43 protein-coding genes and 1 riboswitch (1 of these 44 cut by a window edge) are annotated in these 48,787 nt (G+C 56.4%); of the genes, 31 read left to right on the forward strand and 12 right to left on the reverse strand.

Features of this window, described 5'->3' with window-relative positions:
• Positions 1 to 163, forward strand: the end of a protein-coding gene (locus tag ACZYUB_RS04400) for a putative transporter (RefSeq protein ID WP_460884682.1). The gene continues 1,499 nt to the left of window position 1, outside the view; the window shows 163 of its 1,662 coding nt (coding positions 1,500–1,662); its start codon lies beyond the left edge, outside the window; it ends in the stop codon at positions 161 to 163.
• Positions 164 to 204: 41 nt separating this feature from the next.
• Here ACZYUB_RS04400 and ACZYUB_RS04405 read toward each other — a convergent pair whose 3' ends face one another.
• Entirely contained in the window at positions 205 to 990 is a 786-nt protein-coding gene (locus tag ACZYUB_RS04405) for a secretin N-terminal domain-containing protein (protein WP_463945866.1), read from the reverse strand.
• 180 nt (positions 991 to 1,170) lie between these two features.
• Here ACZYUB_RS04405 and ACZYUB_RS04410 point away from each other — a divergent pair, with 180 nt between their 5' ends.
• Positions 1,171 to 1,365, forward strand: a complete 195-nt coding sequence (locus ACZYUB_RS04410) for a DUF4250 domain-containing protein (protein ID WP_460884830.1) — start codon at positions 1,171 to 1,173, stop codon at positions 1,363 to 1,365.
• A 241-nt stretch (positions 1,366 to 1,606) separates the two neighbouring features.
• Complete coding sequence (locus ACZYUB_RS04415) at positions 1,607 to 2,044, forward strand: nuclear transport factor 2-like protein (protein WP_463945867.1); 438 nt, start codon at positions 1,607 to 1,609, stop codon at positions 2,042 to 2,044.
• Positions 2,045 to 2,155: 111 nt separating this feature from the next.
• Here the strand turns inward: ACZYUB_RS04415 and ACZYUB_RS04420 are convergent, their stop codons facing one another.
• Positions 2,156 to 2,725 carry a DUF3157 family protein gene (locus ACZYUB_RS04420; RefSeq protein WP_463945868.1) on the reverse strand — a complete coding sequence of 190 codons (570 nt, stop codon included), beginning with the start codon at positions 2,723 to 2,725 and terminating at the stop codon, positions 2,156 to 2,158.
• Positions 2,726 to 2,905: 180 nt separating this feature from the next.
• Positions 2,906 to 3,007, forward strand: a riboswitch (TPP riboswitch).
• A gap of 169 nt (positions 3,008 to 3,176) precedes the next feature.
• Here ACZYUB_RS04420 and thiC point away from each other — a divergent pair.
• The 9 genes from thiC to ACZYUB_RS04465 all read left to right on the forward strand — a co-directional run bounded on the left by thiC (position 3,177) and on the right by ACZYUB_RS04465 (position 12,390).
• Positions 3,177 to 5,087, forward strand: coding sequence for a phosphomethylpyrimidine synthase ThiC (thiC, locus tag ACZYUB_RS04425; RefSeq protein WP_463945869.1), 1,911 nt, complete (start codon positions 3,177 to 3,179; stop codon positions 5,085 to 5,087).
• The gene (gene thiE, locus ACZYUB_RS04430) at positions 5,084 to 6,850 is read left to right on the forward strand and encodes a thiamine phosphate synthase (protein WP_463945870.1); all 1,767 of its coding nucleotides are present in this window, start codon (positions 5,084 to 5,086) and stop codon (positions 6,848 to 6,850) included. The genes thiC and thiE overlap by 4 nt, the downstream gene beginning before the upstream one ends.
• Positions 6,843 to 7,736, forward strand: a complete 894-nt coding sequence (locus tag ACZYUB_RS04435; protein ID WP_463945871.1) for a HesA/MoeB/ThiF family protein — start codon at positions 6,843 to 6,845, stop codon at positions 7,734 to 7,736. The genes thiE and ACZYUB_RS04435 overlap by 8 nt, the downstream gene beginning before the upstream one ends.
• Positions 7,733 to 7,978 (forward strand): sulfur carrier protein ThiS, encoded by a 246-nt coding sequence (gene thiS, locus ACZYUB_RS04440; RefSeq protein ID WP_463945872.1) that lies wholly within the window; start codon positions 7,733 to 7,735, stop codon positions 7,976 to 7,978. The genes ACZYUB_RS04435 and thiS overlap by 4 nt, the downstream gene beginning before the upstream one ends.
• A gap of 2 nt (positions 7,979 to 7,980) precedes the next feature.
• A complete protein-coding gene (locus tag ACZYUB_RS04445) occupies positions 7,981 to 8,775 on the forward strand; it encodes a thiazole synthase (RefSeq protein WP_463945873.1) in 795 nt (264 codons plus the stop codon).
• Between the two features lie 9 nt (positions 8,776 to 8,784).
• Positions 8,785 to 9,900, forward strand: a complete 1,116-nt coding sequence (gene thiH / locus ACZYUB_RS04450; RefSeq protein ID WP_463945874.1) for a 2-iminoacetate synthase ThiH — start codon at positions 8,785 to 8,787, stop codon at positions 9,898 to 9,900.
• Positions 9,901 to 10,097: 197 nt separating this feature from the next.
• A complete protein-coding gene (locus ACZYUB_RS04455) occupies positions 10,098 to 10,442 on the forward strand; it encodes an STAS domain-containing protein (protein WP_463945875.1) in 345 nt (114 codons plus the stop codon).
• On the forward strand, positions 10,439 to 10,870 hold the full coding sequence (locus ACZYUB_RS04460) for an ATP-binding protein (protein WP_463945876.1): 432 nt from the start codon (positions 10,439 to 10,441) through the stop codon (positions 10,868 to 10,870). Before ACZYUB_RS04455 ends, ACZYUB_RS04460 begins: the two co-directional genes overlap by 4 nt.
• 131 nt (positions 10,871 to 11,001) lie before the next feature.
• Complete coding sequence (locus ACZYUB_RS04465; protein WP_463945877.1) at positions 11,002 to 12,390, forward strand: sigma-54-dependent transcriptional regulator; 1,389 nt, start codon at positions 11,002 to 11,004, stop codon at positions 12,388 to 12,390.
• Between the two features lie 24 nt (positions 12,391 to 12,414).
• On the opposite strand, the gene ACZYUB_RS04470 is transcribed toward ACZYUB_RS04465, so the two are convergent.
• Positions 12,415 to 13,494, reverse strand: coding sequence for a glycosyltransferase family protein (locus ACZYUB_RS04470; RefSeq protein WP_463945878.1), 1,080 nt, complete (start codon positions 13,492 to 13,494; stop codon positions 12,415 to 12,417).
• A gap of 344 nt (positions 13,495 to 13,838) precedes the next feature.
• Here ACZYUB_RS04470 and ACZYUB_RS04475 point away from each other — a divergent pair, with 344 nt between their 5' ends.
• The 4 genes from ACZYUB_RS04475 to rnd all read left to right on the forward strand — a co-directional run bounded on the left by ACZYUB_RS04475 (position 13,839) and on the right by rnd (position 20,029).
• On the forward strand, positions 13,839 to 14,945 hold the full coding sequence (locus ACZYUB_RS04475) for an FIST signal transduction protein (protein ID WP_463945879.1): 1,107 nt from the start codon (positions 13,839 to 13,841) through the stop codon (positions 14,943 to 14,945).
• 2 nt (positions 14,946 to 14,947) lie between these two features.
• Positions 14,948 to 16,951, forward strand: a complete 2,004-nt coding sequence (locus ACZYUB_RS04480) for a response regulator (protein WP_463945880.1) — start codon at positions 14,948 to 14,950, stop codon at positions 16,949 to 16,951.
• A 189-nt stretch (positions 16,952 to 17,140) separates the two neighbouring features.
• Positions 17,141 to 18,868, forward strand: coding sequence for a long-chain-fatty-acid--CoA ligase FadD (gene fadD / locus ACZYUB_RS04485; protein ID WP_463945882.1), 1,728 nt, complete (start codon positions 17,141 to 17,143; stop codon positions 18,866 to 18,868).
• A gap of 48 nt (positions 18,869 to 18,916) precedes the next feature.
• Complete coding sequence (gene rnd / locus ACZYUB_RS04490) at positions 18,917 to 20,029, forward strand: ribonuclease D (RefSeq protein WP_463945884.1); 1,113 nt, start codon at positions 18,917 to 18,919, stop codon at positions 20,027 to 20,029.
• A 68-nt stretch (positions 20,030 to 20,097) separates the two neighbouring features.
• On the opposite strand, the gene minE is transcribed toward rnd, so the two are convergent.
• From minE to minC, 3 genes are read right to left on the reverse strand one after another with little or no spacing between them, the layout of a single operon-like run.
• Complete coding sequence (gene minE / locus ACZYUB_RS04495; RefSeq protein WP_463945886.1) at positions 20,098 to 20,379, reverse strand: cell division topological specificity factor MinE; 282 nt, start codon at positions 20,377 to 20,379, stop codon at positions 20,098 to 20,100.
• A gap of 3 nt (positions 20,380 to 20,382) precedes the next feature.
• Entirely contained in the window at positions 20,383 to 21,195 is an 813-nt protein-coding gene (gene minD / locus ACZYUB_RS04500) for a septum site-determining protein MinD (RefSeq protein ID WP_463945888.1), read from the reverse strand.
• A 21-nt stretch (positions 21,196 to 21,216) separates the two neighbouring features.
• Positions 21,217 to 21,921, reverse strand: coding sequence for a septum site-determining protein MinC (gene minC, locus ACZYUB_RS04505; RefSeq protein WP_463945890.1), 705 nt, complete (start codon positions 21,919 to 21,921; stop codon positions 21,217 to 21,219).
• A gap of 105 nt (positions 21,922 to 22,026) precedes the next feature.
• Here minC and ACZYUB_RS04510 point away from each other — a divergent pair, with 105 nt between their 5' ends.
• The 11 genes from ACZYUB_RS04510 (at position 22,027) to urtE (ending at position 36,273) form a co-directional block, all read left to right on the forward strand.
• The gene (locus ACZYUB_RS04510) at positions 22,027 to 22,308 is read left to right on the forward strand and encodes a YcgL domain-containing protein (protein WP_463945891.1); all 282 of its coding nucleotides are present in this window, start codon (positions 22,027 to 22,029) and stop codon (positions 22,306 to 22,308) included.
• Positions 22,308 to 23,270: a lytic murein transglycosylase gene (locus ACZYUB_RS04515; protein WP_463945893.1), complete on the forward strand. Its 963-nt coding sequence runs from the start codon at positions 22,308 to 22,310 to the stop codon at positions 23,268 to 23,270. Before ACZYUB_RS04510 ends, ACZYUB_RS04515 begins: the two co-directional genes overlap by 1 nt.
• An 11-nt stretch (positions 23,271 to 23,281) precedes the next feature.
• Entirely contained in the window at positions 23,282 to 23,725 is a 444-nt protein-coding gene (locus tag ACZYUB_RS04520; protein WP_463945930.1) for a YcgN family cysteine cluster protein, read from the forward strand.
• A 335-nt stretch (positions 23,726 to 24,060) separates the two neighbouring features.
• Positions 24,061 to 25,893, forward strand: a complete 1,833-nt coding sequence (atzF, locus tag ACZYUB_RS04525; RefSeq protein ID WP_463945894.1) for an allophanate hydrolase — start codon at positions 24,061 to 24,063, stop codon at positions 25,891 to 25,893.
• 14 nt (positions 25,894 to 25,907) lie between these two features.
• A complete protein-coding gene (gene uca, locus ACZYUB_RS04530; RefSeq protein WP_463945896.1) occupies positions 25,908 to 29,561 on the forward strand; it encodes an urea carboxylase in 3,654 nt (1,217 codons plus the stop codon).
• Between the two features lie 52 nt (positions 29,562 to 29,613).
• Positions 29,614 to 30,390 carry a GntR family transcriptional regulator gene (locus tag ACZYUB_RS04535; protein ID WP_463945898.1) on the forward strand — a complete coding sequence of 259 codons (777 nt, stop codon included), beginning with the start codon at positions 29,614 to 29,616 and terminating at the stop codon, positions 30,388 to 30,390.
• Between the two features lie 107 nt (positions 30,391 to 30,497).
• Positions 30,498 to 31,787 (forward strand): urea ABC transporter substrate-binding protein, encoded by a 1,290-nt coding sequence (urtA, locus tag ACZYUB_RS04540; protein WP_463945900.1) that lies wholly within the window; start codon positions 30,498 to 30,500, stop codon positions 31,785 to 31,787.
• Between the two features lie 183 nt (positions 31,788 to 31,970).
• Positions 31,971 to 33,632 (forward strand): urea ABC transporter permease subunit UrtB, encoded by a 1,662-nt coding sequence (urtB, locus tag ACZYUB_RS04545; protein ID WP_463945902.1) that lies wholly within the window; start codon positions 31,971 to 31,973, stop codon positions 33,630 to 33,632.
• 3 nt (positions 33,633 to 33,635) lie between these two features.
• Positions 33,636 to 34,748, forward strand: a complete 1,113-nt coding sequence (urtC, locus tag ACZYUB_RS04550) for an urea ABC transporter permease subunit UrtC (RefSeq protein ID WP_463945903.1) — start codon at positions 33,636 to 33,638, stop codon at positions 34,746 to 34,748.
• Positions 34,745 to 35,584 (forward strand): urea ABC transporter ATP-binding protein UrtD, encoded by an 840-nt coding sequence (gene urtD / locus ACZYUB_RS04555; protein WP_463945905.1) that lies wholly within the window; start codon positions 34,745 to 34,747, stop codon positions 35,582 to 35,584. Before urtC ends, urtD begins: the two co-directional genes overlap by 4 nt.
• On the forward strand, positions 35,578 to 36,273 hold the full coding sequence (gene urtE / locus ACZYUB_RS04560) for an urea ABC transporter ATP-binding subunit UrtE (RefSeq protein ID WP_463945907.1): 696 nt from the start codon (positions 35,578 to 35,580) through the stop codon (positions 36,271 to 36,273). Before urtD ends, urtE begins: the two co-directional genes overlap by 7 nt.
• 107 nt (positions 36,274 to 36,380) lie before the next feature.
• Here the strand turns inward: urtE and ACZYUB_RS04565 are convergent, their stop codons facing one another.
• Entirely contained in the window at positions 36,381 to 38,063 is a 1,683-nt protein-coding gene (locus ACZYUB_RS04565) for a methyl-accepting chemotaxis protein (protein WP_463945908.1), read from the reverse strand.
• Between the two features lie 383 nt (positions 38,064 to 38,446).
• On the opposite strand from ACZYUB_RS04565, the gene ACZYUB_RS04570 reads away from it, so the two are divergent.
• A complete protein-coding gene (locus tag ACZYUB_RS04570; RefSeq protein WP_463945910.1) occupies positions 38,447 to 38,653 on the forward strand; it encodes a DUF1127 domain-containing protein in 207 nt (68 codons plus the stop codon).
• Between the two features lie 178 nt (positions 38,654 to 38,831).
• Here ACZYUB_RS04570 and ACZYUB_RS04575 read toward each other — a convergent pair whose 3' ends face one another.
• Entirely contained in the window at positions 38,832 to 39,617 is a 786-nt protein-coding gene (locus ACZYUB_RS04575; RefSeq protein ID WP_463945912.1) for a metallophosphoesterase, read from the reverse strand.
• Positions 39,618 to 39,802: 185 nt separating this feature from the next.
• Positions 39,803 to 41,158, reverse strand: a complete 1,356-nt coding sequence (locus tag ACZYUB_RS04580) for a DEAD/DEAH box helicase (RefSeq protein ID WP_463945913.1) — start codon at positions 41,156 to 41,158, stop codon at positions 39,803 to 39,805.
• A gap of 417 nt (positions 41,159 to 41,575) precedes the next feature.
• On the opposite strand from ACZYUB_RS04580, the gene aroG reads away from it, so the two are divergent.
• A complete protein-coding gene (gene aroG, locus ACZYUB_RS04585; protein ID WP_463945915.1) occupies positions 41,576 to 42,634 on the forward strand; it encodes a 3-deoxy-7-phosphoheptulonate synthase AroG in 1,059 nt (352 codons plus the stop codon).
• 75 nt (positions 42,635 to 42,709) lie between these two features.
• Here aroG and ACZYUB_RS04590 read toward each other — a convergent pair whose 3' ends face one another.
• Both ACZYUB_RS04590 and ACZYUB_RS04595 read right to left on the reverse strand, forming a co-directional pair.
• Positions 42,710 to 43,726, reverse strand: coding sequence for an NADP-dependent oxidoreductase (locus tag ACZYUB_RS04590; protein WP_463945917.1), 1,017 nt, complete (start codon positions 43,724 to 43,726; stop codon positions 42,710 to 42,712).
• A 218-nt stretch (positions 43,727 to 43,944) separates the two neighbouring features.
• Positions 43,945 to 44,544 (reverse strand): TetR/AcrR family transcriptional regulator, encoded by a 600-nt coding sequence (locus tag ACZYUB_RS04595; protein ID WP_463945918.1) that lies wholly within the window; start codon positions 44,542 to 44,544, stop codon positions 43,945 to 43,947.
• Between the two features lie 217 nt (positions 44,545 to 44,761).
• Between ACZYUB_RS04595 and ACZYUB_RS04600 the strand changes: the two genes are divergently transcribed.
• The gene (locus ACZYUB_RS04600; RefSeq protein ID WP_463945920.1) at positions 44,762 to 45,517 is read left to right on the forward strand and encodes a DeoR/GlpR family transcriptional regulator; all 756 of its coding nucleotides are present in this window, start codon (positions 44,762 to 44,764) and stop codon (positions 45,515 to 45,517) included.
• Between the two features lie 42 nt (positions 45,518 to 45,559).
• On the opposite strand, the gene glpD is transcribed toward ACZYUB_RS04600, so the two are convergent.
• Positions 45,560 to 47,062: a glycerol-3-phosphate dehydrogenase gene (gene glpD / locus ACZYUB_RS04605; protein ID WP_463945921.1), complete on the reverse strand. Its 1,503-nt coding sequence runs from the start codon at positions 47,060 to 47,062 to the stop codon at positions 45,560 to 45,562.
• A gap of 456 nt (positions 47,063 to 47,518) precedes the next feature.
• Between glpD and serA the strand changes: the two genes are divergently transcribed.
• On the forward strand, positions 47,519 to 48,748 hold the full coding sequence (gene serA, locus ACZYUB_RS04610) for a phosphoglycerate dehydrogenase (protein ID WP_463945923.1): 1,230 nt from the start codon (positions 47,519 to 47,521) through the stop codon (positions 48,746 to 48,748).
• Positions 48,749 to 48,787: the final 39 nt, after the last annotated feature.

Genomic DNA, 48,787 nt, shown 5'->3' on the forward strand with positions numbered 1-48,787 from the left:
GGCGGGGTCGATGACAGATCCACCCGCACTGGCATTTGCCAATAACATGCATCCAACCAGCGAAGCGTCCTCGTTGGCTTATGCAACCGTGTATCCACTGGTGATGTTTTTACGGATCCTTTCGCCCCAGATCCTGGCTATCTTGCTCTGGGTCGGGGGATAGCGAATATCACAGCAGATAACGGGGCCCTTGCGGCCCCGTTTTCAATTCAAGCGCTCGACTTTGAGCCATACGTGCTGCTGCCTGGTATTGCGCTGGTTGCTGGAGCCAGCCAAACCGCTTTGTTGTTGATTACTGCTGATTTCTCCGCCGCCCAGCGGTATCCATGTACCAAGCGGGCCTCGGATGACTGTGCTCAGATTAGCCTGTTCAATCTGGTTACCGTTGAGTTGCTGTTGCAGGGGCGAAATACTCATCTCGACCTGGTCGCCAATGAGCCGGGGCAGGGCGGTAAAACCGGTGCCCACATCGACATATTCAATCGTGTCGGTCAGAACCAGTTGATGGTTTTGACGCTGGATCTGACGCATGGCCAACGGCAGGGATTGTCCCAGGTAGATTTGTGCCGCAGCCCCTTCAACCGTTTGCACCTGTTGGCTGCTCTGGCTGTTACTCTGTTTTTGGTCATTCTGCACAGAGCCCTCAAGCTGGATTTGGGAGTTGTCGCCCAGTTGAATGCTGCCTTGCTGGATCGACAGACCGCGCTCATCAGCTCGGAAAACATTTCCCTGACGTACCGAGATCAGTAATCGCTGCAGCGGCTTATCGATGGCGGCAAGTACCGTTTGCAGCTCGGCGAGATTTTCCGGTGTGGTCCGGACGAACAGCTGATTACCCGTGCCGACAATAGAGCCGCCCGGACTGACCAGCGGTTCCAGTGTGGGGAGAACCTGCTCGGGTAAACGATGGTGCAGTGGAAGTATGGTGATCTCTTCGGCAGATAGCGTGTACGAAGCCATCAGGAGTAATGCAAATAGATAGCGCAGCATGGTGACTCCAGTTAAAAAACTCTGGTTCGAGTTTAACATGCCCACTACAGATACACCTTTATCCAGCGTCTACGAGAGAGTACTTCCAACGACTCATAAAATGTGATCCGTACTAGTCGCAGCGACACGCAATCAGCCTATAGTTAGACCTAGGTGTTGATCGAATGAGGGGGATTCATCATGGATTTAAGTGCCTATTTACGAATGGACGCCACCATACTGCTCGGAATTATCAATGAAAAACTGCGTCTGGAATGCGATAGTCTGGATGAACTGCTGGCCATGTTCAATTTCGATCGCCAGCAACTAGCGCAGCGCATGGGAGAAATCGGCTATCACTATGACCCGGTTTGTAATCAATTCCGCGCAAACTAGGCTTTTATTCGAATGTGATTCTGAGCGCCTCGGCGCTCTTTTTTTGTGATTGAATTTACAAGAAAAATAGGATTTTTACGCCGTCGACTGCCAGAGCTTGCAGCCGACTGGGTGGAACCTGTCAGATATTGCCAGTTCTCGGGGGTTACATTGACTTTCGAGTGAAAGCTTAGAACAATCTAAGGACTCAGAACGTATATATTCAGTCAATGTTCTGTCTGGTGATAGAGTGGAGGTGAATATGGATGCCAAAGAGGTGGTGCTGGCATTTTGGCAGCGGATGGATTTAAACGATTTTTTTGGTGCTACTGAATGGCTGGGCGATAACTTCGAATGCACATGGCCTCAATCTGGAGAAGTTGTCCAGGGGGCGTGGAACTACGCGATGATCAATATTCACTATCCATCGTTTGGTCCTTGGCAATTCAAGATCGAGAACTTGCTAGTGCAGGGCGATCAGGTGGTCACGAATGTGTTTATATCCGATGGTGTCCAACAAGCCAGAGCGATCACTTTCAGTACGGTGCACAAGGGCAAGATCGTCAAGCAACTGGAATACTGGCCAGAGAGCTTCATGGCTCCTCCTTGGCGTAGTCAGTGGATTTACCGCTCAGGACAACCCGCCGCAGAAGTTTTGCCTCCTATCGAGCGCGCACATTGCATCAGTTCAGAGCAATAGTAACTTTCAGCTAATGACGCTAGACCCGGTTCCAATAGTCACCGGGTAGCGGTTGCTCGCGCATTTAACGTAATAAATGCGATTGTGAATCTTCTGGTGTCAGCTGTTATATCACGAGCGCCTTTCGACACTGATTATTTCCAGCCGAACTAAAGGGCTTCTGTTGCCATCAGGAGCCGGCAGCCAAAGCGTGCGAAATGGTCGAGTCTGCTGGGTTCGTAGATAGGTATCGGGGAGCCGGTATTCGGCCTGCCAGAACGAAACCTCATGCTGCGCCAACAACTGGCCCTGCTGGGAGTAGAAGCTGACCAGCCCCAGGATCTTGACCACGCTGCCGGTGGCCAGGTTGCTGACTTGAATGTTCAGTCCCAACTGATCGTCATTTTTTTGCGTGCTCTGCAGGGTTAATTTGACACCATCTGCGGCTATGGTGCCGAGCATGGCCGGATCGGCGATGGCTTGCGGGGTGAGTACGGCAGATGGAGTCGGCGTACTGGTTGCGCCAGAGCTCTGGGCTACCGGTGCGGATTTGGCGGACACCTCGGTGAGGACATAGCTCCAGGTGAAATCATCATGGATCTGGATCTGGCGGCCATCCGGGAGCTTGGTTTCTGACAGGACTGCGGCCTGGCTGATACTGTTCGCCAACAAGGATAACAGCAGGATAGAAGGTGCTTTCATAGGGCTCTCTGAGGATGAACTGTGGTCATTGATCCGGGAGTATATCGGCATGGGGATCGGCAAACCACGATGGAATGCATGGTGCTGTGATGGTAGGGCGGTGACAGGGATCGCGCGATCGCCGGGAAAAATATTGCTGATCCGACTTGTGTCGGTGGATCCAGTCACGGCATACTCGAGCCCATCTTGTCGGAGTGCCCCACTGGGCTGAGACCGTTAATTCGGGATCCGTTGAACCTGATCAGGCTAGAACCTGCGAAGGGATACAAGGGTAAGGCATCAGAGTTTCCCCTCTTCTCGTGATCTGGAATGTCCGGATGCAAGCAGAGCAACTCCTTGCCGCAACCGGCTATACCGCGGTTGAAATCTGCACATCACAGATTGTTACTCCCAGCCAACACGACTCCAGACAAGCAAATCACGCCCTCTTTTTAATAAGGTGAATTTTGCTATGTCGACCTCTATCTCTACGGCCATATCTTCCGAGTCTACCAGCTCCCCATCGCCTTCACGTCGCGTCCGGCGGGAGCAGGCACACCACTACATTACCCAGCTGGCAGGGCAGACATTTCCCAATTCAGACCGGATCTATCTGCCGGGATCGCGCGCTGATATCCGGGTGCCGATGCGACGCATCCACCTGGCACCATCACTGGTGGGCGGCTCATCCGATGCACCGCGCTATGAGCCCAATGCCCCCGTATTGATCTATGACACCGCAGGCGCCTACGGTGATCCGGAGCAGCCGATTGATGTGACTCGAGGTCTCCCCGCACTGCGAGCAGCGTGGATTGCCGAGCGTCAGGATACCGAGATCATTCCGCAACCCACCTCGGATTACACCCGGACACAACAAGACAACCTGGCGCCTCAGGTTCCGGTCATGCAACGGCGAACTGACCTGCGCCGGGCCAAGGCGGGGGCTTGTGTCACTCAGTTACATTATGCGCGAGCCGGCATCATCACCCCGGAGATGGAGTTTATTGCGCTACGGGAAAATCAGCGCCAGCTGGCAGCAGGCGAACAGGGGATCACCGCCGAATTTGTGCGTGCCGAGGTCGCGGCCGGGCGCGCCATTATTCCGGCTAACATCAATCATCCTGAGGCCGAGCCCATGATCATTGGCCGCAATTTTCTGGTCAAGATTAACGCCAATATCGGTAATTCAGCGGTGAGCTCTTCCATTGAGGAAGAGGTGGAGAAACTGGTCTGGTCCACCCGCTGGGGTGCGGATACCGTGATGGATTTGTCGACTGGGCGTCATATCCATCAGACCCGGGAATGGATACTGCGCAATAGCCCGGTGCCGATAGGCACAGTCCCCATGTATCAGGCGCTGGAAAAGGTCAACGGCATCGCTGAACACCTCAGTTGGGAGGTGATGCGGGATACCCTGCTCGAACAGGCCGAGCAGGGTGTGGATTATTTCACCATCCACGCCGGTCTGCTGCTGGCTTATGTGCCGATGACGGCCAAGCGGGTTACCGGGATCGTCTCCCGGGGGGGCTCTATCATTGCCAAATGGTGTCTGGCCCATCACCAGGAAAATTTCCTGTATCAGCACTTCCGCGATATCTGCGCCATCTGTGCCCAGTACGATGTGGCGCTCTCGCTGGGCGATGGTTTGCGGCCAGGCTCGATTGCGGATGCCAACGATGAGGCGCAATTTTCCGAGCTCAGAACTCTGGGGGAATTGACCCAAATTGCTTGGGAATATGACGTTCAGGTGATGATCGAAGGGCCGGGTCACGTGCCCATGCATCTCATCAAGGAGAACATGGATGAGCAGCTCAAGCATTGTCATGGCGCGCCATTTTATACCCTGGGACCACTGACCACCGATATAGCGCCTGGGTATGACCATTTCACCTCCGGCATTGGTGCCGCCATGATTGGCTGGTTCGGCTGCGCCATGCTCTGCTATGTGACGCCCAAAGAGCACTTGGGATTGCCGAACAAGGAGGATGTCAAGCAAGGTCTGATTGCTTACAAGATTGCCGCCCATGCCGCCGACTTGGCCAAGGGTCACCCTGGGGCCCGCCTGCGGGATGATGCCATGTCCAAGGCGCGTTTCGAGTTTCGTTGGGAGGACCAGTTTAATCTGGCCCTGGATCCAGAGACGGCGCGCGCTTATCACGATGCGGACTTGCCGCAAGAGTCCGGTAAGGTCGCGCATTTTTGCTCCATGTGTGGTCCCAAATTCTGCTCGATGAAAATCAGTCAGGAAGTGCGGGATCTGGAAGCCGCCAAATTGGCACAACAGCAACAAGCGGGCATGGCCGAACAGGCTTCGCGGTTTCGTGAACAGGGCGCCGAACTATACCAACCACAGCCAGTAGGCGGACTTGAGGTACAGGCATGAGCAAGCCACATGAGACTTATCCGGTGAGCCCGCGGCCGATTGTCTGGAGCATTGCGGGCTCGGATTCTGGCGGGGGGGCCGGTATCCAGGCCGATCTGCTGACCTGTCAGCAATTGGGGGCACATGGCTGCTCGGTGATTACGGCCATCACGGCACAAAATTCCACCCGGGTGATCGGTGTCGACGCCGTGTTGATGCAAACCTTTGTCAGTCAGCTCGATGCCTTGGAGGCCGATCTACCGGCCGACGGGATCAAGATTGGGCTGTTGCCCTCGCGCCTGCACTTGGAGGTTCTTGCCAAGCGATTGGCGCATTGGCGAGCCAGCAAGGTTGACTCAACCTCGTCCCAGAACGTGGCATCCGGCAAGACTCCGTTCGTGGTTTATGATCCGGTGGCCATCGCCAGTGTGGGTCAGGCCATGGCGAGCCCGGACTTGCTCCAGAGCGTGGATATGCTGTTTGCGCAGCTGGATTTGCTCACCCCCAACCAGCCCGAGCTAGAGCGCTTGACCGGCGTTGCCATCTCGTCGCCCCAGCAGTTGGTGGACGCGGCGCAGCAACTGCGTCGCCGCGGTCTCAAGGCGGTGCTGGTCAAAGGGGGGCACGCCAGCTGGCAAGGGGATTGGTGTCTGGATTATTTCTGCGATGAGCAGCAGAGCTTCTGGCTGGCGCTGCCACGACTGGACACCCGGCATGGGCACGGCACCGGCTGTTGTTACGCCTCAGCGATTGCCGCACTGGTGGCGCAGGACTATGAGCTAGTCGATGCCATTACCCTGGCCCGCGCCTATGTGCAACAAGGGCTAGCAGCAGCCCAAGGTATCGGGCAGGGGCCTGGGCCGATTGCCCATCTCGGCTGGCCTGTGACGCGAGAGTATTTTCCGCAGTTAGTGCTGCCGGGCAGTGCCTTGTCCCGGAGATTAGGACTATGCGGTGTATCGCCGCTCGGTTTTGCAGCGACGGAGGCATCGACTGCCAGCTTGCCCACCGAGTCATTTGCACCATGTCCGCGCCGGCTAGGGCTCTATCCGGTGGTGGATTCAGCGGTCTGGATCGAAAAATTACTGGCCTGGGGCGTGCGTACCGTGCAACTGCGCATCAAGGATCCGTACCATCCCCGATTGGAGCAGGAGATCCAGGAGGCTATCGCCTTGGGCCAGCAGTATCAGGCCCGGGTGTTTATCAACGACTATTGGCAACTGGCCATTCGGCATGGTGCCTATGGCGTGCATCTGGGGCAGGAGGATCTGCTACAGGCCGACCTGGCGGCTATTCAGCGTGCCGGACTACGGCTGGGGCTCTCAACCCATGGCTACCATGAACTCGCCTGTGCCCTGGCTCTGCGCCCTTCCTACATCGCGCTAGGCCATATTTTCCCCACGACCACTAAGCAGATGCCCTCGGCACCCCAGGGGCTGCTGCGGCTCAGCCGCTACGCGGAGCTGTTGTCGGATGTTCCTACGGTGGCGATTGGCGGTATTAGCCAAGCCCGGGTCCCGGTAGTGCTCGCGACAGGTGTTGGCTCGGTGGCCTTGGTCACGGCGATCACCGAGGCCGTCGATCCGCATGGGGTGACTCGCGCCTTGCTGGCACTGGTGGGGACAGGGGATGCCCTGTCGCCGGATGCCGCGCTGTCTGATGCAGTTGTGTCCTATGTCGTCGCCACACCGATGGCGAGCCTAGCTGCTGCGCAAGCCAGCTATCCTGACCAGCGCCTGCAGCAAGAGCAGAGCCCTAGATCCGTGGAGGCTTGCCATGACTGATCACTCGCAAATGGAACGCTTGTCAACGACAGGGGCTTCTGCGGCAAAGGATGAGATGAGTTGGCGTCGCTACGGCCGGCAGATGTTGCTGCCAGAAATTGGCGAGCCCGGGCAACAACGCCTGGGGCAAGCCCGGGTGCTGATCATCGGCTTGGGGGGGCTGGGCTCACCGGCGGCCCTCTATTTGGCCGCAAGCGGTGTTGGCCAGCTCTGGCTGAGCGATGACGATGTGGTGGCGACAAGCAATTTGCAGCGTCAGATCCTGTACACATCTGCCGATCTGCAGCAACCCAAACGCAACGCCGCCCGCAAGCGTCTGGCGCAGCTTAATCCGAATATCAGATGTTATGCCGCTGCGGCTCTTACTGAGTCAAATGGAAGCCAGCTGTTACAACCAGATGGTCAAGCCGTCGATCTGGTACTGGACTGCTCCGACAACATGACCACACGTCAACTGCTTAATCGCGGCTGTGTCGAGTTGCAGATCCCGCTGCTCAGTGCCGCCGTCTCAGGTTGGCAAGGCTCCTTGCTGTTGTTCGATTATCGCCCGAACGCCATCTCGGAAAACGAGCATGATCCTGGTTGTTACCACTGTCTGTATCCATTGCAGGAGGAACCAGCCTTGAACTGTCAGAGTGCCGGAATTATCGGGCCGCTTGCCGGGATGGTCGGCGCACTGCAAGCATTGGAGGCGATGAAATTCCTGCTTGGCCTGCCGAGCCCGGCAGTCGGGCACCTGCAGCAGGTTGATGTCCTCAGTGGCCGTTGGCAGCGCGTCGCCTTGCGGGCCGATCCCTGCTGCCCCGTCTGTCGCCCACCGAATCCCCCCACCGCAAAGAACCATGTAATGCCGATAGCCACAGAATCGATGGAGCACCGCCGATGAACTTTGTATTAAATGGCCAGCCTCGGGTTTGGCAACCGGAACTGACGCTGGAGACGTTACTGCGGCAGGAGGGCTATATCGGCCACATGCCGGAAGCGGACGCTGGCAGTTGCACCGCGTCAATTCGTGCCGGTGTGGCTGTTGCCATCGGGCAACAGGTGGTACCGCGTTCAACCTGGGCACAACGGCTTGTTGCGCCAGAGGATGAGATTGAACTATTCCAAGCGATCGCAGGAGGCTAACCATGGCTGACCAATCGAGGACGACACCGCTGATCATTGCCGGTCGGCGATTCGGCTCCCGGCTCTTCACCGGGACGGGTAAGTTTGCCTCGGCACAGATGATGTCGAGCGCGATTGCGGCATCCGGCTCCGAGCTGGTGACCATGGCCTTGCGCCGGGTTCAACTGGAGAGACAGGACGAGCAGATCCTGGCGCCCTTGACGCAATTGGGGGTACATCTGCTGCCGAACACCTCCGGGGCCAGAACGGCAAAAGAGGCTGTCTATGCTGCTCATCTGGCCCGTGAGGCCCTCGGAACGAATTGGGTGAAGCTGGAGATCCATCCCGATGCGCGCTACCTGATGCCCGATCCCCTTGCCACTCTGCAAGCGGCCGAGCAACTGGTGGCCGATGGCTTTGTGGTGTTGCCTTACTGCAGCGCGGATCCCGTGTTGTGCAAGCATCTGGAGGCGGTGGGGTGTGCGGTTGTGATGCCACTCGGGGCAGCGATTGGCTCAAACCAGGGGCTCAGCACCCGGGAGATGCTGAAAATCATCATCGAGCAATCTGGCGTTCCTGTGGTGGTTGATGCCGGCATTGGGGCTCCTTCCCATGCGGCCGAGGCCATGGAGCTGGGGGCGGATGCGGTCCTGGTCAATACCGCGATTGCCGTCGCCAGCCAGCCGCAGCAGATGGCGCAGGCGTTTCGTCTAGCCGTCGAGGCCGGAAGGTTGGCCTATGAGGCGGGTCTGGCGTCGAGGCGCATGGTGGCCGAGGCATCCAGCCCATTGAGTAGTTTTCTGGCTTCCTTAAGCTGAGGAGTGGCGATGAGCTTTTACGATATCTGGCAACAGCTGGATTGGACAGGGTTGCAACAGGCCATCACGGAATCAACCCCGGCGGATGTCGAGCGGGCCTTGCATCGCGAGCGCCGGGATCTGACGGATTTTGCCGCGCTGATCTCGGTCGCGGCCGAGCCTTTTTTGCCGCAGATGGCGGCCGAGGCGGAGCGATTGACGCGGCAGCGCTTCGGACAAGGTGTCAGCATGTATTTGCCGCTCTATTTGACCAATCTATGTGCCAATGACTGCAGTTATTGCGGTTTTTCCATGAGCAATAAACTCAAGCGCAAAGTCCTGGATGAGGAGGAAGTTCGTGCCGAATGTGCGGTGATCCAGCAGATGGGCTATCAGAATCTATTGCTGGTCACCGGTGAGCATGAGACCAAGGGGGGGATGGACTATTTCCGGCGCATGTTGCCGGTCGTCAAACCCTATGCCAGTTACCTGATGATGGAAGTTCAGCCCCTCGACACCGAAGAGTATCGCGAGCTGATTGAATTAGGGCTGGATGCAGTCATGGTGTATCAGGAGACCTACCATCCAGCCACCTACGCCGAACACCACCTGCGAGGCAAGAAGCAGGACATGCGTTGGCGGATGGAGACTCCGGATCGACTCGGTGCGGCTGGCATCGACAAGATCGGACTGGGCGCTCTGCTCGGGCTTGCTGATTGGCGTACCGACTCCTTGATGCTGGCCCATCATCTTGAGTATCTGCGCAAACGCTACTGGACCAGTCGCTACTCGATGTCGTTTCCGCGGTTGCGTCCCTGTACCGGCGGTTTCAATCCTGGACATCCGATGAGCGACCGGCAACTGGTGCAACTGATCTGCGCCTGGCGGTTGCTGGATCCGGAATTGGAGCTCTCGCTCTCAACCCGTGAGTCGGCTGAGTTTCGTGATGGCGTGATCCCGTTGGGGATCACCAGCGTCAGCGCGGGGTCCAGTACCCAACCCGGGGGGTATGTCCGCCCTCAACAAGAATTGGAACAATTTGCCATTCATGACGATCGTCCCGCCCGGCGAGTGGCCAGTTCAATCCGCGATGCTGGCTTGGAGGTGATCTGGCGTGAAGCCAGTGCGCGGGACTGGAGTCGATAACTCATAGTGCTCTGACGTTGCAAAATGCAGCCCGAGGGTCCTGGTGTTGCAATTTGCACAGCAAAAAGCCTCTCCGGAGGCTTTTTTTGGATCAATTTTCCCCGAAACGGCTCTTTGGGGCCTGGCATGACCTTTGCGATAGCCTCAGGAGTTGGCAAGCAAAGCGCAGACTGTCTGCGTACTCGTGGAGGTTCATCATGAAAAACCAGCTGTCCTTTTTGGAGTCGACTCAAGTCCTGACTCTGGAAGGGGACTTTGATGCTCTGGCCTGTGAAGAGTTAACGCCGATCCTGGAACGTATGCCGGGATGCGCGGAGGAGGTGCTGGTCGATATGAGCCAAGTGCACTTCATTGATTCATCCGGCATCGGAGCCTTGGTGTTTCTCTACAAACGATTGCTCAACGCCGGTTGTTATCTGCATCTGGTGTGTAGACCCGGTCAACCCAGAGAGCTGCTGCGACTGCTGCATATCGATCGCAGTGTGCCTTGCTATGGCTCGGTGACCGATTATCAGCAGGGGATAACGGATGGTACCGTATGAGTGTGTATCCTGGCGCTCGGCTCATCTGGCAATGCCATGGTTGCGCGACGCTTCAGGGGATCCGTTTTTTGCGCCAGGAGTTGGCGGCTATGCTGGTGACTCTGGGCATGGCGCCTGACTGCCAACAACAGTTACTGCTGGGCATCAGCGAGCTGATGACCAACGTGGTGCGCCATGCCAAGCCATCAGCCCATCGAATACATCTCGTCCTGTGCCGGCAACACAAGGTCATCTGGTTGCAGTTGGAGGATGACGGTGGCGCCTTTGATCCCATCAGGCACGCTCATCTGGCCTACCGAACCTGGCATCAGGGGGCGAGGTTGCGGGTCTCGGGCTATGGCCTGGCGTTGTTGAGGGCCACTCTTCCGGCACTACGCTATCAACGCGTGGTGGGTACCAATCGCTACAGCTTGCCACTGGCCGCATGAAACAACGGTTGGTGAGGCCTCGGCCAACTATGATCCCATTAACACAAGCAGAATAAGACGCTGCTCTTGCTTGTTGTTGCTCCAGCTCTCTGTTAGACCCAATAGAGCAACCTGTTGACCGGAGCATCGTCATGACTTCTTCTCGTCCCCTGATTTTTTTGGTTGAAGACAGCCTGACCCTAGCCTTGCTGTATCAGGATTATCTGCGTAGCGAGCCGTTTGACGTGGTGCATTTTGCCCGGGGATTACCGGTTCTCGAGCAACTGGAAAAACAGTTGCCCCAGGTTGTGCTGCTGGATTTGGAACTGCCGGATATCTCGGGGATGGAGATACTGCGTTTTATCAATGAACGACATATTCCCTGTACCGTGGTGATGGTGACAGCCCATGGCTCGGTAGATATAGCGGTCGATGCCATGCGTCAGGGCGCCTTTGATTTTCTCACCAAGCCATTTGATGGCAAGCGATTGTGCACCACGGCGCGTAACGCGGCCCGCCACCAGCAACTCACCTATCTGGTCGAGACCTATCGCGCCAACTATGACCGGAATGAGTTCGGTGGCTTCATTGGTGGCTCCCTGGCTATGCAGGGGGTCTACCATATGTTGGAAAGCGCGGCCCCGAGTAAGGCTACTGTCTTCATCACCGGGGAAAGTGGTACCGGTAAAGAGGTGTGTGCCGAAACCCTACATAAGCTCAGTCCGCGGCGAGATCAACCATTGGTGGTGCTCAATTGCGCGGCTATTCCGCGGGACTTGATTGAAAGCGAAATCTTCGGTCATGTGAAAGGGGCATTTACCGGTGCGCTCGCCGATCGGCTGGGGGCCGCGGCGCGCGCGGACGGTGGAACCCTTTTCTTGGATGAAATTTGCGAGATGGAGCTGGATCTGCAAAGCAAGCTGCTGCGGTTTATCCAGACCGGGAGTTATCAGCGGGTCGGTGGTAGCAAGCTGGATACGGTGAATGTGCGCTTTGTGTGTGCGACCAATCGGGATCCCCTGGTCGAGGTGCAAGCCGGACGTTTTCGTGAGGATCTCTACTATCGTTTGCACGTGATCCCGGTGGTGCTACCACCGCTGCGGGAGCGGGGTGAGGATGTGTTACAGATTGCCCGGCAGTTTCTCCGCCAGTTTTCTGCCGAAGAGGGCAAGCACTTCACCGGCTTCAGTCATGAAGCTGAATCCATACTGCTCGGCTATACGTGGCCGGGTAATGTCCGTCAGTTGCAGAATGTCATCCGCAATGTTGTCGTGTTGCATGAAGGGGATGTGGTGCAACCGGGCATGTTACCGCCGCCCTTGAATCAATGGATCCCCGCTGAGCGTTTCACTCGGGAAGCTCCCGCTGATTTACCCGTTGCAGACTCACCGATCCGGCCCATGTGGTTGGTGGAAAAAGAGACGATCGAACATGCGATTAACCAATGCGGGGGTAACATTCCTCAGGCTGCCAGCCTGCTGGAGTTGAGCCCCTCGACCATCTATCGCAAGCGACTGGCATGGGAGTCCGGGGAGCATTAACCGGATGGGAGTAATCTGCTCTTGTCATTGCATGCTATCGAGGAGCAGGCCCAACTCATCCGCGTCCCAGTGTTTCGAGCTGGATCCGGAGGGTGAGTTAATCCTTTGTTCCAGGCCCGAGCCACGAGGCGGTGTCACCGGGTTATGTGAAGGATGTGGGGGTGGCCCTCCGACTATGGGGAGTAGTTCGCACAGCTCATGCATGGTATCGATCCGGCTGAGCAAGGGCTTGAAACACGGAAGTCCCTTAAAATGAGCCGTCACGACCAAAGGATTATCACTGCGCAAGGCCCACTCCAGTTGCAGGGGAGGACATTGGCAGATTTCTGCCGTGTTGTGGTAAGGCATCAGGGTGACTTGCCAATGTTGCAGATAAGCCGGTAACTGTTCGACACTCTTTTCTCCGAGCCAGAACACGTTACGTTGCTGCAACAGGCGATCCAGATGCGGACTCTGACGGGGGCCGATCAAGACCCAATACCAGTCGGGACGGCGTTTAGCTGCGCTTTCCAGTAATTCCCAGTCCAGTTGTTCCGACAAGGGACCATGAAAACCGATGATGGGGCGCCCCTTGGGCAGGTCACGAGGACGAGATTGCCAGGAGGTCTTGTTTTCATGATGCAGCAACACCGTCTTGTAGGCGGGTAACTTGGCCGCCTGTTGCCGGGAGGGGGCAATCAGCAGACTGGCTTTGGCGATCAGTTGCGTTTCAAGCCACTGCGCCGAATCGTCATCTGGCCGGGGGAGCGAGTATTCATCCCGATAATAGACGATCGATTGAATTCCTAAATTTTCTGCCAGACGGTTGGCGTCCGGATTTAAAAATACCAACACGGGGGCATGCATGTTCAGGTAGTGCTGGGTATCGCGAATTTGCTTTGCCAGCCAGAATTGACGCAGCCCCTGCAACCAAGAGATGTCGCTGCCGAATGGCGAGCGAAGATTCAGATGGTAGATGGGGGATGGGGCAGTCTCGGAACCGGCACGGGTAGCAACCCATAACACCTTGCGACTCTTGGCCAGGCGTAAAAACAGCTCCCGGCTGGAAGCTGGGCAACTGAGCCAATCGGTAGCGATAATAATCAGATCTCGTTTTTGTTTCATATGTGCCCCCAATCCCGCTAGTGATGAAGCCGGGTATACAGGATTAAGCAGGAATGATGCCAAGATGTGGCCGTGAAATTAATGGTTATATTTCATATTGATAGATATTTCTGATGCAAGAGTGGCGGAGTGGACGCCGCTGCAAATTGCAAATTGCAGTGACAGATCGCGAATCGCAGATTGGGGTGTTCTCATCAAATCCTGCGGCCAGATGTGATCCTGTTTGAAAAATGACAAGGTTTAGTGGCGGGATTGTCGACTATGGGTGAAACAATAACATGGGCATGAGTTAGTCCACATGGGGATGGTCTGAGGCTATGAATGAGTCAGAGCAAGGAGTGGTTATGCAGATCGCGTTTGTAGCCGAAGATTCTTTAGCCGACATAGAGCACCATCTTCGCAGCCTGCTGGCCAGATCTGATGTGAATGGTATTTTGCTCATGGTCGCTTCCGGGAATACATTCCCTGCTTCGTCTCTGGAGCCGTTGCTCACGCATGCCAACAAGCCGATTTTTGGGGGCATTTTTCCATCTGTGATGTGGGAAGGCGAGCAGTATGGCACCGGAGCCGTGATGCTGGGTCTGAGCTGTGAGGTTCGTTGGGCGGTTCTTGAGGATTTGCATCAGGAGAGCCTGGAAGCCTCCTTGCAGGAGGCTCTAGCGCTGGATGATGGCGCGCGCGAAACGCTGTTTACCTTCGTTGACGGTTGTTCCGGTGAGATCAACAAACTGATTGCAGCCCTGTTCAATCAATATGGATTGGAGCTCAATTACATTGGCGGTGGATGTGGAACCGCATCTTTCGAGTCTGTTCCTTGTGTCATAACCCCGTTGGGTGTGTTGCAGAACGCGGCCGTTCTCGCACTGGCGCGTTGTCATAGCGGTGTTGGCGTGGCTCATGGCTGGCAACCGATCTCCGGGGCTTTCAAGGTCACCGAAGCCGATGGTAATCGGATTATCTCTCTGGATTGGATACCGGCGTTCGAGGTGTATCGGCAGGTGGTTGAATCCCATGCTGGAGTCTCGTTCGCAGAAGCCGATTTTCGTGATCTGGCCAAAGCCTACCCGTTTGGTATTGCCAAATTGGGTCAGGAGATGGTGATTCGGGATCCAGTGCAGTGTCTCGACGGCAGCTTGTTATGTGTCGGCGAGGTGCGGCGAGGCGCCTATGTTCATGTGATGCATGGTAAAGCCGCAGAGCTGATCCAGGCTGCACGCCAAGCCAGTGAGCTGGCATCGACATCATTTGGCCAGTCCAGTCCCGGAGCCATGCTATTTGTTAACTGTGTCTCTCGCTCCCTGTTTTTAGGAACCGATTTTTCACACGAAATGGCGGCGGTACGTCAGAGTGGGTTGCCGATGATGGGGGCGCTAACCTTGGGGGAGATCGCCAACAGCGGGCAGGATTATCTGGAGTTGTTTAACAAGACATCGGTTGTGGGGTTACTCTGAACATGGCCAATACCAGTCTGATCGAACAGGAAGTTCTGCACGAGATCGCGATGTCGATTGGCATCAGCCTTGATTTGGGTGACATGCTGCGGGAGTGTTTACCTATCTTCGTCCGGGGATTGGGTTGTTGTACGGCGGCTGTCCTCTTGCAGGATGGGGAATGTGGTTTCTTCACCCCCAAATGCATATTGCCCCATGCGGCCATGCGCAACCGTGGTTTGCATCAGGCCATGGCCAAGGCCATCGACTTGCATACCTCGGATCAGGCGTTTGCCATCCCGCTTATGGAGCAAGCCGAACAGCATCTTTACTATGCTTGGCGCCTCAAAGAAACCGGCATTCTGCTGTTAGGGCGTAGCAATGCGTTTGCCTATCCGCTGTATATGGAGGTTGGCCCTTTGGTGGACAAGCTGGCTTTCGCCATCCAGGCCTGCGAGCAATATGACTCGCTCCGGATTGCCAAACAAGCCATGGCCAAGGCGCGAGACGAGGCCGAATCGGCGAATAAGGCGAAAAGTTATTTTCTGGCCACTATGAGCCACGAGATCCGGACCCCTCTCAATGCGGTACTCAATCTCTCTGAACTTCTGGCCGAAACTCAGCTCAGTGATCAGCAACATCGTCTACTCAACGGCATCTGTTCGGGAGGACAGGCGCTGCTGCAACTGGTCAATGATGTGTTGGATTTTTCAAAAATAGAGGCCGGGAAGCTGGAATTCACCCCCGAGCCCTTTCACTTGGGCTCACTCCTGGACGGGGTGCGGGATCTATATGGTAAACAGGCAACCGAGAAGGGATTGAGCTTCGAATTTAAACTGGATCCACAGTTACCGGACGTGATAGAGGCTGATCCTTCCCGTCTGCGGCAGATCCTGCACAATCTATTATCGAATGCCCTCAAATTCACCGACCACGGATTCATTCGCGTTGCTGTGACTCCAGAGCCTCTGGCTCCCGGGGCGCAGCAGTTGCGTTTCATGGTGGAAGATAGCGGGATTGGTATCGCCGAAGAGCACCAGGCGGGTTTGTTTCAGGAGTTTCATCAGCTGGATTCTGGTCTAAACCGCCGCTTTGGTGGGACGGGTCTTGGCCTTGCGATCGTGGCTCGACTAGTAGATGGCATGAAGGGCACCTTAGGGATGAGTTCCCGCCTGGGGGAGGGAAGCCGTTTTTGGTTTGTGCTTCCGGTGTTGACCACCCGCACCCTGACAGCCCCTCATCCACTACCTCTGCCCACGCCAGGCGGCAATATTCTCCTGGTGGAGGACAGTCCTACCAATCAAATGGTGGCTTGTGCGTTGCTAGAAAAGCTGGGCTGCCAGGTGACCGTTGCCGAGAGCGGGGCCCAGGCGATTGCCGCGGTACAAGGTCAAGTGTTCGATCTGGTTCTGATGGACATTTCTATGCCGGGAATGGATGGCATGGAGGCCACTCGGCGGATCCGCCAGCTGGGGGCAGACTATGTGCAACTGCCTATTGTGGCGATGACCGCTCATGCCCTTGCGCAAGACAGAGCCAGCTGCCTGGCGGCGGGAATGAATGATTACCTGAGCAAGCCGCTGCAACGGGAACGACTGCAGGATGTGGTCAGCCGGTGGTTAGGGCCGACTCCACTCACGGGTCATCCTGCACCCGAGCCGCCAGCGACCTGGATTACCTCTCCAATCCTGGAGCTCAGCATTCTTGAGGGCTTGCAGCAGGAAACTACGCCGCAAGTGCTCCTGCAGGTGGTGGAGTTATTTATTCAAGAGGTCGGAGAGCATGGCAAGGCGCTTGACTCCGCGCTTGACACCATGGATCTGCAGGCGGCGGTCGCGCCAGCACATGCCATCAAGAGTAGCGCCGGTGCCTTGGGGGCTATGGCCTTGTTCCATGCCGCTTCTGCGTTGGAGTCGGCTTGTCGGCTCGCACACGTCGAGATGGCAGCACCGTTACTGCACGATATAACCCCGCTGATCCAGCAAACGGTTACTCGGCTGCAGCAGCATTTTCAGCCGGTCTGCTAAAAGTCCCTCTGACTGGCGAAATTCCATGCAAGTGTGGATTTGTGCGGCAAAGTTGGGGAAATTCTGCGGAATTTTATCGACCAGCCGGCAGATCCCAGTAAAATTCCCGCTTTTTGCGACGCGAGATTTTCGCTCGCGTTGCTTGTTAACAGCTGATTAACAACTAGCCTTAGTGCAGGAGTTAAACATGTGTTTAATTCACCTTTGGGCGATGAAGAAGAGCAGGAGTATATCGTGGAAAAGTTTTGGCTGAAGCGTTATCCCGCAGGAGTTCCGGCCGAGATCAATCCTGACATCTATCCCTCATTGGTGGAGATGTTCGAGGCGTCTGCCGCACAATATGGCGATCTGCCGGCCTATATCAATATGGGGCAGACTCTGACGTACCGTGGCCTGGAGCAGCAATCCAGAGCCTTTGCCGCTTATCTACAGCACGAGTTGAAATTGCAGAAAGGGGATCGGGTTGCCCTGATGATGCCCAATCTGTTGCAGTATCCAATAGCCTTGTTCGGGGTTTTGCGTGCCGGTCTCATAGTGGTGAACGTGAATCCTCTGTACACCCCCCGGGAGTTGGAGCATCAGCTGAAAGATTCCGGTGCCAAGGCCATCGTGATCGTATCGAATTTTGCCAACACCCTGGAGCAGGTGGTGTTCAAGACGGGCGTGCAGCATGTGATCCTGACTCGCATGGGCGATCATCTCGGGTTTGCCAAGGGCACACTGGTGAATTTCGTCGTCAAATACATCAAGAAGCTTGTTCCCAAGTATCACTTGCCCAATGCCATCTCTTTTCGAAGTACCTTGAATAAAGGACAGCATCTGCAATACATCAAACCGCGGATCCAGTCCGGGGATATTGCCTTCTTGCAATACACAGGTGGTACAACCGGGGTGGCCAAGGGCGCCATGCTGACCCACCGTAATATGCTGGCCAATGTCGAGCAGTGCCTGGGGGTGTATGGCCCGGTATTGCATCAAGGACAGGAGTTGGTGGTCACGGCCCTGCCGCTGTATCACGTCTTTGCGTTGACGGTGAATGGCCTGTTGTTCATGCGCTTGGGCGGCTGCAACCTGCTGATCACCAATCCGCGGGATATTCCCGGTTTTGTCAGTGAACTGAAACAATATCAGCCGACCTGCATCATAGGGGTGAATACATTATTCAATGCGCTGTTGAATAATGAGACATTTTGTCAACAGCCGATGCCCAATTTGCGCTTGGTGATTGGCGGGGGTATGTCGGTGCAGCATGTGGTCGCCGAGCGTTGGCAAGCCACCACAGGCACCAAGCTGCTCGAGGGTTATGGTCTGACCGAATGCTCGCCCCTGGTTTCGGTCTGTCCCTATGATCTGGAAGGGTACAACGGTTCGATTGGTCTGCCGGTTTGTTCCACCGAGGCGCGGATCGTTGATGATGAGGGGCGGGAGATACTGGCGCTGGAACAATCCGGTGAATTGCAGATCCGCGGCCCGCAGGTCATGAAGGGGTACTGGCAACGGCCGGAGGCTACGGCGGAAGTCATGAAAGATGGCTGGTTGAGTACCGGGGATGTGGTGGTGTGGCAGGAGCAGGGATTCATCCGTATCGTTGATCGTAAGAAAGATATGATCCTGGTCTCCGGTTTCAATGTGTACCCGAATGAAGTCGAGGATGTAGTCGCCATGCATCCCAAGGTGTTGGAGGTGGCTGCGGTTGGCGTACCTAGCTCACAAACTGGCGAGATGGTGAAGATTTATGTGGTCAAGCGTGATGCCTCGTTGAATGAGGCAACCCTGATTGCTCACTGCCGTAAACATTTGACTGCGTACAAGGTGCCGAAGCTGGTAGAATTCCGCGCTGAATTGCCTAAATCGAATGTCGGCAAGATATTGCGTCGTGTCTTACGCGATGAAAGTGTCAAACCGCCGGCCCCTTGAGACGGTATTGCGACCACCGCTCGTTGCTTCAAGTCACATGGATTGACCATGCACTACCAAACTATTATTCACGCCGAGGCGCTCGCCGCCTTCTGCGCCGAATTAGGCGCCGCGCCGCTGGCGATTGATACTGAATTCGTTCGTACCCGCACTTACTATCCCCAGCTGGGTTTGGTCCAGTTATTTGATGGTCAACAATTGGCGCTGATCGATCCGGTGGCGATCTCCGATCTATCGCCCTTATGGCGCGTGTTGCAACGGCCCGAGCAAATCACTGTGCTCCATGCGGCCAGTGAAGATCTGGAGCTGATCCATCATGAAGCGGGTGCCATGCCGTTTCATACCCATGATACCCAGTTGGCGGCGGCGTTTACCGGCTCCGGGTTGTCAATCGGCTTTAATGCCATGACCCAGGAGTTGTTACAGGTAACGCTGGATAAAGATCAGGCTAGGACCAACTGGTTGGCGCGGCCCCTGACAGACAAGCAGCTGGACTATGCGGCAGCCGATGTGTTCTACCTGCTTCCTATCTATGAAAAACTGCTGGAGCGTTTACGGCAGGAAGGGCGTATGGCTTGGTTCGAAGAGGAGTGTGCCGCGCTGGTGGAGCGTAAACGCCCTCAGGAGCTGGGTGAGCAAACGTATAAGGACATTGGCAATGCCTGGCAGTTGGGTCGTCAGGAATTGGCGGTATTGCAACGGTTGGCGATGTGGCGCGAGAGTGAGGCCAAACGGCGGGACCTGGCGTTAAACTTTGTGGTCAAAGAGTTGCACCTGTTCAAATGTGCCGAACGTATGCCGAAGACATTACGGGATCTGGAGCAACTAGGTCTGTTGCAACCGGAGATCCGTAATCATGGCAAGACACTATTACGCCTGATTGAGGAGGCACAAAATAGTGATCCCCAGAGCTGGCCCCAGCGGCTACAACGATTGGTCGATTTCCCGCACTATAAATCCGAACTCAAGCGCTTGCGGGCTAAAGTGGAAGCTGTGGCTAATGCGCAGCACTTACCGGTTGAGTTGTTAGCCTCGAAAAAGACTATCCACCAATATCTGAGCTGGCTTTGGAAATGTGCCGACGAGCAGAAGCAGGATGGCAAAATGCCGCGTTTGCTGACCGGTTGGCGCAAAGAGTTGCTGGGTGATTTGAGCCAATAGCCTTCCTACCAAGCATCACAATAAAAAAGCGCGGTATTCCGCGCTTTTTATATGGTTTGCTCAACGAATCAATCGTCGCTGTCGTCACCGGGTTTACGTTCACCACCCAACATGATGTTGAGCTCCAGAACGGACAAGTCATCTTTCTTGTCCAGTTGGACACTGACTTGATCCGGGCTGATTTCCACATACTTGCGGATTACATCCAGCAGATCCTGCTTCAGCTGGGGTAGGTAATCGGGGCCACCCCGAGTACTGCGCTCATGGGCGACAATGATCTGCAGGCGCTCTTTGGCTACCCGGGCCGTGTTTTCTTTGCGCGGACGCAGGAAAAAATCGAGTAATGACATGGCTTAGCTCCCAAACAAGCGAGACAAGAAGCCTTTCTTCTCCTCGACCAGGAAGCGAAAATCACGCTTCTCACCGAGAAGACGGGCAACTGCGTCGTCATAGGCCTGACCAGCATCGGACTCAGCGTCCAGAATAACCGGCTCACCTGCGTTAGAAGCTCGCAGGACGGAAGGGGATTCGGGGATCACTCCGAGCAGCGGAATGGCCAGAATTTCTTGCACATCTTCCACGCTCAACATGTCGCCCCGATTGACTCGATTAGGCGAGTAACGGGTCAGCAACAAGTGCTCTTTGATGGGCTCCAAACCCAGTTCAGCACGGCGAGATTTAGAGGCCAGGATCCCCAGGATCCGGTCTGAATCACGCACGGATGAAACTTCCGGGTTAGTGGTGACGATCGCTTCATCTGCAAAATAGAGTGCCATCAAGGCGCCGGTTTCGATACCAGCTGGGGAGTCGCAGAGGATATAATCAAAGCCCATCTCCTTGAGCTTGCCAATCACTCGCTCGACGCCTTCGCGATTCAGAGCTTCCTTGTCGCGAGTCTGCGAGGCGGGAAGAATGAATAGATTTTCCACGCGCTTATCTTTGATCAACGCCTGATTCAGATTTGCTTCATCATTGATGACATTGACAAAGTCATAGACGACACGGCGTTCGCACCCCATGATGAGGTCCAAATTCCGTAAGCCGACATCGAAGTCAATGACCACCGTTTTGTATCCGCGCTGCGCCAACCCAGTGCTGATGGCAGCACTACTGGTGGTCTTACCAACGCCGCCTTTTCCCGAAGTTACGACGATAATACGAGCCATGGGTGCTTTCCTTGTAAACCGTTAAGACTGCAATTTTTCGAAGATAAGCTTATCTTGCTCCAAACGGATATGAACGTTTTGTCCCGTCATCTCCGCAGGAAGCGCGTCACTAAGCTGGTAGGTGCCAGCGATGGATACCAATTCGGGATCCAGCTCCTGGCAGTAAATGCGAGCTTGGGTATTGCCTCGGGCGCCAGCCAGAGCACGACCTCGCAGTGAACCGTAAATATGGATACTGTCGTCGGCAATGACTTCTGCGCCATTACCTACGGTGCCGATGATGACCAAAGAGCCACCCGCAGCGTAAATTTGTTGTCCAGAGCGGACATTACCATGATGCACCCGGGTTGGAACCAGCGTTGGTTCATCACTTTTTTCAACCGTAACAACAGGTTCCGGTGCGACAGATGGTGCCACCACTTTACCTGCGGTCATCACGGCAAGCCCCGCGGCTTTAGCGGCGACTTTTGTGGCTTCATCGCGAGCGCCACTGACACCAACCAGAACGAAATCTTCCCGTTCGATGGTCTCTTTCAAGGCTTCAAAATCAGGAGTGTTTTCCAGACGTTCGACGTTCACCACCAGCGGGGCGAAGTTGAAAAACTGGGGCGCTTGCGCCACCTTGGTTTCCAACAATTCCTTGATTTGCTGTGGATCTGTATCTGTCAAATGCAAGACAGACAGGGTGAAAGTACTACCCTTGAGTTCAATGCCGGTATCGGCCATTTACAGCACTCCGTTGACGAGGAAAACCCTTATAGTTATTGAGTTCCACATGGTATAGTCAGCCACCATTTCAGGCAATAAACCCCGTGAATTTTAACGCGATCCATGATCTGTGCCGTATATAAAAGTCCCAAAAAAGACGCGACCTATCTCTTTGTGGAGCGTCGCGATGATTTTTCACGCATCCCTGACTCCTTGCTGACGATTTTCGGCAAGCCGCAATTTGTCATGCTGCTTTCACTCAAACAGACTCGTCCACTCGCATTTGTCGAGCCCGAACGCTTACTTGAAGCACTGGCCATGCAAGGTTACTTCTTGCAATTACCCCCACCAGAGCCGGACTTGCTCAAACAGCACCGCCAACAGTTAGGACTGGATAAGGTTTGATGAAAAAACTATTACTTGTGGCGGGTTTGCTCTTAGCCGCACCCCTGGAGGCTTCTCCTACAGTTTCATTTTCTGACTATGTGCAGAATTTGAAACAGGAGGCCAGAATGCAAGGTATCTCGGCTACAACCGTAGACGCGTCTTTTGTCGATGTGCGCTTTATCGAACGCGCTGTGAAGAATGACCGCAATCAGCCGGAATTCAAACTGACTCTGGACACGTATCTCCCCAAGGCTGTTCCGGATTGGAAGGTGCGTCAGGCGCAGCAGCTATACCGCAAGCATTATGCCTTGTTGCAGCAGATCGGCGAGCAATACGGCGTGCAACCGCGTTTTATCGTCGCACTTTGGGGCATCGAAACCAATTTTGGCAAGCTGACCGGCAAGTATTCACTGATCTCGGCGCTCAGCACCCTGGCCTATGAAGGGCGGCGTGAGGCCTTCTTCAAAAAAGAGCTGTTTGCAGCCCTGCGCATCATCGAGCAGGGACATGCTACACCAGATACCCTCAAAGGCTCCTGGGCTGGGGCCATGGGGCAGGTACAATTTATGCCCAGCTCATTCCTCGCCTACGCCGTGGATCAGGATGGTGACGGTCGAAAAGATCTCTGGCATAGCCAGGCTGATGTGTTCGCCTCTGCCGCTTACTATCTGCAGCAGCATGGCTGGAAAGGGGAAGAAACTTGGGCTCGCCGCGTGCGCGCCCCGCAAACCCTGGATCCGGCTCTGGTTGGCTTGACGGTCAGTAAGCCAGTCAGTGAGTGGCGCGCCTTGGGGGTGGTCAATCTGGACGGCTCATCCTTACCTGCTGTTGCCCAGCAAGCATCGCTCGTGATGCCGGATGATAAAGAGGGCAGAGCTTACCTGGCTTATGACAACTACAAGGCGCTGATGGGCTGGAACCGCTCTAACTATTTTGTGGTGGCTGTGGGCTATTTGGCCGATCGGATTGTGAGTAAATGATGACGCAAGCAATGCAAAACAGTCGATTCTGGGAAGAGAAGAGCCTGGAGCAGATGAGCCAGAGCGAGTGGGAATCCCTGTGCGATGGTTGCGGCAAATGCTGCCTGGTCAAACTCGAAGATGCCGATAGCGGTGAGCTGATCTTCACCAACGTCGCCTGTGACCTGCTGAATCTTAAAACCTGCCAATGCGGGGACTACCCCAATCGCTTCAAGAAGATGCCGGATTGTCTGCAATTGACCATCGACAAGATTGCCGAATTTCACTGGTTACCGACCACCTGTGCCTACCGGCTGTTAGCAGAGGGCGATCCGTTACCGGTTTGGCATCCACTGCTGACTGGCAGCCGATCCGCTATGCATGCGGCTGGCCATTCCATTCGCAATAAGGTGATCCACGAGCGCTTTGCCGGTGAGTGGGAAGATCATATCGTCACCTGGCCCTTGGGCTTCTAAGTTGCGACGACCAATCTGGTTCTAAAAAATGAAATTTCAAGCCGACCACTGCGTCGGCTTTTTTGTTTCTGCCATCGTGCCTGATGGATGTGCCATTTAGGTGCAGAGCCACTTGCCTCCCTATTATCGCGCACCAGATGCTTTCACTGTGCCGCAGTTCAGTGCAAAGGAATTACTCGCCTATTGCGGGGAATATGACTAACAATTGCTTGGCAGTGAAACATAACCAATTGAATTTAAACAATATAAAAATCAGTTAACTCTTGAGTCATCTTTTGGCATGCGACTTGTAATACCTGCTTGTATACAAGTTGGAATGCTAAGTGGGTGCAGGGATGAGAACAACGGGATGGACGATTCACGAGTGGCAACAGGCTTACCGCCAAGAAGGCGTTCAGGTCATGGATCTGCTGGCCCCCTTGGTGGCGAGCCTCTCGGCTGAGGATAACGCCTGGATCAGCTTTATCACCGCTGAGCAGCTGGAGCTGCAAGTGAGCGATCTAGCGCAACGTCTGGCGGCGGTGCAACAGGATTTCTCCCGGTTACCTCTGTACGGCATCCCGTTCGCGGTCAAAGACAACATCGATGTCGCAGGATTGACCACTACCGCCGCCTGTCCGGCCTTTGCCTATCACCCCACTCAGGATGCCACTGTGGTGGCACGCCTGAAGGCCGCCGGGGCCATAGTCATCGGTAAAACCAATCTGGATCAGTTTGCCACCGGCCTGGTCGGCACTCGCTCTCCCTATGGTGCCGTCGCCAATACCTTCGATAGTGCCTATATCAGCGGCGGCTCCAGCTCGGGCTCCGCCTCTGTGGTCGCGCGCGGCCTGGTGCCCTTTGCCTTGGGCACCGATACCGCAGGCTCCGGTCGCGTGCCAGCGGGATTTAATAATCTGGTGGGGTGGAAACCGACGCGCGGCGCGTTTAGCACCACAGGAGTCTTGCCCGCCTGCCGCTCACTGGATTGTGTCTCCATCTTTGCACTGACCGTGGCGGATGCCCAGTTGCTGGCGGCGCAGATGAGTGCCTTCGATGCCACCGATATTTATTCCCGTCCACAACCCGTAACGCCGCTGCGCCCCAGCTGGGGGGCCCGTCCCCGGTTAGCCATGCCAAGCGTCATGGAGTGGCACGGTGATGAGCAGCAGGCGACTGCCTTCGAGCAGGCCTGTGCAGCGCTGCGGGCTCAGGGCGCCGAGCTGACTCCCATCGACTTTTCCCCCATGTATGCTCTGGCGCGCTTGCTCTATGAGGGGCCCTGGGTGGCGGAGCGTCATGTGGTGCTGGAATCCTTCATGGCCGAGCAGGCGGATCAGATGGACCCGACGGTAGCCTCTATCGTCGCCCAAGCCCAAGGACAAAGCGCCACCGCGGCGCATCGGGCTGAATATCAGCGCATGGCGCTACAGCGCCAGATCTTGAACGTCTTCAACGAGTTTGATGCCTTGCTGGTTCCGACGGCGCCGTTGTTGCCAACTCAGGCTCAGGTGGCCGAGGCCCCGGTGACGGTCAACTCCTGGCTGGGGGCCTATACCAATTTCGTCAATCTGGCCGATTGCAGCGCCCTGGCGCTACCAGCCGGGTTTCGAGCCGATGGCTTGCCGGCCGGCATCACCCTGATTGCTCCAGCTTGGCAGGAGTCCGCCATGGCCGAGTTCGGTCAGCGTTGGCTGCAGCAGTTACAGCTGCCATTGGGGGCGACTGCTCGGGCTTTACCGTCAGTGGATGACCGCCAACCGGCAGCATGCGGCGCCGACTTTTATCCGATTGCCGTGGTGGGGGCCCATCTGTCCGGCATGCCGCTCAATCATGAATTGACCAGCCGCGGCGCCTATCTGCTGGAGCGTACCCGCAGTGCCAGCCATTACCAACTCTACGCCCTGGCCGGGAGTGTGCCGTCCAAACCGGCGCTGGTCGCGGCTACTGAGGCCGAAACAGCCACTGCCGCCATCGAGCTGGAGCTCTGGGCGCTGCCCAAGAGTCAGTGGGCCGATTTTCTAGCCGGGATCCCGACGCCGCTGGGGCTGGGAACCGTGCTGTTGGCCGATGGCCGTCGGGTCAAAGGGTTTATCTGCGAGCCGGGTGCTCTGGCCGGGGCTCGCAACATCACCGAATTTGGCGGCTGGCGGGCTTTTATCCGCAGCTTGAATGCCACTGCTCACTAAAAAGGAATTTGCCGATGTTTACCAAAGTCTTGATTGCCAATCGCGGAGAGATCGCGGTCCGTATCATCCGAACCCTGCGTCGTCTGGGGGTAAAGAGTGTCGCCGTCTACTCCGATGCCGATCGTCACTCCCTGGCGGTGCAATTGGCCGATGAAGCGGTTGCTTTAGGGGGCAATAGCCCGGCCGAGAGCTATCTGCGCGGCGATTTGATCCTGGCGGCGGCCAAAGCGACCGGCGCTGAGGCGGTGATCCCTGGCTATGGCTTTCTCTCGGAAAATGCCGGTTTTGCCGAGCAGTGTGCCGCGGCGGGCATCGTCTTTGTCGGGCCTACGCCGACCCAACTACGGCAATTTGGCCTCAAGCATGAGGCGCGCGCTCTGGCCCAAGCAGCCCAGGTGCCACTGACCCCCGGCTCAGGGTTACTGGATTCGGTGGCCCATGCTCTGAGTGAAGCCGAGCGGGTCGGTTATCCGCTGATGCTCAAGAGCACGGCAGGCGGTGGTGGCATCGGCATGACCCGCTGTGATAGCCCGGCTGAGCTGGAGGCTGCGTTTGCCTCGGTCAAGCGGCTGGGTGAGCAGTTCTTTAACGATGCTGGCTTGTTTATCGAGCGTTTCGTGGAAGCCGCCCGCCATGTGGAAGTGCAAATCGCAGGCGACGGGCAGGGCACAGTGGTGGCTCTGGGCGAGCGGGATTGCTCCTTGCAGCGCCGTAATCAAAAAGTAGTGGAGGAGACCCCCGCTCCGGGTCTGCCAGCCGTGACGCGCCAGCGCATGCTGGCCGCCGCCGTGAGTCTGGGGCAGTCGGTGGGGTACCAGTCGGTCGGGACCGTGGAGTTTATCTATGATGGCCAGCGGGATGATTTCTACTTTCTGGAGGTCAATACCCGCCTGCAGGTTGAACACCCCATCACCGAACGGGTGACGGGGATCGATCTGGTGGAGTGGATGCTGCTGATTGCCGCCGGGACACCACCGGATATGCAGCAGTTGCCTGAGCCTCAAGGGGCGGCCATCGAGGTCCGTCTGTATGCCGAGGATCCGCTGAAGAACTTCCAACCCTCACCAGGCACACTGACCGAGGTGGTATTCCCGCCTCAGGGGCCGGATCTGCGGGTGGATGGCTGGATAGAGCAGGGCTCCGAGGTTTCAGCCCACTATGATCCCATGCTGGCCAAGCTGATCGTGTATGGAAAGGATCGCGCCGAGGCTATCGAGCGACTGCAACAGGCGCTGGATCAGACCCGTCTTGGCGGTATCGCCACCAACCTGGATTATCTGCGTCAGATCAGCCGTTGGGATCGCTTCCTGGCCGGAGATGTGGCCACCCAGGCGCTCAATAGTGTCACCTTCCTGCCCGCAGCGGTGGAGGTGGTCGTCGCCGGTACCTATACCACGGTGCAGGATTATCCAGGTCGTGTCGGTTACTGGGATATCGGGGTGCCGCCTTCCGGCCCCATGGATGACAGAGCCTTCCGTTTGGCCAATCGCCTGGTGGGTAATAGTGCCGATGCGGCAGGCCTTGAGTGCACCATTCTCGGCCCCAGCCTGCGTTTTCATACCGATACCGTGATTGCCCTGACTGGAGCCCCGTCGCCCGCCACTCTGGATGGCGATCCGGTGGCCTACCACAGTGCGATTGCGGTCAAGGCCGGGCAACTGCTGGTGCTGGGCAAGGTGGCCCAGGGGTGTCGCAGCTATGTGGCGATCCGTGGTGGACTGGATCTGCCGGTCTATCTGGGTAGCCGTGCTACCTTCGCATTGGGCCAATTTGGCGGTCATGCCGGTCGTCCCTTGCGGATTGGCGATGTATTGCCTCTAGCCGCACAGATAGCGGCCGAACCCTTTACCGGCACCTTACCTGAGTTGCTGCAGCCCGGATTTGGTGAGTTCCCCGCCGCCGTTGAGGGTGGTCTGGTCTGGGAAATTGGCGTGCTCTATGGTCCTCACGGCGCACCGGATTTCTTCACCACCGACTCTATCAACCAGTTCTTTGCCACCGAATGGCAGGTGCACTACAACTCCAACCGTCTGGGAGTGCGTCTGGTGGGGCCCAAGCCGAGCTGGACCCGCACCGACGGTGGCGAAGCGGGCCTGCACCCGTCGAATATCCATGACTGTGAATATGCCATCGGTAGCATCAACTTCACCGGGGATATGCCGGTGATCCTGACCCATGATGGCCCCAGCCTGGGTGGTTTTGTCTGCCCGGTGACCATCGCCAAGGCCGAGCTGTGGAAAGTGGGCCAAGTCAAACCTGGCGACAAGATCCGCTTCAAGGCAATGAGCTTTGATGAGGCTCTCGCGCGGGAATTGGCCTGGGATGGCGCCATCGACGTGCTGCAAGCCCCTGAATTGCCCGCTCATCATTCGGCCAGCTTGCAGCCTGATCACACGGTCTCGGCCTGCGTGATCAATGCGCTACCCGCGTGCGGCGATCATCCCGGCGTGGCGTATCGGCAGGCGGGTGATAAATACATACTGCTGGAGTATGGCGACAATGTGCTGGATCTGCGGTTGCGGATGCGCATTCACGCCCTGATGGAATCGCTCAAGGCCACACCCGTGGTTGGTATTGCCGAGTTGGCACCAGGCGTGCGCTCCTTGCAGATCCGCTACGACAGCCGGGTGATCCATCAGCAAGATCTGATTGCCGCTCTGTTGGAACGTGAGAGCCAACTGCCGCCGGTCAGCAGCTTGCAGGTCCGTAGCCGTGTGGTGCACCTGCCCATGGCCTTTGAAGATTCCGCCACTCTGGATGCTGTGGCTCGCTACCGCCAGTCGGTGCGGGACACGGCCCCATGGCTACCGAATAACGTCGATTTTATCCAGCGTATCAATGGGCTGGAGAGCCGCGAGCAGGTGCGTGACATCCTGTTTGATGCCCGCTACATGGTGCTGGGGCTGGGGGATGTCTATCTGGGGGCTCCCTGTGCTGTGCCTGTGGATCCGCGCCATCGCCTGCTGACCTCCAAATACAATCCGGCCCGCACCTATACCGCGGAAGGGACCGTGGGGATTGGCGGCGTCTACATGTGCATCTATGGCATGGACTCGCCCGGCGGTTATCAGTTGGTGGGGCGTACCCTGCCGATCTGGAACAAATTCCTGAAAAATCCGCAGTTTGCGGCTGGTGAGCCCTGGCTGTTGCGCTTCTTCGACCAGGTGAAATTCTACCCGGTCAGCGAGGCGGAGCTGGATGTGTTGCGCGAGCAGTTCCGCGAAGGCAAGGCGCAGATCCGCATCGAGGAGGAGATCTTCTCCCTGGGGGCCTACGAGCAGTTCATTGAGGACAACCAGCAGAGCATCGACGAGTTCAAGAGTCGCCAGCAGGAAGCGTTCAGCCGGGAGGTGGCCTTGTGGCAGAGCGAGGAGCAGCAGCTGGCCGAGCTGGGCGAAATCACCAGCGAGACTGATGCGAATCCCGACGATCACCATGCCGTCGAGGCCGATATCAGCGGCAACATCTGGAAACTTCTGGTGGAGCCAGGGCAGAGCGTGAAAGCCGGGGAGGCACTGCTGATTGTCGAGGCGATGAAGATGGAATTTGCGATCCATGCCCCGGTCGATGGGGTGGTTAGCCGCATCAGCTGCAAGGCGGGGCGTCCGGTGCAGGCCGGGGATGCGCTGCTCTATATCGAAGCCGGTGAGCCGGAGCTGGTGGACTAAACGGATCTCTCGGTACGCATCGGCATGGCTAATACAAAACAAGGATAACGCTATGGAATCGCAACCAACCCGCAAGCGGAGATTGGGAGAGCCTAAACCCAGACCGGTGAATATGGCGGATCGGGTTTATGCCGAGCTCAAGGATCAGATCTTCAATTTTTCCCTGTTGCCAGGGGACCGCTTCAGTGAAAACGAAGTGGCCGAGCGCATGGACGTCAGCCGCACTCCGGTGCGCGATGCTCTCTACCGCTTGCAGCAAGAGGGCTATGTGGAGGTCTATTTCCGCAGTGGTTGGCAGGTCCGGCCCTTTGATTTTGCCTACTTCGAGGATCTTTACGATCTGCGCATTGTGCTGGAGGAGGCTGCGGTGCGTCGCTTATGTGATGGCCTGCAACAGGGGCCGGAGCTGGAGCAACTCAAGCAAACCTGGTTGGTGGCAGAGGCCGAGCGCCTGGCCGATGGCCAACTGGTTTCCCGGCTGGATGAGCAGTTTCACTGTTTGCTGGTAGCGGCGGCTGGCAATCGGGAGATGGCTGCGGTGCACCAGAGTGTCAGCGAACGTATCCGCATTATCCGGCGTCTGGATTTTACCCAAGGGCCGCGGATTGCAGCCACCTACAGCGAGCATGGTGCCATTCTGGGTGCCGTACTCAAACGCCGCAGCGAAGAAGCGCTGCGGCTACTGAAGTCGCACATCGAGGCCAGCAAGGCCGAGGTGCGCAAAATCACCCTGCACATGCTGCATGCCGCTCGCGAGCGGAGTCAGCGGCAGGATGAGAGCTCAATTGCTCCACCGATAACTAGGATCTCGACAATAACGAGTGCATGACCAACTAACGCGACATGGTAGCGGGCCAGATCTCATCTGTGCCTACGAACAAGGTAAGCCCCACAAGCGTTTGTGCGGAGACCTTTCATTGAACAAGGAGATGTTTCATGAAATCCACAACATTCAAGCAAGTATCCCGTCTGTCCCTCTTGGCATTGGCCATGGCCTCTGCCGGTGCGTTTGCCGCCGATGACACCATTAAGGTCGGTGTGTTGCATTCGCTCTCCGGCACCATGGCGATCTCCGAGACCACGCTCAAAGATACCATGTTGATGCTGATCGACGAGCAGAACAAGAAAGGCGGTGTGCTGGGCAAGAAGCTCGAGGCTGTGGTCGTGGATCCGGCATCCAACTGGCCATTGTTTGCCGAAAAGGCCCGTGAGTTGATCCAGAAAGAAAAAGTAGCCGCTATTTTCGGTTGCTGGACTTCGGTTTCTCGTAAGTCAGTGCTGCCGGTGGTGGAAGAGCTCAACAGCATCCTCTTCTATCCGGTGCAGTATGAAGGTGAAGAATCATCGAAGAATGTGTTCTACACCGGTGCCGCACCTAACCAGCAAGCCATCCCGGCTGTGGATTATCTGATGGCCAATGGTGTCAAGCGTTGGGCTCTGCTCGGGACTGACTATGTCTACCCGCGTACCACCAACAAGATCCTCGAAGCCTATCTGAAGGCCAAGGGCGTCCCGGCTTCCGACATCATGGTCAACTACACCCCATTCGGCCATGCCGATTGGCAGTCCATTGTCTCTGATGTGAAGAAGTTCGGCTCTGCGGGTAAAAAGACCGCCGTCGTCTCCACCATCAACGGTGATGCGAACGTGCCTTTCTATAAGGAGCTGGGTAATCAGGGCGTATCGGCCAAGGATATTCCAGTGGTTGCCTTCTCGGTGGGTGAAGAAGAGCTCTCCGGTATCGACACCAAACCGCTGGTCGGTCACCTGGCTGCCTGGAACTACTTCCAGAGCGTCGAGTCCGACGAGAACAGTGCCTTTATCGAACAGTGGCACAAGTTCACCGGTAAAGAGACTCGCACCACCAATGACCCGATGGAAGCCACTTACATTGGCTTCAACATGTGGCTGAAGGCGGTCGAGAAGGCGGGCACCACGGATCCGGAGCAAGTACAGGACGCGCTGATCGGGGTTGCCGTACCGAATCTGACCGGTGGTTATGCGGCCATGCTGCCGAACCATCACATCACCAAACCGGTGCTGATTGGTGAAATCCAGGACGATGGCCAGTTTGAAGTGGTCTCCGAAACCAAGGGTACTGTGGCGGGTGACGAGTGGTCCGATTATCTGCCGGGCTCCAAGGATCTGATCGCCGATTGGCGCAAGCCCTTGGCCTGCGGCAACTTCAATGTCAAAACCGGCAAGTGTGGCGGTAGCGGCAAGTAAGTTGAGGCAATGTCGCCGAGTCGCGCCACTGGGTTGGCTCGGCGGCTGATACAAGCAGTAACGGGTATCCCTGCGCGAAAGCCGGGGGTACCTCCTGGTGAGAGGCGGTTAGGCATGATGGCGTTGAGCCATCCACCTCATCACGTTTCATCATATCGTTTCATTCAAAAAAAGGACGCCAAGATGCAAGCATGGAGCATAAGGCAAGTACCCCACCTCAGAGGGGGACGACGGGCTCGCGGTCTAGTCGTCAATCTTCGCTATGGCCTGATGGCACTGTTCGGGCTGATCCTTTCCCTGTGGGTTCCAACCAGCCTGGCAGCCGATACCATGAGTCCGGACCAGGCGCTGGTGGTGCTGACAGGGAAGAGTTTCTCCGACAAGGAGCAAGCCATCAATCTGCTTGCTGGCAGCGGTCAGCCCTATGTCGCCACCCTGTTCGCGGCCTTGGATAGTGGCAATCTCTACTATCGCAAGTCCGATAAGCAGCTGGTGGTACGAGAGGCGAGCCGATTTATCGGCTTGCAAAGTGGTCAAGCTGTTGAGGGCAAATCGCGTGAATTCAAGCGCGTCGGGCTTAACAATGCACTACGCGAGCAGCTCGCGGCATTGGCCTCGGGATTGGCATTGAGCGATCCGGATGCGGATAAACGTCTGGAAGCGGTCAAATCCATGCTGGGCAAGATATCACCGCAGCATCTGGCCCCCCTGCAGCAGCGTTTGAGTCAGGAAACTGATCCGCAAGTCAAACAATGGTTATCGGGTGTTATCGCCTTCACCCAACTGGATGCGCCGACTCGCGAGGCGCGTCTAAGCGCAATCACTGAACTCGCGCCCTTGCGCCATCCGCTGGTGCTGGAACGGTTGAAATCCCTGGCGCAATCGGATGCGGATGCCCAGGTCCGCCTACAGGCGGGACAGGCCTTGAAGAGTCTGCAGCATGCCGAGCAGTTCTACTCGGGTATCGAGACCCTCTATTTCGGCATCAGTCTGGGATCTGTGCTGGTGCTGGCGGGGATTGGTCTGGCGATCACCTTCGGCGTCATGGGGGTCATCAACATGGCTCATGGCGAGCTGATGATGCTGGGCGCCTATACCACCTTCGTCTTGCAACAATGGCTGCCGGAGCAACCGGGTCTGGCGCTGTTGCTCTCGGTTCCTGCGGCCTTTGTGGTTTCAGGTAGCGTGGGGATCCTCATTGAGCGCTCGGTGATCCGCTTCCTCTATGGCCGCCCGCTGGAAACCCTGTTGGCGACGTTTGGCATCAGTCTGCTGTTGCAGCAGGCGGTGCGCTCCATCTTCTCGCCCCTGAACCAGACGGTGGTGATGCCGAGCTGGATGAGTGGTACCTGGGTCATTAACGACTTTCTCTCTCTCACGCTCAACCGCTTGGTGATCATCGGCTTCAGTCTGCTGGTATTTGCCGGGCTGATGTGGCTGCTCAAGCGCAGTCGGTTAGGGCTCGAAGTACGGGCTGTCTCCCAGAACCGGGCCATGGCCCGCAACATGGGGGTGCGTTCGGCCCGAGTCAATGCACTGACTTTCGGTCTGGGCTCGGGGATTGCCGGAATTGCCGGGGTCGCTCTGTCGCAGCTGACCAATGTGGGACCGAATCTGGGTCAGAGCTATATCATCGATGCCTTCATGGTGGTGGTGTTTGGCGGGGTTGGCAATCTATGGGGCACCTTGGTCGCCGGTTTGACACTCGGGGTGGCGAACAAACTACTGGAACCACTCGCCGGCGCCATGTTGGCCAAGATCCTGATCCTGGTTGCCATCATTCTATTTATTCAAAAACGTCCGCGCGGTCTGTTTCCGCAGCGCGGTCGCGCCGTGGAGGGTTAACGCATGGCCTTGTCTCATTCAGTCGCCACGCATATGGCGCAATCACTGTTACAGGACAAGCGGGGCATGCTGCTGCTGGCCCTGATCTGGCTGGGAGTGCTGCTGGCTTCGGCGGCCAACCTGCTGTTGCCGGAGAGCAGCGTTCTGTATGTGGGCAGCAATACCATCACCTTGTTGGGTAAATATCTCTGTTACGCCCTGTTGGCGGTGTCGTTGGATCTGGTGTGGGGCTATCTGGGGATCCTGAGCTTGGGACATGCCGCCTTCTTTGCCTTGGGCGGTTATGTGATGGGCATGTACCTGATGCGCCAAATTGGAGATCGGGGCGTCTATGGCAATGCCGAGCTGCCGGATTTCATGGTGTTTCTCAACTGGAGCGAGTTGCCCTGGTTCTGGCAGGGGGTCGGCCATTTCCCGGTGGCGCTGCTGCTGATCCTGCTGGTGCCAGGCATTCTGGCGTTCGTGTTCGGCTTTCTGGCATTCCGCTCCCGGGTCACCGGCGTCTATCTCTCCATCATGACGCAAGCATTGACCTATGCCTTGATGCTGGCCTTCTTCCGTAACGAGATGGGCTTTGGCGGGAATAACGGTCTGACGGATTTCAAGGATCTGCTGGGGGTATCGCTAACGGCGCCTGGGACGCGGATCACGCTGTTTGTCCTCTCGGCCCTGGCCCTCACTCTGGGCTATGTGGCTTGTCGTCTCATCGTCAGCTCCAAGCTCGGCCGGGTGGCGGTGGCGATCCGCGATGCCGAGATGCGCACCCGTTTCATTGGTTACCGGGTGGAGTGGTTCAAACTGGCGCTGTTCGTGTTCTCGGCCATGCTGGCTGGTATCGCCGGTGCCTTGTATGTGCCACAAGTGGGCATCATCAATCCGGGGGAATTTTCGCCGCTCAACTCCATCGAGCTGGTGATCTGGGTCGCGGTCGGCGGGCGGGCGACTCTTTATGGCGCCGTGCTCGGGGCCTTGCTGGTCAACTATGCCAAATCGGTGTTTACCGGCGTGCTGCCTGATGAGTGGCTTTATGCCTTAGGCGCGCTATTCGTGCTGGTGACACTGTTTCTGCCACGGGGTGTCATGGGGCTGTTACAACGCAAGGAGGCGCAAGCATGAATATGTTAGCCAATACCCGTGAACTATTTTCCACCGACTACTGGCGTGATCGTTTCTCGCCGCGGCAGCAGCCGGACTTGAACCTGACCCACGGCATGATCCTCTATCTGGAGGATATCAGCGTCAGTTTCGATGGTTTCAAGGCACTCAATAACCTCAATCTCTACATCAAAGCTGGCGAGCTGCGCTGCATCATAGGGCCGAACGGTGCCGGGAAAAGCACCATGATGGATGTGATTACCGGCAAGACGCGGCCGGATTCCGGCTCGGCCTGGTTCGGGCAGAACATCGACCTGCTGAGTCTGGATGAACCGGCGATAGCCGAGGTCGGCATCGGCCGCAAGTTCCAGAAACCGACTGTGTTTGAACCGCTAACCGTGGAGGAGAACCTGGAGTTGGCCATGGCGGGTAACAAGCGGGTGTGGCATACCTTCCGCAGCCAACTGCGCGGCGAGGGACGGGACTATCTGGATCAGGTGTTATTGCTCATCGGCCTGGTTCCGGAACGCAAGCGGCTGGCCGGCGTGCTCTCTCATGGTCAGAAGCAGTGGTTGGAGATCGGCATGTTGCTGATGCAACGGCCGCAACTGCTGCTGGTGGATGAGCCGGTAGCCGGGATGACCCATCAGGAGATGGAGCGCACCGCTGAGCTCCTGACCGGACTGGCCGGAGAACATTCGGTGGTCGTGGTGGAGCATGATATGGATTTCGTACGCAGCATCGCCAATCGGGTCACAGTGCTGCATCAGGGATCGGTACTGGCCGAGGGAACCATGGCTCAGGTACAGGCCGATCCCAAGGTGATTGAAGTCTATCTGGGAGAGAGCCCATGCTGAAAATTGATGCGATCAATCAATTCTATGGTCAGTCCCATACCCTGTGGGATCTGAGCCTGGAGTTACAGCAGGGGGAATGCCTCTGCCTGATGGGCCGCAATGGTGTGGGCAAGACCACGCTCCTCAATGCCTTGATGGGACAGTTGCCGCTCAAGAGTGGACAAGTCTGGTTTGATGGTCAGAACATAACCCCGCTGGGGGTGGAGCGGCGCGCCGAGCTGGGGATTGGTTATGTGCCCCAAGGGCGGCAGATCTTCCCCTTGCTAACGGTCGAGGAGAATCTGCGCATTGGCTTGCCTGCGCGGCGTGATAATCAGCGGCAGATCCCGGCGTTCATCTACGAGCTGTTTCCGGTGCTCAAGGAGATGAAGCAGCGACGGGGCGGGGATCTCTCCGGCGGCCAGCAGCAACAACTGGCCATCGGTCGCGCTCTGGTGCTGGATCCGAAACTGCTGATCCTGGATGAGCCCACCGAGGGGATCCAACCCAATGTGGTGGCGGAAATTGGCGACATCATTCGGCGCCTGAATCGGGAGATTGGCCTGACGGTGCTCTTGGTGGAGCAAAAACTGCCCTTTGCCCGCAAGGTGGGCGACACCTTCTGTTTGCTGGATCGAGGACGCAATGTGGCCACCGGCGCCATGTCGGAACTGGATGAGTCGTTGATCCGCACCTATTTAACCGTGTGAGCGGCATCTGAATACTGGATCCTGGTTATAAAAAAGCCGAAACCAATCCCTTGGTTTCGGCCTTGCATTGCAAACGGCTCTTGCGGTCGCCGCTACATTCTCATCGATTACAGTTGGTAGCTGTTGACCATGTTTTCCAGATTTTGCGCTTCATGGTGCAAACTCTGGCTGGCTTGGCTGAGTTCACGCACCACATGTTCGGTCTCTTCCACTGCATCACGGATCACTACCAGACTGTCAGTGACCTGGGATGCGACATGGCTCTGCTGCTCAGCGGCGGCGGCAATCATATCACCGCGCTGGGCTTGTTGACCGATTTGGGTCGCGATGGATTCGAACTCGAAATTCGCGGCTTCGGCATCTTGCATCGCGGATTCGGCGTTGCTGACGCTGATTTCCATCTGCTGTACCGCCTGACGGGTTCCTTGTTGCAGGCTGTTGATCATCTCGTCAATCTCATGGGTCGCCTGCTGAGTCCGTCTGGCCAGCTGACGCACCTCGTCGGCGACCACGGCAAAGCCACGGCCCTGATCCCCGGCGCGCGCGGCCTCGATGGCGGCATTGAGTGCCAGCAGGTTGGTTTGTTCGGAGATGCTACTGATGGTACTGACCACCGAACTAATGGCGCTGACCTCCGACTCAACCTGGCTGACCGAGTCAGAACTGGTTCCCAAGTTGGTAAACAACTGACGAATGGAATCAATGCAATGCGCCAGTTGTGTCACTCCGCGATGCACCATGCGGTCGGTCTCGTTGCTGTCTTGGGCGCTCTGCTGGGCATTCAGCGCCACGTCGCGGATGGTGGCGGACATCTCCTCCATGGCTGCGGCCAGGGCATCCAGGCGTTCCCGCTGATCCTGCACCGCAGTTCCTACCTGTTGCATGCCATGGTTGATTTGCGCTGATGCGGCTGACAGGGTCACAGAGGTATCCCGTTGGCCGGAGAGCAGTTCGCACAGATTACGACGGGTGTGTTCCAATTCGCGGTTGATATCGGCAAATTCGTCACGGCCCAGGCCATAAATGGTGTGGCTCAGGTTGCGGTTGGCGATCAGTCGCAGCTCGTTAAGGGATTGACGCACCTGGGAGTTGATGGCGCGGCTGATGATGGCAATCACCAACACCATGACCAGTAGGGTGGCGATCAGAACCAGCGAGCTGTTGATCAGATACTGGTAAAAGGCGGTATCGGCCGCATCCATATAGACCCCTGAAATCAGCAGATAATCGCCGATGGGGGCGACATAGGCGGCTTTCAGGGTTTTAGTGGTACTGCCGGGTTTGATGTAGGGATAGTGAATGAGCGTGGCCTCATCGCCACGGCCAATGCGAGCAAAAGCCTGGGAAACCTCTTCATTGGTCTCGATGACCTGTACCGGATCCAGGAAGTTGCCTTCTTTAGCCGCTTTGGGCGGATAGATCACCAAACGCCCCTGACGATCGGCTAGGAAAAAATAGCCGGATCCTTGCTCGCCCCAACGCAGTCCTGTGAGCAGCTCCCGCGAGGTATGCAGAAATTCGCCCGGAGTCTTGGTTAATTGTTGTTGCAATAGTTGCTGTACACCGGTCACCTGATTGATCAGACCGTTATCGATTGATTCGCGGATCGCATCCCGGGTTGAGAATGCCGAGTAGAGATTACCGAGTAACGTACAGAGCAATACCAAAATTAACAGAAGACCCATCTTGCCATTAAAACGTAGGCGAGTGATTTGCTTGACCCACCAACTGGGGGTGTGGTGGGAGGTTGAGCCGGTTTCTGTCTGATGATAGAGAGCTACAGTGTCCATTCCTGTTATCCATTAATTTTATGAGTGTGGCCCGGGCAAGCCGGGGTAGCGACGAGAGCTCGCGTATTTTAAATAGTTATTTTTTAATCGAGAAGCTCGGATGCTAGATGATTGGTCTATTTGCACTAGAATAAATAGACTTTGTTGACTTACATCACGTTCAGGCCGTTTATTTACATAACATTAACTAAATCAATAACCTATATAAGCGATAAAAGATTGCCAAATGAGATTGCTATCTCACTCATTTGACCGAGTCCCAGCAAAGTGTGAATTCGCTCACCCATTAAAAAATCTAATCCGAAATCAGAAAAAAGGTCAATTGTGAGGTCAGGGGGCGGCGACTAGAATTTGCTCATACAAAGAGAGTGGAGATTTTAAAAATGGCAACTCACATGAGCACCCATAGCGTACAATCCCTGGACAGCAGCAGTCTGTTGAATCGTGGCAAGATGATGTTGATGACCTGGTTCGAACGGGCCCGTAGTCGTCGCGAGCTGGCTGAATTGCCGCCGCACTTGCTGAAAGATATTGGGCTGACCGAGTCGGATCGGTTCGTCGAGAGCAATAAGCCGTTCTGGCGTGACTAGGTAGGCCTCAGCGGGAAAAATAGTTTCGTACCTATGTTTGTGTAGCCACAGTTGCTATCTGTGTTTGAAACTGTCGCCCCCTTTGTCATCTTGTTTATCGTTCTTGCTTTCCGGGTTGTCCCTGCTCGATATCGGGTTACAGCCAAACCAAGCCTCGCCATGCGGGGCTTTGCTGTTTTTAGCCATATGCGTGCGTGTTGGTGGCGCCGGGCTGGTTTTTTAACCAGTCATCAGCATCCAGAAGCACCAAGTCATAGCCGGCGCAGCTGCCATTATCCAGCCAGAGCATATTGCCTGTGCCCCAAGGCGCTTCACCGCTCAGTGGGGTATGCCCCATACAAACCAGGTCAATTCCGGCAATCCGGGCTAGGTCGAAAGGGTCGCTCTGTGAACGGTGTGGCGCCTGATGTGGCAGTCGGGGCAATTGTCGCAACTGGTTCAGTCGTTCTCGCTGCCAGAGCAGTTGCTCCAGAATGGCGGGGTCCGGACTGGGTGCGCGCAAGCATTCTACCAATTGTTGCCACTGGTTGAAGACTGGATCGGCATGCACCAGACCAATCCGGTGGTGATCGCGGCTGGTGATCTCCATGGCGTAAGCGAGGTGCTGGATCCGCTCCTGACACAAGGTCATCACTTCAGCCTGTTCGATTTCGGCTAGCTGTTCGTACCAACAGCCACCATTGCTAAACCATAGTTGTCTGGCATGACGGCTGCCGCCTAGCAAAGCCAGCAGCATCAACTGTTCATGATTCCCGCGGATGCTATGAAACCAGGGTTGTTGCAGCAGTCGCAGACAGGCCAGATTATCCGCTCCGCGGTCGGTCAGATCCCCCAACGCGATGAGACGGTCACCCTGCTCAGGGGCAAAATCCAAACGACTCAGGCGAGTGAGGAGTTGCTGATAACAGCCGTGCAGATCCCCCATGATCAGGGTACGGCCGGTGACATGCAGATAGCTGAGCACGCGACACTCCGTAAGGCAGTGACATTCTTGAGTTGAGTGTAACGAAGGCTGGCTAGCTTTGCGGTCTGGTACGCGAAATTGAAGCAGTAAATTTAATGCATGAAGTCAGTTGAAACCAAATCCAACAACAGAGGGACCACTGGGGCCCCTCTGTTGTCATTTGGTGATGGCCTGCGACCTGAGTGTCAGGCTTCGAGGCTAGGTTTGCGCTTGCGCAGTGGGGAAAAACCATCCTGCTCCAGCTCGACTCTGGGCGGTTGCTTGGCCGGACGATTTTTCTCATTAGCGGGGCGAGCCTTGCGTACGGGCGGCTTGTTCTTGCCAGCTTTCGGCTCCTTGGAGGCCAACAGTGGATGTGCCGCTTTGGGGCCACGACGGGGGGCGTTGAAGACGCCCTTGAACTTGCCGCTGAGACCAGGGATCTCGCTGAACGGGATCTCCAACTGCAGCAGGTTCTTCACCGCCTGATAGCTGGCCCAATCTTTGGCGCCGACCAGGGAGATGGCCAGTCCTTTGGCACCGGCGCGGCCGGTTCGGCCGATACGATGGATAAACTCTTCCGCCGCCTTGGGCATGTCGAAGTTGACCACCAAGGATACATTGACCAGATCCAGTCCCCGCGATGCGATATCGGTGGTAAACAACAGCTTGTAATGGCCACGGCTAAAGCCATCCATGATGTTATTACGGGCCGTCTGCTTCAGTTCGCCGGACAGGGCCGCGGTACTGAGCCCTTTTTCCTGGAACAGTTGCGCCAGGCGCTCGGTATCGGCGCGGGTGGCGGTGAAAATGATGGCTTGCTGGTAAGACTCATGGTTGAGCAGATGCTCCAGCAGTGCCTGCTTGTGATCCAGATGGTCACACAACAAGAAGCGCTGCTCGATGTCCTCATGGGGAGCCAGCTCCTGACCTACCGTAATCCGGCGCGGTGCATCCAGCAGTACTGTGGCCAACTCTTCAAATTCGGTGTGGGCTAGGGTCGCCGAGAACATCAGAGTCTGACGCAACCTGTGGCTGGCGGCTTCATGAATTTGTTTCAGCTCGTTGGCAAAACCCAGATCCAACATCCGATCCGCTTCGTCCAGGATCAGCATCTCCAGACCATCGATAAACAGGCTGCGTTCACTCAAATGGTTGGCGATACGCCCTGGCGTGCCGACCAGAACATGGGGCTGGCGTTGCAATTGCTTGATTTGTTCGTTGAAGTTTTCGCCGCCCAGGATCAGCGCGCCCTTGTAGTTGGTGCCTGCCAGCAATAGACGCAATTGACCATAAACCTGTTTGGCCAGTTCACGGGTTGGCGCCAGGATCAAGGCTCGCGGTCCGCGCTTGCTCAGCACCTTACTGGTCATCAGCCGCTGTACCATGGGTAACAAGAAGGCCAGGGTTTTCCCGGATCCGGTTTTCGACGAGGCCGCCAAATCATGGCTGGACAGTATTTGAGGAATTGCGCGTTGCTGGATTTCGGTGGCTTCAATAAAGCCCAGATGATTAATGGCCTGCAACAGGCGCGGATTCAATGACAGCTCGTCAAAACGCAAGGTAACACTCCGAAGTAAAAAGACGCATGGTCTTGCGAATGGCGAGGCATCGGCAATAGGGCGACGCTCGCCACTCAGGGTAAAGGGCTATGGAAATAACGCCGCTATTCTACGACATGGGGAAAGGTGGCGCGACTTTTCTTGCCGGAACCCGACGAATTCGCCCCTCTGGTTCGGTAATGGCGTTGACAGCGGCGCGGCAAAACTTCTAGATTGTCCGTTCGATTGACACTGTCGCCAGGGAGCAGAGCCCGATTTCGGCTTCTGAGGCTGGGTTGCGACGCGGTTGTCGGTCCGGTTGGGACGCATCCGCCCCCCGTGACCTGACGTTCACTCCGTCGTTGTCCCCGGTTACCGGGACCCGGTTAACCCTCGAATGGGCTCTATGCGGCACCAAACCTATGGGAAGTAGTACACATGCAGCATCAAACCGATGACGTTCGTATCAAAGAGATCAAAGAGCTGTTGCCGCCGATCGCCGTACTGGAAAAGTACCCCGCTACCGAGCGTGCAACCAATACTGTCTTTGAGGCTCGGGAGGCCATCCATCGCATTCTGACCGGTGACGATGATCGTCTGCTGGTGGTGATCGGCCCTTGCTCTATTCATGACCCCAAAGCCGGTATCGAGTATGGCCAGCGGTTGCTGGCTCTGCGCGAAGAGCTCAAGGACCGTCTGGAAATCGTCATGCGCGTTTACTTTGAAAAGCCGCGTACCACGGTCGGTTGGAAAGGGCTGATCAACGATCCGTACATGGATGGCAGCTATCGCATCAATGATGGTCTGCGCATCGGTCGCAAGTTGTTACTGGATCTCAATGAGCTGGGCATGCCGACGGCGAGCGAATTCCTCGATATGATCAGCCCGCAATATGTCGCGGATCTGATGAGCTGGGGCGCGATTGGTGCTCGCACTACGGAATCACAAGTGCATCGGGAACTGGCCTCCGGTCTTTCCTGTCCTGTCGGTTTCAAAAATGGCACCGATGGCACCACCAAGGTCGCCATTGATGCCATCAATGCCGCCAGTGCCCCACACTGTTTCTTGTCGGTGACTAAATTTGGTCACTCCGCGATTGTGCAAACCGGCGGCAATCCGGATTGCCATATCATACTGCGTGGCGGTAAGACCCCCAATTACAGTGCCGAGCATGTAGCGGCGGTGGCGACCGATCTGGCCAAGGCTGGCTTACCACAAAAAGTGATGGTGGATTTCAGCCACGCCAATAGCTCCAAGCAGTACCAGAAACAGATGGAGGTCTGCACCGATGTCTGCAAGCAAGTGGCCCACGGTAGTCAGGTGGTGTTCGGTGTCATGGTGGAGAGTCATCTGGTGGCCGGACGTCAGGATCTGGTTGAAGGCCAAGCGGCGGATCTGACCTATGGCCAGAGCATCACGGATGCCTGTATCGGTTGGGGCGACACCGAGCAACTACTGCGTCAACTGGCCGATGCCGTAGTCGCACGTCGTCGCTGAGCCAGTGGCTCTCTAGTCGCCGTCTAGTGACAAACAAGGGCCGCCAAGTGCGGCCCTTGTTGTTGGTTCCAAAATTTAAAGATCGATGACCAGCTTGCCAAAATTCTTGCCTTCCAGCAGGCCGATAAAGGCTTGTGGGGCATTGGCTAGTCCCTGGACATGATCCTCACGGTAGCGAATTTTCCCCTCTTGTAACCAGGCCCCCATTTGTGCAGCAAATTCCGGGTAGCGGTGGCCGTAATCGTCAAAGATGATGAAACCCTTGAGCGTCACTCGACGAGTGAGCAGGGTGCGCAGCAGCAGAGGGGAGAAATCCGGCCCCTCGGGCAGTTCGGTACTGTTGTATTGGGCTATCAAGCCGCATAGCGGGATACGAGCTCCGGTGTTGAGCAGTGGCACCACGGCTTGCAGCACCGGACCACCCACATTTTCAAAGTAAACGTCGATACCCTCGGGGCAGGCCAGCGCCAGTTGGGCGGGTAGATCCCTGCTGTGGTGATCCACACAGGCATCGAAGCCCAGCTCTTCCACGGCGTAGCGACACTTGGTTGTACCGCCGGCAATCCCGACGACGCGACAACCTTTGAGCTTGGCAATTTGCCCGACTAAAGATCCAACGGCCCCGGTTGCTGCGGCAACCACAACGGTTTCGCCACTTTTCGGCTGGCCGATATCCAGCAATCCCATGTAGGCGGTAAAACCTGGCATGCCCAGCACCCCCAGTGCCCAGGAGGGTTGGGCCAAGGTGGCCGGTAAGGGGGTTAGACCGCTGCCTGTGCTGATGGCATGACTCTGCCAGCCGGTGTAGCCCAATACCCGATCGCCAATTGCAAAGTTGTCATGCCGACTGGCGATCACCTCACTGACGGCCCCTCCGACCATCACCTCGCCCAATGCCACAGGGGCAGCATAAGAGGGACCTTCGCTCATGCGGCCGCGCATATAAGGATCCAGCGACAGGTGCAGAGTCTTGAGTAATACCTCGCCGTCTTGCAGCTCGGGCAGTGGCAGCTCTTCCTGCCGGAAATTATCGAGCGTCGGTGTGCCATGAGGACGGGATACCAATACGATGCGTTGATAGTTCTGAGTCATGGTGATTCCTTAGTCTGAATGGAGTTGCTGCTGAATATAGTGGTTAGCTTGTGGTCCCGCGTTTGTCTTAACGCATTAGACCGGTCGCCTAGTATCTGCCGTTAAAAAAACGACGCGAACGTCGTAGTCAGTTTGATTGTTCACCCTATCGGCTTGCTTACTGCGCTAGCTCTGATGAATAAGGAACTAGCACAGTGAGCGCAATATTACTCGGCGGATCAGCCGGTGACGCCGAGCAAGCGCTGGCTACTGAGCAAGGCAGCGCTGAGTGCCGAATCATCGCGTCTGAGCTTGGTGAGCAGGCTGGCTCCTAGCCAGAGCTGATAGAGCTCTTCGGCCATCGCTTGCGGCGGAGTAGGGAGCATCACCTCATGCACGGCCTGCGCCTGCTCCAGTATCCTGGCCAGATGGGTCACTATCTGCTGCGTCCCTGCCAGCAACGCTTGGCGCATGGGTTCGGATAAATCCGCGACTTCGGCGCTGAGCTTGACGACCAGACACTGCTCCTCGCAATTCCCCTCTCGATAGAGTTGGTACCAGCGCGTCCAGTAAGCCATGATCCGTTGGCTCGGAGTCAGACTTTCGTCCTGAAACAGTACTTCAAGGCGACTCAGATACAGAGAGAAATAGTGTTGCACCAACTCGATACCAAACTGCTCTTTGGAACGAAAATAGTGATAAAACGAGCCTTTCGGAACGCCCGCTGTACCTAGTATTTCGGTCAGGCCGACTGCCGAGAATCCTTTACCCAGAATCAAACGGGTACCGGTTTCCAGCAGGTGCAGGCGGGTATCGGTAAATTCAGTTTTTGTATTCATAGTGACTACTCTAGCTGACAACTAGACCAGTCGTCTAGCGTCTTGTTCCTGTCCCTATGTTACGATCTCCGGCGCAGCAGGCCAAGTGCTGCTGTTTTGTCCGGCGCTTTGCGGAGCAAGGCGGCAGGGGTACCATAGCCCGGGACGGGTGGCTGAACCCGAGTGGGTATCCGGTGAGTATTGAATCATCCGATGGGTGACAGGAGAAGAGGCGGCAATGAAACAAGCGCAGCGTCATCAGGAAATTATCGAGCTGCTGAGTCAGTGTGGATTTGCATCGACCGAAGAGCTGGTTACGCATTTTGATGTCAGCCCGCAGACTATACGTCGGGATTTGAACGAGCTGGCGCAACAGAACAAGATCCAGCGCCATCATGGCGGGGCTTCACTGATCTCTACCAACGCCAGCCAGTATGCCACTCATCAGGTGCCACAATGGGAAGAAAAGGAACGGATCGCCCGGGTGGTTGCGGCCCGGATCCCGGATGGGGCTTCTCTGTTCATCGATATCGGTTCCAGCTGTGAGGCCGTAGCCCGAGCCTTGCTGGATCATCGCGACTTGCGGATCGTGACCAATAACTTGAACGTGGCGAGTATCTTGACGGCGCGGGATGACTTCACTGTCATCATCGCCGGTGGTGAGATCCGCAGCCGGGATGGCGGTATCGTCGGTGAGTCAACGCGAGATTTTATCGCGCAATTTCGCATGGATTTTGGTGTCGTGAGTATCGCGGCAATCGATGCACTGGGGGATCTGCTGAATCATTACTACCCTGAGGTGCGAGTGACACAAGCCATCATGGCTCACTCCCGCACGTTATTTATGCTGGCGGATCATGCCAAATTTGGCCGCCATGCCATGGTCAGTCTGGGCTCTATCTCGCAGGTGGACGTGTTGTTTACCGATGCCGAGCCACCACAAACCCTGTGCCAGTTGATGCAACATCACAAGGTAGCCTGGTGCGTGTGCTGAACCCGGCACTGGTGTGCCCATAATGAGGTGACTCGACTCAGTTCAGACCGGTGAGGCAAGATAGGCCTCCAACTCTGCTCGAGCTGGCACCGAAAATTGCAAACCGAGTTTGCTACGTCGCCACAAAATATCATCAGCACTACGCGCCCATTCGTGCTGCACCAGGTAATCGACCTCCTCTTGTGCCAAGCAGCCACCGAATAATCGGACCGGCTTCTGAGGCAACCAGAGCCTGGTTCGAGTCCCATAGGCTGTTGCAACACGAGTCGCTTGAGCTCTGTCCAGCCAGGGAGCATGGTGCTGATACTCCTGAATCAATGTGGCCAGCGGAACTGAATCACCTCCTGGGAGTAATTGCTGAGCACTCCAGTCTGGCCCCATAGCCGGGAAGTAAGGGGCGAGTTGGTGGCTGGCTGCCTCCGCCAGCTTGCGGAAGGTGGTGAGTTTGCCACCGAACACGGATAGCAGGGGGGCCTTTCCATCTCGATCCTGTACACTTAGTGTGTAGTCCCGAGTGATGGCTTGTGGGGCGCTCGATTCATCGTCGCAGAGCGGGCGTACTCCGGCATAACTCCACACCACATCCTGCGGTGTGATCGGCTGCCGAAAATAGCCATTCACCACCTGACACAGGTACTGGATTTCATCATCGCTGATCACCACCTGACGCAGATCCCCCTGATATTCCACATCGGTAGTCCCGATCAGTGAGTAGTGTTCCAGGAAGGGGAGCACAAACACCACGCGGCGATCGATATGTTGTAGCAAGTAGGCTTCTGGTCCCGGGTGCAAGCGGGGAACCACAATATGGCTGCCCTTGATCAGCCGGATCCGGCGAGGGGATGGGGCTTGTAGCGCCGTTTCGAACCAGTTTTGCACCCAGGGGCCGGTGGCATTGACCAACGCCGAGCAGGTTACGGCTCTGGCTTGACCTTCAGGTTGTGTCCTCAGCTCCAGCTGCCAGTGATTGCCATGCCGTGTGGCGCGATTGCATGCGGTGTGGGTGGCGATATGCCCGCCGCGCTCGTGAGCCGCGAGGGCGTTGAGTACCACCAGCCGGGCATCATCGACCCAGGCATCCGAGTACTCAAAACCCCGTACCACATTGGCATTCAGGCCATCTTCGGGATGAAAGTGGATGCCATGACTGGCGGGCAGACTGATCCGTTTGGCTAAATGATCATAGAGAAACAAGCCGATGCGAATCAGCCAAGCCGGGCGCAATTGAGCTCGATAGGGTAAGCGAAATCGCAAGCCACGCGCCAGATAGGGCGCTCGGGCGAGCAAGATCTCCCGCTCAGCCAAGGCTTCACGAACCAGGCGAAACTCGTAGTGTTCCAGATAGCGCAGACCGCCGTGCAGTAATTTGCTAGATGCCGAAGATGTCGCACAACCCAAATCGTCGGCTTCAAAAAGTGCAACCGACAGGCCTCGGCCTGCCAGGTCGGCCGCAATACCTGTGCCATTGATGCCTCCGCCAATCACCACCACATCGTAGTGCGGAGTGGTCAAGCCATGGGCTGGGATAGATGTGAGTGACCCCATGCTAGCCTTCCTTGTCTGACGCTGTTCTGTTGTCAGTATGGTGTGGTTATGGTGTGCGAGCCGAGTTCTGGATCCAGAAGTGTGAACCGCCTGGAAAAACAGTGTTGAGGGGCAATGCGTTCCCTTTCAACTTCGTGGTATGACGAGAAAATGTAATTTGATTACAAGCATTTGTATCTTTCCGCGTCTCTCAATTATCCATTGCTTGGGCGATGAATGAAATTTTTACTTGTCAAACATGGATGTCTGGTGCCTAAATTGGGGACTAACACCTTGCTGTTACGAGGTATTTTTAAAGGTGAGTCGGTTTTTTTCTTGCAAAACTGGACTCATCGGCACGAAAGCGGTGGCTCCTGCCGGGTGGTGAGTCGCCGTGTAGGGATACAAACTGTCGTAAATTTACCAAAAGACGTCCAAGCGGCGCCTCACGACCAGAAACTCAGTTGAGGAACACAGATGACCCGTTATTCCCTGGATAAATCCAAGATCAAAGTGTTATTGCTTGAAGGGGTAGACCCGAGCGCCGTTGAATTGTTTCATCAGGCTGGCTACAGCCAGGTGGAATATCTCAAGGGTGCTCTGGATGATGCTGAATTGCTGGAAAAAATCCGCGATGTGCATTTTTTAGGCATTCGCTCCCGCACCCATCTGACTGCAGATGTATTGTCCCGGGCGGAAAAGCTGGTGGCTGTGGGTTGCTTCTGTATTGGAACCAACCAGGTGGACCTGGGCGCGGCGGAAGCGCGGGGGATCCCGGTGTTCAATGCCCCATACTCCAATACCCGCAGCGTCGCCGAGCTAGTGACCGGGGAGTACCTGTTGCTGCTCCGCGGTATTCCGGCCAAGAACGCCAAAGCTCACCGCGGCGAGTGGGACAAGAGTGCAGCCAACTCGGTCGAAGCCCGGGGTAAAACCTTGGGGATCGTCGGTTATGGCCATATCGGCACCCAGGTCGGGATCATCGCCGAGAGTCTGGGCATGCAGGTCTGTTACTACGATATCGAAAACAAGCTCTCCTTGGGGAATGCACGTCAAGTCTCCAGCCTGCATGAACTGCTGGCCAAGGCGGATGTGGTGAGCATGCATGTGCCGGAAACGCCAGAAACTCGGGACATGATGGGGGCTGAGCAGTTTGCGGCCATGAAACCCGGGGCCATCTTCCTCAATGCTTCTCGGGGAACCGTGGTGGACATTGATGCCTTGGTGTCCGCGTTGGAGAGTGGTCATCTGAGTGGTGCTGCGATCGATGTATTCCCGGTTGAGCCAGCCACCAACAAGGATCCATTCAGTTCGCCATTGCAGCGTTTTGACAACGTCTTGCTGACGCCCCATATCGGCGCTTCGACGTTTGAAGCCCAGCAAAATATCGGCTCGGAAGTGGCCAACAAGCTGATCCGCTATTCCGATAATGGCTCCACACTGACGGCGGTCAATTTCCCGGAAGTGTCATTGCCGGTGCAGGGTCAGGTGAGCCGTTTGTTGCATATCCATCACAATCAGCCGGGCGTGCTCAATCGTATTAACCAGGCCTTCGCCAGCGAAGGGATCAATATCGCCGCCCAATATCTGCAAACCAGCGCCAATATTGGCTACGTGGTGGTGGATATCGAAAGTGAGCGCAGTGAAGAGGCTCTGGCCATGCTCAAGGAGATCGACGGGACCATTCGGGCGCGTATTCTGCTCTGATGCTCTGCCGCTACGAACATGAAAAAGCCGCCAATGGCG

The organism is Pseudaeromonas sp. HNCC25DJ182 (assembly GCF_055413365.1).

Bases quoted from the DNA above. Each gene is read 5' to 3' on its own strand.
- ACZYUB_RS04405 (WP_463945866.1), bottom strand. From the start codon at position 990: ATGCTGCGCTATCTATTTGCATTACTCCTGATGGCTTCGTACACGCTA.
- ACZYUB_RS04410 (WP_460884830.1), top strand. From the start codon at position 1,171: ATGGATTTAAGTGCCTATTTACGAATGGACGCCACCATACTGCTCGGA.
- ACZYUB_RS04415 (WP_463945867.1), top strand. From the start codon at position 1,607: ATGGATGCCAAAGAGGTGGTGCTGGCATTTTGGCAGCGGATGGATTTA.
- ACZYUB_RS04420 (WP_463945868.1), bottom strand. From the start codon at position 2,725: ATGAAAGCACCTTCTATCCTGCTGTTATCCTTGTTGGCGAACAGTATC.
- thiC (WP_463945869.1), top strand. From the start codon at position 3,177: ATGTCGACCTCTATCTCTACGGCCATATCTTCCGAGTCTACCAGCTCC.
- thiE (WP_463945870.1), top strand. From the start codon at position 5,084: ATGAGCAAGCCACATGAGACTTATCCGGTGAGCCCGCGGCCGATTGTC.
- ACZYUB_RS04435 (WP_463945871.1), top strand. From the start codon at position 6,843: ATGACTGATCACTCGCAAATGGAACGCTTGTCAACGACAGGGGCTTCT.
- thiS (WP_463945872.1), top strand. From the start codon at position 7,733: ATGAACTTTGTATTAAATGGCCAGCCTCGGGTTTGGCAACCGGAACTG.
- ACZYUB_RS04445 (WP_463945873.1), top strand. From the start codon at position 7,981: ATGGCTGACCAATCGAGGACGACACCGCTGATCATTGCCGGTCGGCGA.
- thiH (WP_463945874.1), top strand. From the start codon at position 8,785: ATGAGCTTTTACGATATCTGGCAACAGCTGGATTGGACAGGGTTGCAA.
- ACZYUB_RS04455 (WP_463945875.1), top strand. From the start codon at position 10,098: ATGAAAAACCAGCTGTCCTTTTTGGAGTCGACTCAAGTCCTGACTCTG.
- ACZYUB_RS04460 (WP_463945876.1), top strand. From the start codon at position 10,439: ATGAGTGTGTATCCTGGCGCTCGGCTCATCTGGCAATGCCATGGTTGC.
- ACZYUB_RS04465 (WP_463945877.1), top strand. From the start codon at position 11,002: ATGACTTCTTCTCGTCCCCTGATTTTTTTGGTTGAAGACAGCCTGACC.
- ACZYUB_RS04470 (WP_463945878.1), bottom strand. From the start codon at position 13,494: ATGAAACAAAAACGAGATCTGATTATTATCGCTACCGATTGGCTCAGT.
- ACZYUB_RS04475 (WP_463945879.1), top strand. From the start codon at position 13,839: ATGCAGATCGCGTTTGTAGCCGAAGATTCTTTAGCCGACATAGAGCAC.
- ACZYUB_RS04480 (WP_463945880.1), top strand. From the start codon at position 14,948: ATGGCCAATACCAGTCTGATCGAACAGGAAGTTCTGCACGAGATCGCG.
- rnd (WP_463945884.1), top strand. From the start codon at position 18,917: ATGCACTACCAAACTATTATTCACGCCGAGGCGCTCGCCGCCTTCTGC.
- minE (WP_463945886.1), bottom strand. From the start codon at position 20,379: ATGTCATTACTCGATTTTTTCCTGCGTCCGCGCAAAGAAAACACGGCC.
- minD (WP_463945888.1), bottom strand. From the start codon at position 21,195: ATGGCTCGTATTATCGTCGTAACTTCGGGAAAAGGCGGCGTTGGTAAG.
- minC (WP_463945890.1), bottom strand. From the start codon at position 21,921: ATGGCCGATACCGGCATTGAACTCAAGGGTAGTACTTTCACCCTGTCT.
- ACZYUB_RS04510 (WP_463945891.1), top strand. From the start codon at position 22,027: ATGATCTGTGCCGTATATAAAAGTCCCAAAAAAGACGCGACCTATCTC.
- ACZYUB_RS04515 (WP_463945893.1), top strand. From the start codon at position 22,308: ATGAAAAAACTATTACTTGTGGCGGGTTTGCTCTTAGCCGCACCCCTG.
- ACZYUB_RS04520 (WP_463945930.1), top strand. From the start codon at position 23,282: ATGCAAAACAGTCGATTCTGGGAAGAGAAGAGCCTGGAGCAGATGAGC.
- atzF (WP_463945894.1), top strand. From the start codon at position 24,061: ATGAGAACAACGGGATGGACGATTCACGAGTGGCAACAGGCTTACCGC.
- uca (WP_463945896.1), top strand. From the start codon at position 25,908: ATGTTTACCAAAGTCTTGATTGCCAATCGCGGAGAGATCGCGGTCCGT.
- ACZYUB_RS04535 (WP_463945898.1), top strand. From the start codon at position 29,614: ATGGAATCGCAACCAACCCGCAAGCGGAGATTGGGAGAGCCTAAACCC.
- urtA (WP_463945900.1), top strand. From the start codon at position 30,498: ATGAAATCCACAACATTCAAGCAAGTATCCCGTCTGTCCCTCTTGGCA.
- urtB (WP_463945902.1), top strand. From the start codon at position 31,971: ATGCAAGCATGGAGCATAAGGCAAGTACCCCACCTCAGAGGGGGACGA.
- urtC (WP_463945903.1), top strand. From the start codon at position 33,636: ATGGCCTTGTCTCATTCAGTCGCCACGCATATGGCGCAATCACTGTTA.
- urtD (WP_463945905.1), top strand. From the start codon at position 34,745: ATGAATATGTTAGCCAATACCCGTGAACTATTTTCCACCGACTACTGG.
- urtE (WP_463945907.1), top strand. From the start codon at position 35,578: ATGCTGAAAATTGATGCGATCAATCAATTCTATGGTCAGTCCCATACC.
- ACZYUB_RS04565 (WP_463945908.1), bottom strand. From the start codon at position 38,063: ATGGACACTGTAGCTCTCTATCATCAGACAGAAACCGGCTCAACCTCC.
- ACZYUB_RS04570 (WP_463945910.1), top strand. From the start codon at position 38,447: ATGGCAACTCACATGAGCACCCATAGCGTACAATCCCTGGACAGCAGC.
- aroG (WP_463945915.1), top strand. From the start codon at position 41,576: ATGCAGCATCAAACCGATGACGTTCGTATCAAAGAGATCAAAGAGCTG.
- ACZYUB_RS04590 (WP_463945917.1), bottom strand. From the start codon at position 43,726: ATGACTCAGAACTATCAACGCATCGTATTGGTATCCCGTCCTCATGGC.
- ACZYUB_RS04595 (WP_463945918.1), bottom strand. From the start codon at position 44,544: ATGAATACAAAAACTGAATTTACCGATACCCGCCTGCACCTGCTGGAA.
- ACZYUB_RS04600 (WP_463945920.1), top strand. From the start codon at position 44,762: ATGAAACAAGCGCAGCGTCATCAGGAAATTATCGAGCTGCTGAGTCAG.
- glpD (WP_463945921.1), bottom strand. From the start codon at position 47,062: ATGGGGTCACTCACATCTATCCCAGCCCATGGCTTGACCACTCCGCAC.
- serA (WP_463945923.1), top strand. From the start codon at position 47,519: ATGACCCGTTATTCCCTGGATAAATCCAAGATCAAAGTGTTATTGCTT.